The sequence below is a fragment of the Mesorhizobium album genome (assembly GCF_033977205.1).
Taxonomy (GTDB): domain Bacteria; phylum Pseudomonadota; class Alphaproteobacteria; order Rhizobiales; family Rhizobiaceae; genus Mesorhizobium; species Mesorhizobium album.
The window spans coordinates 1-54,921 of sequence record NZ_JAVIIW010000031.1; the positions used below are offsets into that span (position 1 = coordinate 1).

61 protein-coding genes (1 of these 61 only partly in view) are annotated in these 54,921 nt (G+C 63.8%); 38 read left to right on the top strand and 23 right to left on the bottom strand.

Features of this window, described 5'->3' with window-relative positions; genetic code table 11:
• Positions 1-448: 448 nt before the first annotated feature.
• Both greA and RFN28_RS23265 read right to left on the bottom strand, forming a co-directional pair.
• Positions 449-922 carry a transcription elongation factor GreA gene (greA, locus tag RFN28_RS23260; RefSeq protein WP_027168132.1) on the bottom strand — a complete coding sequence of 158 codons (474 nt, stop codon included), beginning with the start codon at positions 920-922 and terminating at the stop codon, positions 449-451.
• 273 nt (positions 923-1,195) lie between these two features.
• Positions 1,196-1,732 carry a tetratricopeptide repeat protein gene (locus RFN28_RS23265; RefSeq protein ID WP_320289562.1) on the bottom strand — a complete coding sequence of 179 codons (537 nt, stop codon included), beginning with the start codon at positions 1,730-1,732 and terminating at the stop codon, positions 1,196-1,198.
• 182 nt (positions 1,733-1,914) lie between these two features.
• On the opposite strand from RFN28_RS23265, the gene RFN28_RS23270 reads away from it, so the two are divergent.
• From RFN28_RS23270 to RFN28_RS23285, 4 genes are all read left to right on the top strand, one after another.
• Positions 1,915-2,340 carry a DUF3775 domain-containing protein gene (locus RFN28_RS23270; protein WP_320289563.1) on the top strand — a complete coding sequence of 142 codons (426 nt, stop codon included), beginning with the start codon at positions 1,915-1,917 and terminating at the stop codon, positions 2,338-2,340.
• A 76-nt stretch (positions 2,341-2,416) separates the two neighbouring features.
• Complete coding sequence (locus tag RFN28_RS23275; RefSeq protein WP_430678686.1) at positions 2,417-3,340, top strand: extensin-like domain-containing protein; 924 nt, start codon at positions 2,417-2,419, stop codon at positions 3,338-3,340.
• Positions 3,341-3,454: 114 nt separating this feature from the next.
• On the top strand, positions 3,455-4,279 hold the full coding sequence (locus RFN28_RS23280) for an extensin-like domain-containing protein (RefSeq protein WP_320289565.1): 825 nt from the start codon (positions 3,455-3,457) through the stop codon (positions 4,277-4,279).
• Between the two features lie 113 nt (positions 4,280-4,392).
• Entirely contained in the window at positions 4,393-5,706 is a 1,314-nt protein-coding gene (locus RFN28_RS23285) for a hemolysin family protein (RefSeq protein WP_320289566.1), read from the top strand.
• Positions 5,707-5,985: 279 nt separating this feature from the next.
• Here the strand turns inward: RFN28_RS23285 and RFN28_RS23290 are convergent, their stop codons facing one another.
• A complete protein-coding gene (locus RFN28_RS23290) occupies positions 5,986-6,669 on the bottom strand; it encodes a TetR/AcrR family transcriptional regulator (RefSeq protein WP_320289636.1) in 684 nt (227 codons plus the stop codon).
• Positions 6,670-6,811: 142 nt separating this feature from the next.
• Between RFN28_RS23290 and RFN28_RS23295 the strand changes: the two genes are divergently transcribed.
• The 3 genes from RFN28_RS23295 to RFN28_RS23305 are packed head-to-tail and all read left to right on the top strand — an operon-like array spanning position 6,812 to position 9,735.
• Complete coding sequence (locus RFN28_RS23295; protein WP_320289567.1) at positions 6,812-7,819, top strand: efflux RND transporter periplasmic adaptor subunit; 1,008 nt, start codon at positions 6,812-6,814, stop codon at positions 7,817-7,819.
• A 6-nt stretch (positions 7,820-7,825) separates the two neighbouring features.
• Positions 7,826-9,067, top strand: a complete 1,242-nt coding sequence (locus RFN28_RS23300; protein WP_320289568.1) for an ABC transporter permease — start codon at positions 7,826-7,828, stop codon at positions 9,065-9,067.
• A complete protein-coding gene (locus RFN28_RS23305; RefSeq protein WP_320289569.1) occupies positions 9,064-9,735 on the top strand; it encodes an ABC transporter ATP-binding protein in 672 nt (223 codons plus the stop codon). Before RFN28_RS23300 ends, RFN28_RS23305 begins: the two co-directional genes overlap by 4 nt.
• A gap of 88 nt (positions 9,736-9,823) precedes the next feature.
• On the opposite strand, the gene RFN28_RS23310 is transcribed toward RFN28_RS23305, so the two are convergent.
• The gene (locus RFN28_RS23310) at positions 9,824-10,429 is read right to left on the bottom strand and encodes an NADPH-dependent FMN reductase (protein WP_320289570.1); all 606 of its coding nucleotides are present in this window, start codon (positions 10,427-10,429) and stop codon (positions 9,824-9,826) included.
• 92 nt (positions 10,430-10,521) lie between these two features.
• Here RFN28_RS23310 and RFN28_RS23315 point away from each other — a divergent pair, with 92 nt between their 5' ends.
• Complete coding sequence (locus RFN28_RS23315; RefSeq protein ID WP_320289571.1) at positions 10,522-10,890, top strand: winged helix-turn-helix transcriptional regulator; 369 nt, start codon at positions 10,522-10,524, stop codon at positions 10,888-10,890.
• Between the two features lie 215 nt (positions 10,891-11,105).
• Here the strand turns inward: RFN28_RS23315 and RFN28_RS23320 are convergent, their stop codons facing one another.
• Positions 11,106-11,261 carry a hypothetical protein gene (locus RFN28_RS23320; protein WP_320289572.1) on the bottom strand — a complete coding sequence of 52 codons (156 nt, stop codon included), beginning with the start codon at positions 11,259-11,261 and terminating at the stop codon, positions 11,106-11,108.
• A gap of 116 nt (positions 11,262-11,377) precedes the next feature.
• A complete protein-coding gene (locus tag RFN28_RS23325; protein WP_192256292.1) occupies positions 11,378-11,773 on the bottom strand; it encodes an acyl-CoA thioesterase in 396 nt (131 codons plus the stop codon).
• A gap of 191 nt (positions 11,774-11,964) precedes the next feature.
• Between RFN28_RS23325 and RFN28_RS23330 the strand changes: the two genes are divergently transcribed.
• From RFN28_RS23330 to RFN28_RS23340, 3 genes are read left to right on the top strand one after another with little or no spacing between them, the layout of a single operon-like run.
• The gene (locus RFN28_RS23330; RefSeq protein WP_320289573.1) at positions 11,965-13,581 is read left to right on the top strand and encodes a GMC family oxidoreductase; all 1,617 of its coding nucleotides are present in this window, start codon (positions 11,965-11,967) and stop codon (positions 13,579-13,581) included.
• Entirely contained in the window at positions 13,578-14,789 is a 1,212-nt protein-coding gene (locus tag RFN28_RS23335) for a mandelate racemase/muconate lactonizing enzyme family protein (protein ID WP_320289574.1), read from the top strand. The genes RFN28_RS23330 and RFN28_RS23335 overlap by 4 nt, the downstream gene beginning before the upstream one ends.
• Complete coding sequence (locus tag RFN28_RS23340; protein ID WP_430678691.1) at positions 14,786-15,709, top strand: NAD(P)-dependent oxidoreductase; 924 nt, start codon at positions 14,786-14,788, stop codon at positions 15,707-15,709. Before RFN28_RS23335 ends, RFN28_RS23340 begins: the two co-directional genes overlap by 4 nt.
• A gap of 70 nt (positions 15,710-15,779) precedes the next feature.
• On the opposite strand, the gene RFN28_RS23345 is transcribed toward RFN28_RS23340, so the two are convergent.
• Complete coding sequence (locus RFN28_RS23345) at positions 15,780-16,718, bottom strand: diacylglycerol/lipid kinase family protein (RefSeq protein WP_320289575.1); 939 nt, start codon at positions 16,716-16,718, stop codon at positions 15,780-15,782.
• Between the two features lie 849 nt (positions 16,719-17,567).
• Between RFN28_RS23345 and RFN28_RS23350 the strand changes: the two genes are divergently transcribed.
• Positions 17,568-18,089 carry a hypothetical protein gene (locus RFN28_RS23350; RefSeq protein ID WP_320289576.1) on the top strand — a complete coding sequence of 174 codons (522 nt, stop codon included), beginning with the start codon at positions 17,568-17,570 and terminating at the stop codon, positions 18,087-18,089.
• Between the two features lie 60 nt (positions 18,090-18,149).
• Here the strand turns inward: RFN28_RS23350 and RFN28_RS23355 are convergent, their stop codons facing one another.
• Entirely contained in the window at positions 18,150-18,674 is a 525-nt protein-coding gene (locus RFN28_RS23355) for a hypothetical protein (protein ID WP_320289577.1), read from the bottom strand.
• 335 nt (positions 18,675-19,009) lie between these two features.
• On the opposite strand from RFN28_RS23355, the gene RFN28_RS23360 reads away from it, so the two are divergent.
• Positions 19,010-19,438, top strand: a complete 429-nt coding sequence (locus RFN28_RS23360; RefSeq protein WP_320289578.1) for a DUF2314 domain-containing protein — start codon at positions 19,010-19,012, stop codon at positions 19,436-19,438.
• Between the two features lie 140 nt (positions 19,439-19,578).
• Here the strand turns inward: RFN28_RS23360 and RFN28_RS23365 are convergent, their stop codons facing one another.
• Positions 19,579-20,619, bottom strand: a complete 1,041-nt coding sequence (locus tag RFN28_RS23365; RefSeq protein WP_320289579.1) for a CapA family protein — start codon at positions 20,617-20,619, stop codon at positions 19,579-19,581.
• Positions 20,620-20,783: 164 nt separating this feature from the next.
• On the opposite strand from RFN28_RS23365, the gene RFN28_RS23370 reads away from it, so the two are divergent.
• The 6 genes from RFN28_RS23370 (at position 20,784) to RFN28_RS23395 (ending at position 28,500) form a co-directional block, all read left to right on the top strand.
• Complete coding sequence (locus RFN28_RS23370; RefSeq protein ID WP_320289580.1) at positions 20,784-22,040, top strand: hypothetical protein; 1,257 nt, start codon at positions 20,784-20,786, stop codon at positions 22,038-22,040.
• 132 nt (positions 22,041-22,172) lie between these two features.
• Positions 22,173-25,187, top strand: coding sequence for an excinuclease ABC subunit UvrB (uvrB, locus tag RFN28_RS23375; RefSeq protein WP_320289581.1), 3,015 nt, complete (start codon positions 22,173-22,175; stop codon positions 25,185-25,187).
• A gap of 337 nt (positions 25,188-25,524) precedes the next feature.
• Positions 25,525-27,048, top strand: coding sequence for an ABC-F family ATP-binding cassette domain-containing protein (locus RFN28_RS23380; RefSeq protein ID WP_320289582.1), 1,524 nt, complete (start codon positions 25,525-25,527; stop codon positions 27,046-27,048).
• A 150-nt stretch (positions 27,049-27,198) separates the two neighbouring features.
• Positions 27,199-27,381, top strand: coding sequence for a hypothetical protein (locus RFN28_RS23385; RefSeq protein WP_320289583.1), 183 nt, complete (start codon positions 27,199-27,201; stop codon positions 27,379-27,381).
• Positions 27,382-27,544: 163 nt separating this feature from the next.
• Entirely contained in the window at positions 27,545-27,961 is a 417-nt protein-coding gene (locus tag RFN28_RS23390) for a VOC family protein (protein WP_320289584.1), read from the top strand.
• A gap of 185 nt (positions 27,962-28,146) precedes the next feature.
• A complete protein-coding gene (locus RFN28_RS23395) occupies positions 28,147-28,500 on the top strand; it encodes a DUF1428 domain-containing protein (protein WP_320289585.1) in 354 nt (117 codons plus the stop codon).
• 292 nt (positions 28,501-28,792) lie between these two features.
• Here RFN28_RS23395 and RFN28_RS23400 read toward each other — a convergent pair whose 3' ends face one another.
• Together RFN28_RS23400 and RFN28_RS23405 are read right to left on the bottom strand one after the other, a co-directional pair.
• Complete coding sequence (locus RFN28_RS23400) at positions 28,793-30,427, bottom strand: tetratricopeptide repeat-containing sulfotransferase family protein (RefSeq protein WP_320289586.1); 1,635 nt, start codon at positions 30,425-30,427, stop codon at positions 28,793-28,795.
• Between the two features lie 214 nt (positions 30,428-30,641).
• Complete coding sequence (locus RFN28_RS23405; protein ID WP_320289587.1) at positions 30,642-31,034, bottom strand: Kazal-type serine protease inhibitor domain-containing protein; 393 nt, start codon at positions 31,032-31,034, stop codon at positions 30,642-30,644.
• Positions 31,035-31,486: 452 nt separating this feature from the next.
• On the opposite strand from RFN28_RS23405, the gene RFN28_RS23410 reads away from it, so the two are divergent.
• The 3 genes from RFN28_RS23410 to RFN28_RS23420 all read left to right on the top strand — a co-directional run bounded on the left by RFN28_RS23410 (position 31,487) and on the right by RFN28_RS23420 (position 32,756).
• Positions 31,487-31,699 (top strand): cold-shock protein, encoded by a 213-nt coding sequence (locus tag RFN28_RS23410; protein ID WP_006202520.1) that lies wholly within the window; start codon positions 31,487-31,489, stop codon positions 31,697-31,699.
• A gap of 239 nt (positions 31,700-31,938) precedes the next feature.
• Positions 31,939-32,151 (top strand): cold-shock protein, encoded by a 213-nt coding sequence (locus RFN28_RS23415; RefSeq protein ID WP_040970978.1) that lies wholly within the window; start codon positions 31,939-31,941, stop codon positions 32,149-32,151.
• Between the two features lie 194 nt (positions 32,152-32,345).
• Positions 32,346-32,756 carry a BA14K family protein gene (locus RFN28_RS23420; protein WP_320289588.1) on the top strand — a complete coding sequence of 137 codons (411 nt, stop codon included), beginning with the start codon at positions 32,346-32,348 and terminating at the stop codon, positions 32,754-32,756.
• 64 nt (positions 32,757-32,820) lie between these two features.
• On the opposite strand, the gene RFN28_RS23425 is transcribed toward RFN28_RS23420, so the two are convergent.
• From RFN28_RS23425 to RFN28_RS23435, 3 genes are all read right to left on the bottom strand, one after another.
• Positions 32,821-33,462 (bottom strand): MBL fold metallo-hydrolase, encoded by a 642-nt coding sequence (locus RFN28_RS23425; RefSeq protein ID WP_320289589.1) that lies wholly within the window; start codon positions 33,460-33,462, stop codon positions 32,821-32,823.
• Positions 33,463-33,612: 150 nt separating this feature from the next.
• A complete protein-coding gene (locus tag RFN28_RS23430; protein ID WP_292110113.1) occupies positions 33,613-33,930 on the bottom strand; it encodes a hypothetical protein in 318 nt (105 codons plus the stop codon).
• Positions 33,931-34,075: 145 nt separating this feature from the next.
• Entirely contained in the window at positions 34,076-34,969 is an 894-nt protein-coding gene (locus RFN28_RS23435) for a branched-chain amino acid aminotransferase (RefSeq protein ID WP_320289590.1), read from the bottom strand.
• 258 nt (positions 34,970-35,227) lie between these two features.
• Here RFN28_RS23435 and RFN28_RS23440 point away from each other — a divergent pair, with 258 nt between their 5' ends.
• The 5 genes from RFN28_RS23440 to RFN28_RS23460 all read left to right on the top strand — a co-directional run bounded on the left by RFN28_RS23440 (position 35,228) and on the right by RFN28_RS23460 (position 39,284).
• The gene (locus RFN28_RS23440) at positions 35,228-35,758 is read left to right on the top strand and encodes a MarR family winged helix-turn-helix transcriptional regulator (RefSeq protein ID WP_430678709.1); all 531 of its coding nucleotides are present in this window, start codon (positions 35,228-35,230) and stop codon (positions 35,756-35,758) included.
• Positions 35,745-36,464: a response regulator gene (locus RFN28_RS23445; RefSeq protein ID WP_320289592.1), complete on the top strand. Its 720-nt coding sequence runs from the start codon at positions 35,745-35,747 to the stop codon at positions 36,462-36,464. The genes RFN28_RS23440 and RFN28_RS23445 overlap by 14 nt, the downstream gene beginning before the upstream one ends.
• Before the next feature lie 135 nt (positions 36,465-36,599).
• Positions 36,600-38,015, top strand: a complete 1,416-nt coding sequence (locus RFN28_RS23450) for an ATP-binding protein (protein ID WP_320289593.1) — start codon at positions 36,600-36,602, stop codon at positions 38,013-38,015.
• A gap of 55 nt (positions 38,016-38,070) precedes the next feature.
• Positions 38,071-38,232: a hypothetical protein gene (locus tag RFN28_RS23455; protein ID WP_320289594.1), complete on the top strand. Its 162-nt coding sequence runs from the start codon at positions 38,071-38,073 to the stop codon at positions 38,230-38,232.
• Positions 38,214-39,284, top strand: a complete 1,071-nt coding sequence (locus tag RFN28_RS23460) for a glycosyltransferase family 4 protein (RefSeq protein WP_502572786.1) — start codon at positions 38,214-38,216, stop codon at positions 39,282-39,284. Before RFN28_RS23455 ends, RFN28_RS23460 begins: the two co-directional genes overlap by 19 nt.
• On the opposite strand, the gene RFN28_RS23465 is transcribed toward RFN28_RS23460, so the two are convergent.
• The 3 genes from RFN28_RS23465 to RFN28_RS23475 all read right to left on the bottom strand — a co-directional run bounded on the left by RFN28_RS23465 (position 39,276) and on the right by RFN28_RS23475 (position 40,778).
• Entirely contained in the window at positions 39,276-39,635 is a 360-nt protein-coding gene (locus RFN28_RS23465) for a tRNA-binding protein (protein WP_320274288.1), read from the bottom strand. The genes RFN28_RS23460 and RFN28_RS23465 overlap by 9 nt on opposite strands.
• Before the next feature lie 18 nt (positions 39,636-39,653).
• Positions 39,654-40,154: a type III secretion system chaperone family protein gene (locus RFN28_RS23470; protein WP_040970944.1), complete on the bottom strand. Its 501-nt coding sequence runs from the start codon at positions 40,152-40,154 to the stop codon at positions 39,654-39,656.
• A gap of 321 nt (positions 40,155-40,475) precedes the next feature.
• Positions 40,476-40,778: an accessory factor UbiK family protein gene (locus tag RFN28_RS23475; protein ID WP_320289638.1), complete on the bottom strand. Its 303-nt coding sequence runs from the start codon at positions 40,776-40,778 to the stop codon at positions 40,476-40,478.
• A gap of 135 nt (positions 40,779-40,913) precedes the next feature.
• Between RFN28_RS23475 and RFN28_RS23480 the strand changes: the two genes are divergently transcribed.
• From RFN28_RS23480 to RFN28_RS23515, 8 genes are all read left to right on the top strand, one after another.
• Entirely contained in the window at positions 40,914-41,174 is a 261-nt protein-coding gene (locus RFN28_RS23480) for a type II toxin-antitoxin system ParD family antitoxin (RefSeq protein WP_320289639.1), read from the top strand.
• Positions 41,171-41,476 carry a type II toxin-antitoxin system RelE/ParE family toxin gene (locus RFN28_RS23485; protein WP_320289596.1) on the top strand — a complete coding sequence of 102 codons (306 nt, stop codon included), beginning with the start codon at positions 41,171-41,173 and terminating at the stop codon, positions 41,474-41,476. The genes RFN28_RS23480 and RFN28_RS23485 overlap by 4 nt, the downstream gene beginning before the upstream one ends.
• A 96-nt stretch (positions 41,477-41,572) precedes the next feature.
• Entirely contained in the window at positions 41,573-42,427 is an 855-nt protein-coding gene (gene lgt / locus RFN28_RS23490; protein WP_320289597.1) for a prolipoprotein diacylglyceryl transferase, read from the top strand.
• On the top strand, positions 42,424-43,491 hold the full coding sequence (locus RFN28_RS23495) for a class I SAM-dependent methyltransferase (protein ID WP_320289598.1): 1,068 nt from the start codon (positions 42,424-42,426) through the stop codon (positions 43,489-43,491). Before lgt ends, RFN28_RS23495 begins: the two co-directional genes overlap by 4 nt.
• A 106-nt stretch (positions 43,492-43,597) precedes the next feature.
• Positions 43,598-44,386, top strand: a complete 789-nt coding sequence (gene pgeF / locus RFN28_RS23500; RefSeq protein ID WP_320289599.1) for a peptidoglycan editing factor PgeF — start codon at positions 43,598-43,600, stop codon at positions 44,384-44,386.
• Positions 44,386-45,537 (top strand): M24 family metallopeptidase, encoded by a 1,152-nt coding sequence (locus tag RFN28_RS23505; protein WP_320289600.1) that lies wholly within the window; start codon positions 44,386-44,388, stop codon positions 45,535-45,537. Before pgeF ends, RFN28_RS23505 begins: the two co-directional genes overlap by 1 nt.
• Positions 45,538-45,591: 54 nt before the next feature.
• Positions 45,592-46,203, top strand: coding sequence for a hypothetical protein (locus tag RFN28_RS23510; protein ID WP_320289601.1), 612 nt, complete (start codon positions 45,592-45,594; stop codon positions 46,201-46,203).
• Positions 46,204-46,357: 154 nt separating this feature from the next.
• Positions 46,358-47,293 (top strand): ribose-phosphate pyrophosphokinase, encoded by a 936-nt coding sequence (locus RFN28_RS23515; protein WP_320289602.1) that lies wholly within the window; start codon positions 46,358-46,360, stop codon positions 47,291-47,293.
• Here RFN28_RS23515 and RFN28_RS23520 read toward each other — a convergent pair.
• Both RFN28_RS23520 and RFN28_RS23525 read right to left on the bottom strand, forming a co-directional pair.
• The gene (locus RFN28_RS23520) at positions 47,290-47,856 is read right to left on the bottom strand and encodes a dihydrofolate reductase family protein (RefSeq protein WP_320289603.1); all 567 of its coding nucleotides are present in this window, start codon (positions 47,854-47,856) and stop codon (positions 47,290-47,292) included. The two genes, RFN28_RS23515 and RFN28_RS23520, sit on opposite strands and share 4 nt — an antisense overlap.
• Before the next feature lie 125 nt (positions 47,857-47,981).
• The gene (locus RFN28_RS23525; RefSeq protein ID WP_320289604.1) at positions 47,982-48,851 is read right to left on the bottom strand and encodes an AraC family transcriptional regulator; all 870 of its coding nucleotides are present in this window, start codon (positions 48,849-48,851) and stop codon (positions 47,982-47,984) included.
• 111 nt (positions 48,852-48,962) lie between these two features.
• On the opposite strand from RFN28_RS23525, the gene RFN28_RS23530 reads away from it, so the two are divergent.
• Complete coding sequence (locus RFN28_RS23530) at positions 48,963-50,207, top strand: MFS transporter (RefSeq protein ID WP_320289605.1); 1,245 nt, start codon at positions 48,963-48,965, stop codon at positions 50,205-50,207.
• 147 nt (positions 50,208-50,354) lie between these two features.
• A complete protein-coding gene (locus RFN28_RS23535) occupies positions 50,355-51,269 on the top strand; it encodes an alpha/beta fold hydrolase (protein ID WP_320289606.1) in 915 nt (304 codons plus the stop codon).
• Between the two features lie 81 nt (positions 51,270-51,350).
• On the opposite strand, the gene RFN28_RS23540 is transcribed toward RFN28_RS23535, so the two are convergent.
• A complete protein-coding gene (locus tag RFN28_RS23540; protein WP_320289607.1) occupies positions 51,351-52,214 on the bottom strand; it encodes an alpha/beta fold hydrolase in 864 nt (287 codons plus the stop codon).
• A gap of 148 nt (positions 52,215-52,362) precedes the next feature.
• Between RFN28_RS23540 and RFN28_RS23545 the strand changes: the two genes are divergently transcribed.
• Positions 52,363-52,803, top strand: coding sequence for a MarR family winged helix-turn-helix transcriptional regulator (locus RFN28_RS23545; protein WP_320289608.1), 441 nt, complete (start codon positions 52,363-52,365; stop codon positions 52,801-52,803).
• A gap of 17 nt (positions 52,804-52,820) precedes the next feature.
• On the opposite strand, the gene RFN28_RS23550 is transcribed toward RFN28_RS23545, so the two are convergent.
• The 3 genes in view from RFN28_RS23550 to RFN28_RS23560 are tightly spaced (at most 41 nt apart) and all read right to left on the bottom strand, a layout consistent with a single transcriptional unit that may run on beyond the window.
• Positions 52,821-53,582 carry an ABC transporter ATP-binding protein gene (locus tag RFN28_RS23550; RefSeq protein ID WP_320289609.1) on the bottom strand — a complete coding sequence of 254 codons (762 nt, stop codon included), beginning with the start codon at positions 53,580-53,582 and terminating at the stop codon, positions 52,821-52,823.
• A 17-nt stretch (positions 53,583-53,599) separates the two neighbouring features.
• Positions 53,600-54,598, bottom strand: coding sequence for an ABC transporter substrate-binding protein (locus RFN28_RS23555; protein WP_320289610.1), 999 nt, complete (start codon positions 54,596-54,598; stop codon positions 53,600-53,602).
• Positions 54,599-54,639: 41 nt separating this feature from the next.
• Positions 54,640-54,921, bottom strand: partial view of an ABC transporter permease gene (locus tag RFN28_RS23560; RefSeq protein WP_320289611.1) — the 3' portion only. It continues 567 nt past the right edge of the window; 282 of the gene's 849 nt are visible here — the last part of the coding sequence; its start codon lies beyond the right edge, outside the window; it ends in the stop codon at positions 54,640-54,642.

Sequence of the window (54,921 nt, forward strand, 5' to 3'; positions counted from 1 at the left end):
CGGCCGGTCAAGGTCGCCGTCGTCGCCCAGGCCGCCAAGACCGCCCGCATCATCTGGGCCATGCTCACCACGGGCCAAGAATACAGGGCGCCGGTTGCGGCATAGGCCGCTCCCAGGCCCTTAACAGTGTAAGGAGCAGAAAGGCAGCACGGCAAAATGGTCAGGACCTGGGTCGGGAGATTCCGTCGTCATCGCGCTTCCAAAGCGCGCTAGAATGATTGGAGCCCGATCCGCGTAACCCTTGCAGGTCAGCGGTCTTTGAAATCGACCGCACTAAAGGCCGAATACATGACCGCTCCAGACTGACGCCGTCGTCGCCATTTTGCCTCTTGCCCAAAAGGGGCCGTCCATACATGACGACGTCTGGGAGGCTTCAGCCAGTTCCGAACGTTTGCAATAGGTCAACCGTGAGCAGTGAAAGCACAGAAATCTACGCTACCCAAGCGCGCTAAATAAACTGCACTTGGACGATCTCGTAACCCCGCGCGCCGCCGGGAGCATTGACCTCGATGGCGTCGCCGACTTCCTTGCCGATGAGCGCGCGGGCGATCGGTGAGGAGATCGAGATGCGGCCGGACTTCACGTCCGCTTCCTGATCGCCGACGATCTGATAGGTCTTCTTTTCCTCAGTGTCCTCGTCGACCAGCACGACGGTCGCGCCGAACTTCACCTTATCGCCGCTGAGCTTCGAGACGTCGATGACTTCGGCGCGCGCGATCAGGTCCTCGAGCTCGTTGATGCGGCCCTCATTATGGCTCTGCGACTCCTTCGCCGCGTGGTACTCGGCATTTTCGGACAGGTCGCCATGCGAGCGCGCTTCGGAGATTGCCTCGATGATGCGTGGACGCTCTTCCTGCTGGCGCCAGCGCAGTTCTTCCTTCAATGACGCGAACCCCTCGCCTGTCATCGGGACCTTGATCATATGCCTGACCTTTCCTGCCGCCGCCCCCGTTCATCGGGAGCGGCCTTGTCAATGGGTACAAAAAGAAAACGGTCCGGCAGCCTCGGGCTAACGGAACCGTTTCACCGCAATTTCCCTGAATATAGCGATCTTCGCGCGATTTTCACGCCCAAAAATGAAGTTTGGCAAAATCACCACCGCTTTCGCGAAGCCGTTCCGCGGCGAAGGCGGCGAGCGGCGGCAAAAAACCGGCCGTGACAGCTCACGGCCGGTCGGGGAAGCCGGGTGGTCGAATCAGCTCCTCAGGAAATGATCGATCTGCTCGGCGAGCATGCCGTATTCGCGCGAGCCTTTGCCGGTCCGATTTTCGATTTCCTTCAGCTGCTCCTGCGCGCCGGCAAGATCGCCATTCTGCAGATGCGCCTCGCCGAGATATTCGCGCACCAGCGTGTAGTTCGGGTCGATGCGCAGCGCTTCCTCGTAATAGCCCAGGCCAACCGTAACGCGGCCGGAATGGCGATGTGAATAGCCGAGATAGTTGAGGATGCGCGGATCCTGCTTGTTGGCCGCCAGCGTCAGCACCGAGATCGCCTCGTCGTAGCGCCCGGCCATCGCGAGATCGTGGCCCGCTTCGTAGATGCTGTCGTCATCCAGCATGCCATATTGCGGCACAACGCATTTCTTCTGCTTCTTGTCCCAGACCTCGCCCTTTTTGCACTGGGTGGTCGTTTGGCCGCCGCTACCACCGCCTTCGCCGGCCGTGAACGCGGGCGCCGCGAACAGCGGCAGGGCAGCAACAGCCATGACCTGGATAAGCAAACGTCTGCGCATCGAAAGCCTCCGTGAGCGTGACAATGGCAGACTAACGCCGCTTCTGCGCCGTTTCATCCCGAAAAGCCTGTGGCGACCAAACAATTTGGATGTCCGGAGCGCGCCCGCTCCTTGCGAACAGACGTGACGCGGGCCGCAAATCCGCTATCATCGGTGCGTGCGCTTTACGTGGAGAAAGGCCAGTGCAGCAGCGCCTCGACAAGGAATGGGAGCTTTCTATCGACCCCGATACGGTGCGCCTGTTCATCCTCAAGGCCAAGGCGCTGAGCGCCGCCGTCAATGAGGATTATGACGACGGCGCCGAGCATGAGGTCGAGTTCGACGGCGACAGGCACGACAACCATCATCACGATGGTCTCGCCGAAGAAGCTGCCGAAGACCTCACCGAGGAAGAGTTCCGCGAGCTGATCAATGATCTCAACGTCGATGAGGCCGCCGAACTCGTGGCGCTGGCCTGGATCGGGCGTGGCGATTACGAGGCTTCCGAATGGGTCGACGCGGTGGCCGCAGCGCGCGAGCGCGCCAACAAACGCACCGCGAAGTACTTGCTCGGCCTGCCGCAACTGGCCGATTGGCTGGAAGAAGGCCTGGAGGCTGTCGGCGCGTAACGGGCCGGTAACCGATTTTGATCGCAACGCCGCCGCGTCCAAGGCAACTTTGGCCTGCCGATGCCGTTTCCGGCCGATGGCAACGCTGAGCTTTTCCGGATTTTGCAGACTGGCGCTGCCTTTCTTGGCGGCGACCTTGCTGATCACGCCGGCCATGGCCCGGCATCGCTACCATCATCGGTCGCATAAAAGCCACTTGCCGCCCATCAGCCAGAGCGCGGCGCCAGCGCCGGAAACACCGGCGACCGCGCCCGTTCCGGATCTGCGCCCCGCTGTGAAACCGAATCGGGAGCTGCAGCTCGAACCGGAGACGCCGGCAGTCGTCCCGACACCACCCGAAAAGCCGGCCGAATTGGAACCGGAACCGCCGGCCACCGCACCGCTGCCGCCGCAGAAGCCCGAACAGGAGAAAGCACCTCCCGACCCGCGCTCGGCCGAACTGCCCGCCGACAAGATGCCGGAAGAGGAGACGGCATGTCGCGAGCGGCTCAAGGCGCTCGGCGTCGAATTCGAGGAGCGCAAGGCCGAGCACGACGCCCAGATCGGCTGCTCGGTCCCCTACCCTATCGTTCTGAAAACGCTTGGCAAATCGATCGGCATCAGTTCCGGCGCCGAGCTCAATTGCCGGATGGCTGAAGCTGCCGCCCGCTTTGCCGCCGGTACCATCCAGCCGGCGGCAAAGGCCGAATTCGGCGTCGACCTCAAATCGATCGCCCAGGCCTCGGCCTTCGTCTGCCGTCCGCGCCATGGCGCCGGAAAACTTTCGGAACACGCCTTCGGCAACGCGCTCGACATCGCCTCCTTCACGCTGTCGGACGGCAGGAAGGTCGAGGTCGGCCCGGCGCCGCCCGAAAAGGATGAAAAGTTCCTGAACCAGGTGCGCAAGGCGGCTTGCGGGCCGTTCAAGACGGTGCTCGGCCCCGGCAGCGATCCCGAGCACGCGCTGCATTTCCACTTTGACCTCGAGCCGCGCCGCCACGGCGGGACCTTCTGCCAATGAGAACGACGCCAAGAACAAATGCCGCAATTCGGCCTCAGGCGTGAATGCCGGCGCTGATCTTTCCTTTACTGTTGCGGACTAGACTTGTGCCATCCGGGGACAGGAAGCCTTTCGATGGCCGGAAGACTTGGCGCCTTGCTTGCCACGGCGCGGCAGAACAATCGTGCACGCATCGTCGCCATCAGGCTGGCCACAGGGTTTGCCATCGCAGCCGTGTCCGCCTGCACCACCGGCGATGTCTTCTCGTTGCAGCCGGCCGTCGATGTCGGCAGTGAGACCGCTGCCATGCCGGAGGCACCGCAATATTCCGGCATGCAGCGGCTTGTCCCGTCCAACCCCTATATGACCCAGGCCGCCTATCCGCGCATGGATGAGCCGATGTCGCCGGTCGAGCAGATGCCGGCCAGCGAGATCGACTGCCGCAACGAACTGAAACGCATGGGCGTGGTCTATACGGACATCCAGCCGATCCACGAGGGCCAGTGCGGCATCGACTTCCCGGTGAAGGTCTCGGCCATCGGCAGCGTCGAGATGAAGCCGGCCGCCACGCTGACCTGCAACATGGCCGCGACCTTCGCTGCCTGGACCAGGAACGAGCTCGTGCCGGCCGCCCGCTGGCGCTATTTCTCCGGCGTCAAGACCATCCACCAGGGTTCGAGCTATTCCTGCCGCAACATTGCCGGCGAAGGTGTCCTGTCGGAACATGGCAAGGGCAACGCGCTCGACGTCATGAGCATCGAGCTCAACAACGGCGACGACATCGACGTCCGCAAGCCCGGCCTGTTCGCCTTCCGCACCCGCGGGTTCCTCAACAACGTGCGCGCCGACGGTTGCGAGTATTTCACCACCGTGCTCGGCCCGGGCTATAATTACGACCACCGCAACCATTTCCATTTCGACATCAAGAACCGCCGCAACGGCTATCGAGCCTGCCGCTGACCGGGCGCCGTTCGCCCTGGCGCATCCGGCATTCTCGAACAGGCAAATTGCGCAATTCGAAAAACAGCCAGGCCGCTATTTTCGAATGCACTGCAGCAATGCTATTGACGCGCATGCTCTATGTTGAAATCGCCGTCGTGGCCGTCCTCATTCTGGTGAACGGCCTTTTGGCCATGTCGGAGCTCGCCATCGTCTCGTCGCGGCCGGCCCGCCTCAAGGCGATGATCGACCGCAACGTCAGGGGGGCCGGCCGCGCGCTGGCGCTGGGCTCCAATCCCGGCAAGTTCCTGTCGTCGGTGCAGATCGGCATCACCCTGGTCGGCGTTCTCTCCGGCGCCTTTTCCGGCGCCACGCTCGGCGAGCGGCTGGCGCAGTACCTGGCCTCGACCGGTGTGCGCGAGAACATTGCCGATCCCGTCGGCGTCGGCATCGTCGTCGCCGTTATCACCTATGCCTCTCTGATCGTCGGCGAGCTCGTGCCGAAGCAGATTGCGCTGAGGGATCCGGAGCGCGTCGCCGTCAGGGCGGCGCCCGCGATGACCATCCTCGCCACCGTTTCTGCGCCGCTCGTCGTCCTGCTCGATATTTCCGGCCGCGCTGTTCTCTGGCTGCTCGGCCAGCACGGCGAATCGGAAGAGAAGGTCACCGACGAGGAGATCAAGATGCTGGTCGCCGAAGCCGAGCATCACGGCACGATCGAATCCGACGAGCGGCGCATGATCGCCGGCGTCATGCGGCTTGGCGACCGCGCCGTGCGCGCCGTAATGACGCCGCGCACCGAGGTAGACTGGATCAACCTGCAATCCGACGAGACGGCCATCAGGCGGCTCTTGATGGAGACCCAGCATTCGCGCCTGCCCGCCGGCGACGGCAATGTCGACGCCATGGTCGGCGTCGTCCAGACGCGCGACGTGCTGTCAGCGATCCTTGGCGGCAAGGTGCTGGAGCCACGCCAGCATGTGCGCGCCGCTCCCATCGTGCACGACCAGGCTGACGCGCTCGACGTGCTGGCAAAGTTGAAGGAATCGGATGTACCGATGGCGCTCGTCCACGACGAATACGGCCATTTCGAAGGCATCGTCACGCCGGCCGACATCCTGGAAGCGATCACCGGCGTCTTCCGCTCGGACCTCGATGCCGGCGAGGAAGAGAACGCCGTCAAGCGCGAGGACGGCTCATGGCTGCTCGCCGGCTACATGCAAGCCGACGAGATGGCCGAAGTGCTTGGCATCGATCTTCCAGAGAACCGCGACTACGAGACCGTGGCCGGCTACGTGTTGTCGCATCTGCATCACCTTCCCGCCACCGGCGAAAGCGTCGACGCGCAAGGCTGGCGCTTCGAAGTGGTCGACCTCGACGGCCGCCGCATCGACAAGCTGATCGCCACCCGCCTGCCCGAAGGCCACCGCCAGATCGCGCGGCGATAGAGCAATTTTGGGAGAAGTGAGCAGCGGTTTTTCCGCCTGGAATTCGGAAAACTGCTCTTGAGCAATCGCGCCCTGAGGTCCCGCAAACCGTCGCAGGGGTCCTCACCGCAATAGCCCGACTTGCTCCGTCTAATGACACAGGGTTCGCAAGCCGGGCCATGCGCCGGGAATTTTGGGACCGGGCGCCATCAGCGTGCGCTCGTTATCACCCGATCCCAAATCAAAGAGTCTAACCGGCTGAAAGTCGCTGCGATGCCGCGCCGCGCACAGCGCGCGCACTCATGACTGCGCCCCCAGGAATGCTCGGCCGAAACCAGGCTCAACTGCTTCGATCGTCCCATCAGGCAGCTTGAGCAAACGGTCAACCGCGATGCCGTAGATCCGCAGCCGCTCCTCGAGCATGTGCGCGGCTTCCTCGAGATCGCCCCCTTCGGCCTGGCGCAGCGCACGATGCATCACGTCCCGGAAGATCAGCCTGATCTGCAGGAGCATGTCGGCGAATGCTATCGGATCGGGCACCTCGAAGGCGCCTTCTTCGCTCCCCTTCCTCAGGAGGCGTGCGATCATCGGCAAGGCGAGCTCCCTGGCGACCTCGTCGATCCTGTGGAAGAGGACAACGTTTTCCGGCCGAAAGACCACAGCAAAAGTCTTTCGGAGCTGCGGGGCTAACTCGACGTTGAGCCGCTGCGATCCGGAAAAAAGCGCGTTGAGCCGGCCGATGGCATCGAGCGAAGTATCTTCCAACATAGGCTCGAGTTCGGCGAGACTCTCGCGCGCGATCCGCGCCGCGAGCGCTTCCAGCAGTGCCTCCTTCGAGGCGAAGTAGTGGTAGAACGCCCCCTTCGACAGGCCGGCCTCGCGAATGATGTCGTTGACCGTCGTGTCGTCGTAACCGCGCTGGAAAAACAGTCGCTGGGCACAGTCGAGAAGCTCGGCAGAGCGTACTTCTGGCGACTTTATCACTCTGGCCAATTCGGTTCCCTCGAGCATCCCCTGAAGGCGTGATCGACAAGCAGGAACGCCTCCGCTGTCAATACGTTCTAAATATTATAGACCGACGGTCGGTCTAATGCTATAGGTCCGGCCCTTGAAAGAGGAGCGCTTCATGCGCTTTAGACGCTGGATTGCGGGCATTGTCGTCGCAGCGTCGGCTGCGACCGCCGCGACTTGGTATCTGCTGCAGCCGACGCCCGTCTCGGTGGTGACGGCTAGGCGCGGCGACGCGGCGGAGATCGTCTACGCCAGTGGCTCGGTAGAGCCGAAGACCTGGGCAAAGGTGGCGCCCGTGGTCCGTGAGAGAATTGTCGAGCGGTGCAACTGCGAGGATTCGCGGGTCGAGCGCGGCCACGTGCTTGCCCGCCTCGACGATAGCGAGGTCAAAGCCGCTCTCGGTGAGCTCGAGGCACGTCGGGCTCTGGCCGAACAGGAATTCCAGCGCCAGACGGTGCTCGCGGAGAAAAACGCTGCGAGCCAGCAGGCACTTGATCAAGCGCGCAGCGAGCTGTCTCAGATCGAGGCGCTGATCGCCGCGCAGAAAGCGCGCCTCGAAACTTACATATTGCGCGCGCCGAGCCCGGGCGTCGTGCTAAGGGAGGACGGCGAGGTGGGTGAGGTTGCCGAACTTGGCACCATACTGTTCTGGATCGGCGAACCGCGGCCGCTGCTTGTGGTCGCCGAGGTCAACGAAGAGGATATTCCGCGCGTCGAGGTCGGCCAACGGACGCTGCTGAGAGCCGACGCCTTCCCGGGCCGGAACCTGGAAGCGGTCGTCGACCGGATCACGCCTAAGGGCGATCCTGTGACGAAGACATATCGGGTTTACTTCCGCCTGCCGGACGACACGCCGCTCAGGATCGGCATGTCGACCGATGTCAACATCGTCACCCGGGTGGCCAGGAACGCGCTGCTGGTTCCCTCCGCCGCGGTTCAGGGAAACGATGTCGTCGTGGTCGAAGGCGACAGGGCGCATAAGCGCGAGATCCGCGCCGGTATTCGCGGCGTGAAGGGCGTCGAAGTTCTGTCCGGCGTCGGCGAGCAGGATCGCATCGTCTCGCCCTACCCGGCCGACCTCAAAGACGGGACGCGGGTGAAGATCACCGAGAAAGGCGCGTGAGGCGAGATGCCGCTGATCCTCGACATCGCCGTCACCCATATCGCCGGCCGCGGCCGCCAGACGCTGGTGGCGTTGGTCGGGGTGGCGGTTGGAGTCGGCTTCTCGGTCGCCATGGCGGCACTGATGCAAGGCGGGCAGGACGATTTCGTCAGGCAGCTCGTCGACACCATGCCGCATGTCGACGTGACTGACGAGCAGCGCATGGCTCGCCGCCAGCCTGTCGAGGACATGTTCGATGCCGTCGCCATATCGGGTCTTAGGCCACGCGACGACCGCCGGGGCATCATCAATCCGACCGAAGCGATTGCATGGCTCGAAAGCTGGATACCTGGACGGTTCGCTGTCAGCCTAAAGACGCAGGGCGTGATGCGCTATTCAAGCCGCGAGACGGGCGCCGCCATCATCGGCGTCGAACCGGCGCGCGAGCGTGGCGTGTCGCCGATTGTGGATGACTTCGTCGCCGGCAACTTTGCGGCGCTGGCCGCAGGCGGAAACAACGTGCTGATAGGCGACACCATGGCGAGCAAGCTCGGCGCCGGGCTTGGCGACACAATAACGGCGGTGTCGTCGGAAGGGCAGACGCGCAACTTCAAGATCACGGGCCTGTTCCACACCGGCACGACCGCGCGTGACGAGGGCGAGGCCTACATTCTGTTGAAAAACGCGCAAATCCTTGCGGAGCGGCCGAACGTCATCAATGAGATCCGAATCAAGCTCGACGACCCGAACCGTGCGCCGCTGGTGGCGCACCGCACCGAGGCCGAGCTCGGCTACAAGGCCGTGGCGTGGCAAGAGGCCAACGAAGCGATCCTGCAGGCCTTCGTCATCCGCAACATCATCATGTATACCGTGGTCGGCGCCATCATGCTGGTCGCAGGCTTCGGCATCTTCAACATCATCTCCACCATCACCCACGAGAAGACGCGCGACATCGCCATCATGAAGTCGCTCGGCTTCCCGGAAGCGGATATGCGGCGGCTGTTCCTGCTTGAAGGCGTGGCGATCGGCGCCGGCGGCTCGGCGCTCGGCTGCCTGCTCGGCTTCGCTATGGTCTATGCGCTGTCGCTGGTGAGCTTCAAGATCGCCGCTGCCGGCAGGGAGATCACCCATCTGCCGATCGCCTGGAGCGCGCTGCATTATGTCATCGCCTCGGTCTTCGCGGTCGGCTCGGCGGCGGTGGCTGGCTTTTTGCCGGCGCGGCGGGCGGCGAGGCAAAACCCGGTCGACATCATCAGGGGCGCGACATGAGCACGCTCATCGAGACCGAGAGACTGACCCGAATTCTACCGGAGACGGTGCCGGTGACGCTCGTCAAGGACATTTCTCTTCGCATCGACGAGAACGAATTCGTCGCCATCACCGGTCCGTCCGGCTCGGGGAAATCGTCACTGCTTTACCTGCTCGGCCTTCTCGACCGGCCGACTTCAGGTCGGCTCTCGATCGCTAGCCGTGACAGCGACCCTATGGACGAAAGGGAACGCGCCAGAACACGGCTCGAGATGATGGGCTTCGTGTTCCAGTTCCATTTTCTGTTGCCGGAGTTCACGGCACGCGAAAACGTAGAGATCCCGATGCGCAAGCTAGGCCGGCTCGCCAGAGACGAGATGCACGAGCACGCCGGTGATCTGCTCGGCTCGCTTGGACTGGGCGAGTATCTCGACCGACGGCCGGATCAGTTGTCAGGTGGTCAGCGCCAGCGGGTAGCGGTGGCCCGCGCGCTCGCCAACGATCCTCCGCTTATCCTCGCCGACGAGCCGACCGGAAACCTCGACAGCAAGAGTTCCGAGCAGGTGTTCGAAATACTGCAGAACCTGGTGCGTGAGCGCGGCAAGGCGGTGGTCGCCGTGACGCATGACCTGGACATAGCCGCGCGCATGCAACGTCGCATCCATATCGTGGACGGCAAGATCGCCTGAAGGTCGCGGCTTGCACTTGAAGGGGGGCGGCGCAAACGCCGCCCCCCTTCGGAACATGATCTTGGGAGGATAATCCTCGATCGACGGCTCAAGCCGCCTGGGCTTCGCTGGCGATAGCGTCGGCGGCGCGAGCCGCCTTCAGCACCTTTGCCCACCAGGCAACGTCGTTGATGAGCGCCGCGGCAGCTTGGTTCAGATGCTCGAAATCCTCGAGCTTCTTCTCGCCCTGGCGAACCGCAAGGAAATCGCCCCAAGCGATGTGGACGGCCGACTTGACCGGCGCCATCTGCAGCTCGACGGCATGCAGCCGGAGCTGTTCGACGGCGCGCGCACCGCCGACGCTGCCGTAGCCGACGAAGCCGGCCGGCTTCTTGTTCCATTCATTGGCGGCGTAGTCGATGGCGTTCTTCAGCGCGGCGGTCGGGCCGTGATTGTATTCGGCGGCGGTGAAGATGAAGCCGTCGAACTCTGCGACCTTCTTCTGCCAGCGCTGCGCCACTTCGTTCTGCGACGGCGCCCATGCGGAGGAAGCGACCTCGTCGAAGAAGGGCAGCGGGAAATCACGCAGATCGACGACTTCGACATCGATATCGGCATGCGTCTTGGCGATCTTGGCGATCCACTGCGTCGGCACGTCGGCGAAGCGGGCGGCGCGCGTCGAACCGATGACGATGGCGATTTTAGGCTTGGACATATGGGCTCTCCTTGCGGGGGGAATTTCTGGTATCGTTTGGATACCGGCGCTATATGTGATACTGACAAAGCCGCACGCAAGGAGGCACGTTTTTGTTACTGAGGCACCCGCACAACACCGAGGACTGCCGCGCCGTGTCGGAAATCCTGCAACGGGTCGGCGACAAATGGACTGTGCTCGTGGTCGGAAAGCTCGGCGGCGGGCCGATGCGCTTCAACGAATTGCGCACGGCCGTCGGCGGCATTTCGCAGAAGATGCTGACCACCACTTTGCGCGGTCTGGAGCGCGACGGCTTCGTCACGCGCAAGGTGTTTCCGACCATTCCGCCGCGCGTCGATTATGAGCTCACAGAGCTCGGCCACGAGCTGCTGGTGCCGGTCGGCGCGCTCGGCGAATGGGCGCGAAAGAACACCGATAGGGTCAAGGCGGCGCGCGCGAAATTCGACAAGCAGCAGGCCTGAAACCCTTGCCAGGCAAGTGATTGCGGGCTGCACGGCGGAAGGCGTCGTCCCCTCCGAGCCAACCTCAGATGTCGTCCAAGATCGTCTTCGACCTGCCCTGTTGAAGCGCCATGCCGTCGGAGGGGGTTGGCCGGATTTGGCGATGCCGGCCGTGGTTCGACGAACCCATTCAGGCCCCCGGCGCGATGCCGTCGCATCGCGTCGGACCGCAGTTTTCACACCGCGACCGGCGCATTGACGCCAGCGTTGTTGCGCACATTGACGGCTTGAGGGAGGTCCTGCCTGACCTCGACATAGGCCGTCACGCCGAGCAGACAGACCAGGGCGAGAAGGGCTGCCACAAGCCGGCCGTTCAGCATGTGTTGACGCATTGTCTTTCCTCTAGCGCGGGTACGATCGGGCGTAGAGGCAACCATCGGATGTCGCCGGACGCATCTCCCGCGCGAGAGTTGTTACAAAATACGCTATCCGGAAGAATCGCCTTCCGTCAGCTTTCGGCCGGCACCGGCTTCGGCTTGCCCTCGCCGTCGAGCGCCACCATGACGAAATCGGCATGGGTGACCTTTTCCATCAGGTCGGAAAGATAACGCTGCGCCCAAGCCTCGACCTTGAGCGTCATCGAGGTGCGGCCGACGCGCTCGACATGCGTGTAGATGCAGAGCGTGTCGCCGATCTTCATCGGCTTGGCGAAGGACATTTCCTTGACCGCCGCCGTCACCACGCGGCCCTTGGCGCGCTCGGCGGCGCGGATGCCGCAGGCAAGGTCCATCTGCGCCATCACCCAGCCGCCGAAAATGTCGCCGGCGGCATTGGCATCCGACGGCATGGCGAGCGTCCTCAATGTGAGATCGCCGAGCGGCTTTCCGTCTGCGTAGTGCACCATGGGGAGGTCCTTCAACCGCTGCTCTCCCTGAACCCGTACCAACGCGGCAGCCATGTCGCAAGCTTTGCTGAAGGCGAAAAGTCCAGCGCTGTTCGGTCGCTTTTTTCACAAGCCATGCCGGAAGCCACGGCGACGACGTGAGCCTGCAATGTCTAGGGTAAGCGCCGGATTTCGGAGCCGGCCCGCGCATCATGCAGACTTATGACTTCATCATCGTCGGCTCCGGCTCGGCCGGTTCGGTTGTTGCGGAAAGGCTCTCGGCCTCAGGCCACTTTTCGGTGCTGATGCTTGAGGCCGGCGGCACCGACCGCCGTTTCTATGTCCAGATGCCGCTCGGCTACGGCAAGACCTTCTTCGATCCGGCCGTCAACTGGAACTACAGGGCCGAACCCGATCCCGGCCTCAGCAACAATGCCGACCACTGGCCGCGCGGCAAGCTGCTCGGAGGCTCGAGCTCGATCAACGCCATGGTCTTCATCCGCGGCGCGCGCGAGGATTTCGACGCCTGGGCCGCCGCCGGCAATCCGGGCTGGAGCTATGATGATCTGCTCCCCGCCTTCAAGGCGATGGAGGACAACGAGGCCGGCGCCGACCAGTGGCGCGGCGTCGGCGGCCCGCTGCACATCACCGATTGCTCGAACGCCGTGCATCCGCTGACGAAGCGTTACCTGGCCGCCGCCCAGCAGGCAGGCCTGCCGCTCAATCCGGACTTCAACGGCGCCACCCAGGAAGGCGTCGGCGTCTACCAGATCACCACCAGGAACGGCCGCCGCATGTCCGCCGCCCGCGCCTTCCTGCGCCCGGCCATGAAGCGCGGCAACGTCCACGTCGAGACCAACGCGCTGGCGACGAAAATCCTGTTCGAGGGCAGACGCGCCGTCGGCGTCGAGTACCAGCAGAACGGCGAGACCAAGACCGCGCGCGCCGGCCGCGAGGTCATCCTGTCCGGCGGCTCGATCAACTCGCCGCAATTGCTCCAGCTCTCCGGCGTCGGTCCGTCCGCGCTGCTCAGCAGTCTCGACATCCCGGTCGTCCAGGCCAACGACAATGTCGGCGCCAACCTGCAGGACCACGTCGGCATCAACTACACCTTCAAGGGCAAGCTGCCGACGCTCAACCAGATCCTGCGCCCGTGGTGGGGCAAGCTCCTGGTCGGCATGCAATACGTCCTCTTGCGCTCGGGCCCGCTATCGCTGTCGATGAACAATGCCGGCGGCTTCTTCCGCACCGACCCGTCGATGGCGCGGCCGAACATGCAGCTCTATTTCCAGGCCTTCTCGACCGTCATCCCGAAGAGCGGCGAGCGCCCGATCCTGACCCCTGACCCGTGGCCGGGCTTTTCCATCGGCCTTTCCAACTGCCGCCCGTCGAGCCGCGGCGAGATCATGATCCGCTCGAAGAATCCGCGCGATTACCCGAGGATCACGGCCAACGCCTATTCCACCAACGCCGATGTCGACGAGATGCTGGCGGCGGTGAAGTTCGTGCGCAAGATCGCCTCGATGCCGGCCATGGCCGAGATCATTGAGGAAGAGGTTTTGCCTGGTCCGTCAATCACTTCCGATGCCGATCTGATTGAGGATTTCAGGAAGCGCTCGGGCACCGTCTATCACCCGGTCTCGACCTGCCGGATGGGTCCGGACGCCGCGCGCGCCGTTGTCGATCCGCGGCTTCGGGTGCACGCGCTCGGCGGTCTGCGCGTCATCGACGCGTCGATCTTTCCCGACAACATCACCGGTAACACCAACGCCGCCTCGATCCTCACCGGATGGAAGGGCGCCGAACTGGTTCTGGAGGATCAGAAATGAAAGTCACCGACATCAAGACCTGGGTTGTCGGAAATCCGCCGCCCGGCATCGGCGGCAAATATTTCATCTTCGTCAAGCTCACCACCGACGGCGGCGTGGTCGGTTATGGCGAAGCCTACAACGCGACCTTCTCGGCGCATGTCACCGTCAGGATGATCGAGGACATGGCCGAGCGCTATCTTGTCGGCCGCGATCCGCACGACATCGAGAACCTCTTCCGCCGCATCTATTCCTCCGGCTTCACCCAGCGGCCCGACGTTTCCGGCATGGGCTGCTTCTCGGCGCTGGAAATGGCCTGCTGGGACATCATCGGCAAGGAGGCCGGCAAGCCGGTCTACAAGCTGCTCGGCGGCCAGGTGCACGAGACGCTGCGCTCCTACACCTATCTCTATCCGCACACCGGCAGCGTCCATTCGGAAGATGCCCGCGGCCAGAACGTCTACAACGATCCCGACATGGCCGCCGCCTGCGCGCTCGAATATGTCGAGCAGGGTTTCAATGCCGTGAAGCTCGATCCTGCAGGCCCGTACACTGCCTATGACGGCCATCAGCCGCGCCTCGTCGACATCGACCTTTCGGCGCGCATGATCAAGGCGATCCGCGAGGCCGTCGGTAACAGGGCGGACATCCTGTTCGGCACGCATGGCCAGTTCACCGCCTCCGGCGCGCTGCGACTCGCCCGCGCCATCGAGCCTTACGACCCGCTGTGGTTCGAGGAGCCGGTACCCCCGGACATGCCGGAAGTCATGGCGCAAGTCGCCCGCCAGACCTCGATCCCGATAGCAACCGGCGAGCGGCTGACCACCAAGTTCGAATTCGCCCGCGTCATCGAGAATCGCGCCGCGACCATCCTGCAGCCCGACCTCGGCCGCTCCGGCGGCATCCTGGAGACCAAGAAGATCGCCGCCATGGCCGAGGCCTACCACATTCAGGTGGCCCCGCACTGCTATTGCGGGCCGATCGTCGGCGCCGCCAACATCCAGCTTGCGGTGACGCTGCCCAACTTCCTCATCCTGGAATCGCTGAAGCAATGGGACGGTTTCCACGCCACGCTGCTCAAGAAGAAAATCGAATGGCAGGACGGCAACGTGATCCCGTCGAAGGAGCCCGGCCTCGGCGTCGAGCTCAACGAGGAGGTCTGCGAGGCTCATCCCTATAGCGGCAAGGACCTGCATCTGCAGATGATGCAGACGCCGCTGATGCCGTGAGCGTGCGCCTCGCCTACGCCTTCGTCGGACTCGGCCATCTTGGCGGCAATCTTGCGGCCAGCCTGCTGCGCAACGGCTTTCCCGTCACCGTCTTCGATCGTGACCCGGCGGCGATCGAGCGCCTTGTTGCGCTCGGTGCCACGGCGGCGACGAGCCCCGCCGAAGCGGCGGCCCGCGCCGGCAACGCGATCACCTGCTTGCCCTCCCCGAAAGTCAGCGAGGCGGTGCTCGCCGGCCCCAACGGATTGCTCGACGGCCTGCCCGCCGGCGGCACCTGGATCGAGATGTCGACCAATGGCCGCGACGAGATCCTGCGGCTGTCCGCGCTGGCCGATGCGAAGGGCATAGAGGCGCTGGAATGCCCGGTCACCGGCGGCGTGCATCTGGCAGCGGCAGGCAAGATCACCGCGTTGGTCGGTGGTAGTGCCGCGCTCTACGAACGGCATCGGCCGGCGATCGAAGCCATGTGCGCGAAGTCGTTCCTGATGGGTCCGCTCGGCTCGGCGGCAGTGATCAAGGTCATCACCAACATGCTCGCCTTCATCCATCTCGTCGCCGCCGGCGAAGCGCTGATGCTGGCCAAGCAAGGCGGGCTCGACCTTGCCCAGGCCTACCATGCGATCGTCGCCTCCTCCGGCAACAGCTTCGTGCACGAGACCGAAAGCCAGCTGGTGCTGAACGGCTCCTACGACATCGGCTTCACCATGGACCTGGCGCTTAAGGACCTCGGCTTCGCGCTTGCCATGGGCAGGGATTTCGGCGTACCGCTCGATCTGGCATCGCGGGTCAACGCGATCTTCGAAGAGGGCAGGCGCGCCTATGGCGGCGACGCCTGGTCGACCCAGATCGTCAAGCTGCTTGAGGATGCTGTCGGAACCGAGCTTCGCGCCCCGGGCTTTCCGGCCAGGCTGGAGGCATAAAGGCAAAACTTTAGCCATCTGTTTCAGATGGTTAGCTCCGCCTGCGGAATCAGACGTTGAATCCGTTGATTCAACATCTCAACGTCAGCGCGCCGGGCAGGATTTCGAAGGTCGCCGGGATCCGGCCCGGAGATTCTCCGTCGATATCGATGAGCGCCGCGTTCTTCTCCGCATCCCCTAGCGGCTCGACCAGCACCTTGCGGCCGCGCAGTATGGTTATCGCCGGATGGTTGCGGTGACGCCCGCCATAAAGCAGCCGGATGTCCCGGATCAGTCCGAGCTTGTTCGCCGCCCGCACGATGACGATGTCGAACTGGCCGTCCGAGATCTCGGCGTCTGGCGCGATCATCATGCCGCCGCCGAAGAATTTCCCGTTGGCGACCGCCACCAGCGCCATGCGCGCCTCGATCGGCTCGCCGTCGTCTATGGTGATCCTGACATCCTGGAAGCGGTAGCGGAGGAACTCCAGCACCGTGCGCCAGAAGAACAGCGCCTTGACCGAGACCTGGCCTCTGCGCTTGTCGGAATTGACCGCGCGATCGGTGGCGCCGGAGAGGCCGAGGCTGGCGATGTTGATGAAATGGCGGCTGGCCAGCGCGCCATGGTCGTCGATGTAGGAGACGCGCCCGGCATCCACCTTGCGCGGGCTTGCACCGGCGATGCGCGCCAGCGCTGCCTCGATTTCATCCGGCAGTCCCAATCCGCGCGCGAAATCGATGCCGGTGCCGCAGGGCAGAAGCCCGAGCGCGCTCGCCCGGCCGGTCTCATGCTGCGCCTGCAGCAGCCCGTCCGCCGCCTCGCTGGCCGTGCCGTCACCGCCGGCGGCAATCACCAGATCGCAGCCATCGACCGCCAGGTCGATCGCCAGCCGCTCGGCATCGCCGCTCGTCTGTGTCTCGCGCAGATCGAAATCGCCGAAATGCTTCCTGAGCGATGCGGCGACCTTGGGCCAATGGCGCTTGAGCTTGCCGCCCCCGGCAATCGGATTGAGAACCACCCCGACCTTCAATCTGACCTCCCCCGAGGCATGTGCCTATAGCGTACGGCGGGTAATGGCATGCGTTCACCAAAGAGCCCGGAGCAGACGCCTGCAGTCCTTTGCCGGCATTGAAACGCGGGCCGACGGGCGGGGCAAGACTCCATCGCCCAAAGGGCCCCAGAAATACGGGGGCAGGCTGTCTAAGGAGTTTGGCCGGCAAATTCCGAGGCTTGTCGCATCGGTCCCCGATAATCCCGCTATCCACAGCTCGGCAGGCATTCCGCAAAGCCCTTACCCGGCGTACATTCAACCCATCTCAGGCGGCTACCGAACGCCTCGCCGAAAGGCAAAGCGCAAGGCGGATTTCCTGAGGCCCGTACGACCCGGATCGAGAGCAGGTTCGCCTGTTGGAGGGACGGATGTCGGCGGGGCCGCGGAAAGCGTGCGAACGCCGACGGCGGGCCGATGCTGCCATGAAGGCGGTGAAACCTTCGATGGCGCGCCGGGGGAAGCCCGCAAGGGTGGAGATCGGCGTGGTCCGGAACGGCGCTGCCCCCCGGGTGGCGACTGGCAGGACCGTCAAAATCAAGGCCGGCCTGGCGCGACGACCTTACGGAAGTTGCTGCCGCGACTGGTTCCTGATCTGACAGGGAGGCGCTGGGAGAAATCCCAGCGCCGACTGTTTTTTGGCTGCCCGTGTCGCCGGCTTTCGCCGCCGCTTGCACCTCCTCGGCGCCTGCAACTGATGCTTTCCGGCCACAGTCGCAAGCCAAGCAATCTTCCGTAACGCGCCGTCATGCACAATTCACAATCGCGGCCAAATCCCGCCTTGTTCCCCGGCGATTGATCGCTTGGGAACGAATTCGGAGGGACAAGACCGTGATCAAGACCGCCCTTGTCGCCATGACCATCGTCGGCTGCGACTGCGACGCCAAGCTCTGCGAATATATCGGCGAGACGCCGGCCAAATGGGCGACGATCGCCGACTGCGAGGCCGCGATGAAGAGCCAGATGCTGCACCAGCGCAACTTCAACTATCCGCTGGTGTCCGGCATCTGCCGCGTCAAGGGCTCGGCATCGACCTCGGAGCTCGCCGCGAAGGCGTCGGGACCTGAGCTGAAGCCGACGAACCGGGTCGTGGGAACCATCGCTCCATTGCCGCCCGAGCTCAGCCATCGCCCGAGCGTCCCGGTCGGCGCGACGGTCACGGCCAGCGAGACGGAAACCGCGCGGCCGGTCGCTTTCGAGACCGCGGTCGACGGCGGCAGCGCCGTGCTCTACCGCACCAAGACCGGTTATGCGGTGGTCAAGACCGACCTCGGCCGCGCGGCTACCGCGACTGTAGACATGGCGAAGCGGTCGGCGAACTGGCTGGCGGGACTGGTGCCGAGCGGAATGTGAGGCAGTCCAAGGTGTGTTGAGATTCAGGTCAGGCCGGCATCACCTGAATATCAACACGCCTTACAGCTTGACCTTCAAGGTCTCCCAGAACTTGTCGATCATGGGCTGCTCGGTTGCCGCGTCCCGATCGCCGATGCGTGTGATGAACAGCAGCCCCTGATCGGCAAGGCCGAAGCCGACGATCTCGAAATCGGCGCTGTCGGTCCGTGTCTTGACCGTGGCCTTGATGCCGGTCAGTTGCTTGCCGTCGGGAAGCTTGCGGGTCGTCGGCTGCTGCGTCAGCGTCCCGCCCGCCTGCACCGATTCCTTCGTCATCTCCTGCAGCATCAGCTGATTGAGCGACACCGGATTCATCTTGCCGTATTCCTGCACCACGACGATGGTGCCCAGCGCCGAGGCCGCCAGGTATTGGGTGATGCTGTCGCCCAGATCAGTCTTGGTGACCGAAATATTGCTCGGATGAACGAAGGAAAAGGAGCCGCCGGAGAAGGTGGCGAAGTAGTTGCGGTCGAGCCTGACTTTGGCCATCTTGCCGCCGGGCAGGGTCACGTTCGCGTCCTCGCCAGGATCGATGTCGACCGCCACGCCGTCGATCGTCAGCTTGAACGCCTTCAGGTCCTCGTGCGGGCAAAGCCGGCGCCGAGCATGATCGTGGCGAGCGCCGCGGCCGCAAATCTCATTCGCATGTCCTGTCCTCTCCGGCGTTCGACGCTTTCGACTCTCTGTGAAAACCGAGAGCGCTTCTATTGCCCTTACCATCCGCTCGTGACGGATAGACTGACCACTCCGCAAGAACCATAGGGTCATCGGAACGCTGCCGATAAGGCGCTCCGCTGGGCGCGTCGCAACGACGTGGTGCCTGATTGCCAATGCCGGCACGATGCGGGAAGATTGATTGCTATCTGGAGTTGGGGGGCTTCATGACCTTTGTCGTTCGCACCGCGCTTTGCTTGCTGCTGGCTCTCGTTCCCTTGGCCGTTCGAGCGCAAGACTCGGATCAGGGCGACGACAAGACGGTGATGGTAGCCCCGGACGATGCCGAGATGGCGGCGGCGATTGCAAAGGCACGATCCAGCCTGGATGACTTCCTGGCTTTGTCCGAAGCTCCGCCGCCGGGGACTGACAAGTTCAAGCTGAAGGTCATGATCGTCGACCGGCATGTCACGGAGCATTTCTGGGTCATCCCCTTCAAGCGCACCGCCACCGGCTTTGTCGGCATATTGGCGAACGAACCGGAACTCGTCCGCAACGTCGTCCTCGGCCAGAACATCGAATTCACCAGGGACGACATTTCCGACTGGGATACACAAGGGACGGCCATCAGGTCGGCAGCTTCACCGTCTGCGTGATGTTCAAGAAAATGTCGAAGGAAGAGGCCGATTACATGCGTACCCAATACGGCTTCGACTGCTGAACAGCATGCATCGCACGACGGTCGCCTTCGCGGCGAGTTCTCCGCACGCGGGCGGATCGGCCAACGGTCGGCTGGTCAGCCGGAAAAGATCGCGCTCAGGCGTTCCACAACCTTCCGCTTCAATGATCCCTCCAGTTCCTCCACCGGCACCAACCGCTCATGGAGCCCTCTGCGTAGCCGCATGAAGGAGTACAGTTTGTAGGAGGCGATCTTGCCACGCGTATCGCCGTCGGCACTCACATCGACGACGAGGATCGCGCCGATACGGCCGGGCCATGGCTGCCTGGCAAAGGCTGTGCCGAGGAAATCGCCCAAGCCGTAGGCGACGAGTGTGTCGCCGATGCGCTCGACCGGCTGCACGACATGGGCGTGATGGCCGGCAATCAGCCGCACGCCGTGATCTGCCAGCCGCCGAGCCAATGTCCGCGTTGCCGGTCTCGGAAAGTGCCGGAATTCCCAGTCCCAATGCGGCACGGCGCATAAGAGATCGATGCCTGCGCTAGACCCGCGCAACCATTCAGCCGGATCGCTCCTCATGGAAACCTGCGCGCGAAATTCTGACTCGTCAGCATTGCGCCAAAGCGTGAAAGCGGCGAAGCCGATCGTCAGTGGCCCGGCGGCATGGCGCTGGACCGGCCCGCCGGCCGCGGTGCCGATGGTGCGAATGCCGAGCCGCCTCAGCGCCGCGACCGTCTCCTCGAAGCCGGCAATGCCCTGGTCGAGGACATGATTGTTGGCGAGCGACAGCACGAGCTTCTCGCGCGCGATGCCGACAGCACCCAGCGCGTCGGCTAGGAAGAGTTCGGTCATCGCATGATGCGTGCCGAGCCGCGTCCCCACCATCGCGCTCGGCCGCTCGACGATTGGGCTTTCGCAATTGCCGACCACGAGATCGGCGGAAGCGAGCAGCGCCGCAATTGCGGGGGCGCATTCCGGCGCCGTGCGATTGGCGACCGCCGAAAGATCGCCAATGAAGGCGAGCCGCACCGTCTGCGCCGGAGGCGGTTCCAGGAGCGTTGCCGCGGGCGCCGCGAAATCGTTCCTGTCACCCGCGAGCGATGGCTTCAGGAAGCGCGGCAGCCACGACAGTTTGTAGGAAAGCGGATAGTTCGACACGCCATGCCCAATCGTTTGCCGTGTGTGTAGACCGTTCCTCGGGCCGGTTGAAGCCGGTCCCAGAGGCTGGCGGTCGGTTAGACTGCCGGCGTAAACCCATCTCGGGCACAGGCGCCGTCGGCCAAACAGGTGTATGGTCGTTGCACTGTCAGTGGAGGATGACGATGAAGCGCATAGCGGGCCTGGTGGCCGCCGCCTTGTTTCTTTCCCTGCCGATCACCGCGGCCGCCAGGGAAATGCCGGGCGCTGCAAAAACCCTGTTCGAGGCGAAAACCGTTTCGGAGCGGAACACCGCCCTGTCCGCGCTGGAGACAGCGGCAGCGGGCGATCCGGCATCGGCCTATGCCGCCGGCGCCGGCGAGTTCTTCACCGCCCTGGAAATCCTGGCCAGCGGCCTCCACCGCCACGGTTTCGAGAGCCCGCAATCCTTCATGCTGCCGCTGATGCGGCTTCCAGTGCCGGACAATCCCAACCCGCAGCCCCTGACCTATGAAGAATTTCGCGCCATCCTGGTCGCGTTCCGCGACCGGCTGGAGAAATCCGCCGCCACGCTTGGCTCCGTACCGGGCGGTGCCGACATAGGCATGGTGGTCGACCTCACCCATGCCGGCATCGATCTCAATGAGGACGGCAATATCGCGCCCGACGAAAGCTTCGCCGCGATCATGGCCTCGCTCTCACGCGGCAGCGTAGACCCGAACGATACCGTCCCTTCGCTCACCTTCCGCTTCGACCGCGCCGACGGCTTCTGGCTACAGGGCTATGCCGAGTTCCTGATGGCACAGGCCGATTTCTGGCTAGCCCATGATTTCAGGACCATGTTCGACGGTTCTTTTCACATGCTGTTCCCGCGCGCGAAACTGCCGCTGCAGGACACGCTGGTGCCGCCGGACGGCGGCATGAGCGGCAATATCTTCGCCTCGGAATGGCGCCTCGCCGACTTCATCTCGCTGGTGCATCTCGTCAACTGGCCGGTGATCGAGCCGGAGCGTCGGCAAGCAGCCCGCCGTCATCTGTTGGAAATGATCCGGCTTTCGCGCGAGGATTGGAAAGCGATCCTCGCCGAAACCGACAACGACCGCGAATGGCTGCCGGGACCGCAGCAGAAGGGCGTCAATCCGCTCACCGGCCTCGAGGTCGGTGAGGAGCAGGTGACGGCTTGGCTCGCCACTTTGACCATGGCCGAGGACCTTCTGGAGGGTCGCGTGCTGCTGCCGCATTTCCGCATCACCGGCAAAGGCATCAACATGAAACGCTTCTTCGACGAGCCGAAACCTTTCGACCTCGTCCTGTCGATCACCGGCCCGGCAATCGCGCCTTATCTCGAAAGCGGAAAAATCCTCACCAGCGACGATTTCGACCAGATCCAGCGCGAGTTCGGCGGCGCCGGCTTCCTGACTTTCGCGCTGTGGTTCAACTGAGGCCGCAGGCCAGAGCCAGAACGCGAGCTGTGACGCCACTCCTGACAGCCTTCTGTCAGCAGCGTCCGCGGGGCGCGCCCGCCATTTCACTCCGCTCTTTCCATTTCCGCCGAGTCCTCCCATATTCGGGCCATGGCCAAAACCTCTGACAAGAAGACGCCCTCGCAAGATGGCGCGCCGAAGCGGCGCAGCCCGCTGACCGAATTCCTCGACGCTGCCGAGCCGCTGAAGCCCGGCGGCTTTTCCGAGGCGCCGCAGAGCGATTTTTCCGGCGCGCCGCTGACCGGCTCGATCTCCGATTGGGCGGGGCAGATCGCGCGCGAGGCGGAAAAGCAGCCGAAGGCAAAAACGCCGAAAAAGATCCCCGAGCGCTCCGCGGCCCCTGGGCGCACGGCGCGCGGCACCTCGATGGGCGGCGCGGCGTCGGCAAAGGAACGCGCGGCCGCCGGCCTCAATCCGGTGCCCGGCCTCGACATCAGCCTGGAGGATGCCGAGTCGGTTTCCTCAAGCGGCGTCACCGCCACGGTCGCGGCGCTGTCGAAGCTGATCGAATCCGGCAATCCGCTTCACAAGGACGGCCAGCTCTGGACCCCGCACCGCCCTGCCCGGCCGGAGAAATCGGAAGGCGGCATCGCCATCAAGATGGTCTCGGATTTCCAGCCGGCCGGCGACCAGCCCACCGCGATCAAGGACCTCGTCGAAGGCGTCGAGCAGAACGACCGCACCCAGGTGCTGCTCGGCGTCACCGGCTCTGGCAAGACCTTCACCATGGCCAAGGTGATCGAGGAGACGCAGCGCCCTGCCCTGATCCTGGCGCCCAACAAGACGCTGGCCGCGCAGCTCTACGCCGAATTCAAGAAATTCTTCCCCGAAAACGCGGTCGAGTATTTCGTCTCCTACTACGACTATTACCAGCCCGAAGCCTACGTCCCGCGCACCGACACCTATATCGAGAAGGAATCCTCGATCAACGAGCAGATCGACCGCATGCGCCACTCGGCGACGCGTTCGCTGCTGGAGCGCGACGACGTCATCATCGTCGCCTCGGTCTCCTGCATCTACGGTATCGGCTCGGTCGAGACCTATACGGCGATGACCTTCCAGATGCAGGTCGGCGACCGGCTCGACCAGCGCGCTTTGCTCGCCGACCTCGTCGCCCAGCAGTACAAGCGCCAGGACGTGAACTTCGTGCGCGGCTCCTTCCGCGTGCGCGGCGACACGATCGAGATCTTCCCTGCCCACCTCGAGGATCGCGCCTGGCGCGTCTCGATGTTCGGCGACGAGATCGAGGCGATCACCGAATTCGATCCGCTGACAGGACAGAAGACGGGCGAGCTGAAGAGCGTCAAGATCTACGCCAACTCGCACTATGTGACGCCGCGCCCGACCTTGAATCAGGCCGTCAAGTCGATCAAGGAAGAGCTGAAATACCGTCTGCAAGAGCTTGAAAAGGCTGGCCGTTTGCTGGAAGCGCAACGGCTCGAGCAGCGCACCAGGTTCGATCTGGAGATGCTGGAGGCGACCGGCTCCTGCGCCGGCATCGAAAACTACTCGCGCTATCTCACTGGACGTCAGCCGGGCGAGCCGCCGCCCACCCTGTTCGAATATGTGCCGGACAACGCGCTGATCTTCATCGACGAAAGCCATGTCACCGTGCCGCAGATCGGCGGCATGTATCGCGGCGACTTCCGCCGCAAGGCGACGTTGGCCGAATACGGCTTCCGCTTGCCTTCCTGCATGGACAACCGGCCGCTGCGCTTCGAGGAATGGGACGCCATGCGGCCGCTGTCGGTCGCCGTCTCGGCCACCCCGGGCGGCTGGGAACTGGAGCAGTCCGGCGGCGTCTTCGCCGAGCAGGTCATCCGACCGACCGGCCTGATCGATCCGCCGGTCGAGGTGCGTCCGGCCAAGAGCCAGGTCGACGATGTCGTCGGCGAGATCCGCGAGACGACGAGGCTCGGCTACCGCACGCTGGTCACGGTGCTGACCAAGCGCATGGCCGAGGACCTCACCGAATATCTGCATGAGAACGGCATCCGTGTCCGCTACATGCACTCTGACATCGACACGCTGGAGCGCATCGAGATCCTGCGCGACCTGCGCCTCGGCGCCTTCGACGTGCTGGTCGGCATCAACCTGCTGCGCGAGGGCCTCGACATTCCCGAATGCGGCTTCGTCGCCATTCTCGACGCCGACAAGGAAGGTTTCCTGCGCTCGGAAACCTCGCTGATCCAGACCATCGGCCGCGCCGCGCGCAATGTCGACGGCAAGGTCATTCTTTACGCCGACCAGATCACCGGCTCGATGGAGCGGGCGATGGCCGAGACCAACCGCCGCCGCGAGAAGCAGATGGAGTGGAACGCGGCCAACGGCATCACGCCGGAGTCGGTCAAGTCGCGCATCGCCGACATCCTCGACTCGGTCTACGAGAAAGACCATGTGCGTGCCGATATCTCGGAATTCACCGACGATGCCGGTGCCATGATCGGCAACAACCTGAAAACCCATCTCGAAGCGCTGGACAAGCAGATGCGCGATGCCGCCGCCAATCTCGACTTCGAGAAGGCGGCCCGCATCCGCGATGAGATCAAGCGGCTGCGCGAGATGGAGCTTACGATCTCAGACGATCCGCTCGCCCGCTATGCTGAGATGGAAAGCCCGGTCTCTGGCCGCGAGAAGGGCAAGCACAACAAGGGTCGGGCTGTTCATCGCACTGTGGATGACGACGGCAAGAGCCTGTTCGCCAAGCCGTCGCTCGACGCCATGGGGCCAGGCACAGACATGGCGACGCCCGCGGGCGCCGTCTCGCGCTCGCTGTTCAAGAAGCAGTCAGCACAGGAGGCGCACGGCTCCGATTTCGGCATCCCCGGCGACCGCACCAAGCCTCTGTTCCGGAAGAACTCGCTCGACGAGATGACGGTGCGCCGCACCGAAAAGCCTGTCGAAGGAAAAGTGCCGACGAAGCCAAAGCCAATCTCCCCCCTTGTGGGGGAGATGCCCGGCAGGGCAGAGGGGGGCGCGAAGGAACGCGACGATTCCAACAAGCCTGTCGTCCGTCAGCGCGCTGGCATCGGCTCCTATGAGGACACGGCCGACGAGCGCCGTCAAAAGCGCCGGCAGAGCAAGACCGGGCGGCCGGGGCGGTAGCGACTTCCCCCTTCTCCCCTTGTGGGAGAAGGAGACGCAGACCGCCAGCGCCCTTTGCTCGGCTCCATCCCCTTGCCATCCGGCCCTCCCTTGTGTAGCCATTTCCTTTGGCTGGAACGTCCAACTAAGGAGGGCTGCGTGTATTTCTATCACCACCGTCAGCGCGGCCCTGTCTGTGCCCTGCGAGCTTGCTTGCAGGGCTGACCAGGACGGTCCGGGAACTTCCCCGCGTCGATTTTTGGTCTGCCCTTCGTGGTGCCCTTGAGCTTGGCCTGATGGCCTGCCGGCGCCGTCGAAGTGCATTGAGCCGGACTCCGGCAAGACCAGAGAAATCGACATGGCCATGATCAGCCTCAAATCCCTCGGCGTCACCATGAGTGCGCCGCTCTTCTCCAACCTCGACCTCACCATCGGCGCCGGTGACCGTCTGGGCATCGTCGCGGCCAATGGCCGTGGCAAATCCACCTTGCTCAAATACCTGGCGGGTGAGCTGGAAGCCACCACCGGCGACATCACCCGGTCGCGAGGCTTGCGCGTCGGCCATGTCGAGCAAGCCGTCCCCGACGCGCTGCTCGACCGCAGCTTCCACAAGGTGGTCGCCGATGCCTTGCCGCTCGAGCAGGCCGACAGCGAACTCTGGCGTGTCGACGTGGTGCTGGACTCGCTCGATGTGCCTGAGCATCTGCGCGACCGGCCGATGCGGGCCTTGAGCGGCGGCTGGCAGCGACTGGCGTTGATCGCCCGGGTCTGGGTCACCGATCCGGACGTGCTTCTGCTCGATGAGCCGACCAACCATCTCGACCTCGCCAAGATCGGCCAGCTCGAAACCTGGCTCAACGCGCTGTCGCGCGAGGTGCCGGTGATCATCGCCAGCCACGACCGCGCCTTCCTCGACGCCACCACCAACCGCACGCTGTTCCTGCGCCCGGAACAATCGCCGGTGTTTTCGCTGCCCTATTCGCGCGCCAGGCAGGCGCTCGACGAGGTCGACGCTTCGACGGCCCGCAGGTTCGAGCGCGACATGAAGGTCGCCCAGCAGCTGCGCCGGCAGGCAGCCAAGCTCAACAATGTCGGTATCAATTCGGGCAGCGACCTGCTGACGGTGAAAACCAAGCAGCTCAAGGAACGGGCCGACAGGCTGGAAGAGGCGGCGCTGCCCGCGCATCGCGAGCGCTCGGCCGGCGCGATCAGGCTCGCGAACCGCGGCACCCACGCCAAGGTGATGATCACGCTGGACGACGCGGCAGTGCAAACACCCGACGGCACGCTGCTGTTCAGGACGGGCAAGCGCCATATCTGCCAGGGCGATCGCATCGTGCTGCTTGGCCGCAACGGCGTCGGCAAGTCTCGCTTCATTGCGATGATCCGCGCAGCCATCGTCGAACCCGGGACGACGCCGGACATCAAGGTGACGCCGTCCGCCGTGCTCGGCTACAGCGATCAGGCGCTGTCGGGCATCGGCGGCGACGACACGCCGCTGGCGATGGTCTCGCGCCGCTTCGAGGTCGGCGAGCAGCGGGCGCGTTCGCTTCTTGCCGGCGCCGGCGTCGCCATCGAGATGCAGGAGAAAAAGATCGGCGCATTGTCGGGCGGGCAGCGATCGAGGCTGATGATGCTGGTGCTCAGGCTCATCAACCCCAATTTCTATCTCCTTGACGAGCCGACCAACCATCTCGACATCGACGGCCAGGAAGCGCTGGAGGACGAGTTGCTGAAGCATCAGGCGAGCTGCCTGCTTGCCTCGCACGACCGTTCCTTCATCCGCGCCGTCGGCAATCGTTTCTGGCTGATCGAGAAGCGAAGGCTGACCGAGGTCGACAGTCCGGAAGCATTCTTCCGGTCTGCCGCCGAGACCGGCTGAGACCGCGCAAGGCCGGCTCGTTGCGGGCCGGCCTTTTCGCCGTGAGAAGACGCGACGAAAAAAATCGGGCCATCTGTCGGATCGCCACCATGCACCTCGTCCTTGAGATGCCGACACGATGATGCCGGCATCAACCAGGGAGAGCTCATCATGTCGATACTGTCATCCATCGGCCGCATCGCGACCCAATATGCAGCGGCGCGCGCCCGCTACCGCAGCGAGCGTATGCTGCTTTCGCTGCCGGCCGAACTGCGCAAGGACATCGGTTTTCCGGAAATTCTCGACACGCGGAACAGCCGCCGCACGGCCGCCTTCTCAAGCAAGGTCATATGAAAGTGTCCGATCGTCCAATGCAACCGCCACGCGGCTTCGGCGGTTGCCCGGACTGCTCGGGCCCGGCCCTCAAAAAATATTCTGCGGCCCGTGTAGCATTGCGGTCGCCCCGTCCGTCTTTTGATCGCAAGGCCAGATCAACCCGTGAAGAGGAACACGTGAAATGACCGACCAGACCCCACCCCGCGCCAAAGTGCTTGGCGGGCTGACCCCCTACCTGCAGGTCGACGGCGCCATCAAGGCCGCCGAGTTCTACAAGAAGGCTTTCGGGGCCGAGGAGGTCTTTGCCTATCCGCCGGACGAACAGGGCCGCACCATGCATATCCATCTCTACGTCAACGGCTCGACGCTGATGCTGGGCGATGCCTATCCCGAGCACGGCCATCCGCATCAGAATGCGCAGGGCTACACGCTGCAGCTCCATCTCGGCAGCGACGATATCGATGCCTGGTGGCAGCGCGCGGTGGACGCCGGCTGCGAGATCGTCACACCGCTCCAGGTGATGTTTTGGGGCGACCGCTGGGGCCAGGTGAAGGATCCCTTCGGCGTCGCCTGGGCGATGAATGCACCGGTGAAATAGGCTGAGCCCGTCTACCCTCCCCTTGTGGGAGAGGTCGGATTGCCCCGATTTGCCCTTCGCAAATCGGTTGGCAATCCGGGTGGCGGCGCCAAGCTGGAACACCCCTCATCCGTCTTGTCGCTTCGCGACAAGCCACCTTCTCCCACAAGGGGAGAAGGAAGATCCTCACCAATAAGGAGCTCACCATGTCCTATGTCGATGGCTTCGTGCTTGCCGTACCGAAGGCAAATCTCGACGACTACAAGAAGCTCGCCAACACCGGCGGCGCCGTCTGGAAGGAGCACGGCGCGCTCGCCTATGTCGAATGCGTCGGCGACGATGTGCCTTACGGCGAGCTGACTTCGTTTCCGCGTGCTGTGCAGGCGAAGGAGGGCGAGATCGTTATCTTCGCCTGGATCGTCTCCGAATCCAGGCAGAGCCGCGACGCGGTCATGGCGAAAGTGATGGCCGATGAGCGTCTCAAGATGGATTGGTCGACAATGCCCTTCGACGGCAAGCGCATGATCTTCGGCGGCTTCCAGCCGTTCATCGAGCTTTGAGTAGCTAGCGCAAGCCAGGGTTAGCGGATCGCAACCCTTTGCGATTGGCCGAAACGCTCGTGAGGTCGTCATCCTATGGCGGAGCAAGGAGCGAAGCGACGCGGCGCAGACCATAGGATCCATGCCGTTACCTATAAGCGTCACGGCGGTGCAGAACGACCTATGTTCTGCGCCGCTTTTGCCCTTCGCGCGAGGTCACGGCATGGATCCTCGGGTCTGCGCGTCCGCTTCGCTCCCGCTCCGCCCGTGGATGACGAAGTTCAGGCGCTTCGGCCAATCGTTGACAAGTGTGCTAGTTCAGCCGATCCAGCAGCGGCTTCAGCCTGTCGCCATAGCGCTTCCACAGCTCGACCGAGCCCTGATACATCGGCTGGCGCACTTGCGCGGCGGACGCCGTGCGCACCGGCCGGTCGGTCTCGTGGAACGACAGCACCTTGTCGTCCCAGGGCAGGCCGAGATGCGCCATCAGCGCTCGCGTCTGCCCTTCCTGGTCGGCGACGAAATCCTCGTAGCGCACATCGTGCACGACGCCCGGCAGCACCTTGCGCCAGTGCGCCATGATGTCCGTGTAAAGGTTATGGAAATCGGCGAGCTCGCCGAGATCATAACCATAGCGGTGGCTGTCGCCGCGGAAATGCACCTTGAAGATCGAAAGACAGGTGGCCGCCGCGTCGCGCGCGCAATGCACGATCTTCGCCTTCGGCAGCATCATGTGCAGGAAGCCGACCAGCAGGAAGTTGCCCGGCATCTTGTCAGTGACATGGCGGAAGCCCGGATAGCGGGCATGCAGCATGTCGAGATAGGCCTGTCCCGCCTCGGCAAAGGCCTTGTCAGGCACGTCGGCGATCCCCGAGGGAAAGCCGCCCGGCATGCTCATCGGAAACTGCTTGCCGACCGCCGTCTTCAGGATGCTGAGCTCGCCGGCGCCGTAGACCTGTGGATGGCTGGCGATGATCTGCTCGACCAGCGTCGTGCCGGAACGCGGCATGCCGACGACGAAGATCGGCGTGTCGTCGGAAATGTCGCTCGGCCTGTGTTTTTCGAAGAAGGCCTTGTCGAATACCGCTTTCATCGCCGCGAACTCGTCGCGCGTCCTCACCGGATCGTAGTCGATGCCCTTGCGACGGATGGCGTTACCCTCGGCGAAATAGTCGAAGGCGCGGCCATAGTCCTTCAGATCGTCATTGGCCTTGCCGAGGCCGAAGGAAAGCTGCATGCGCGCGAGGCTGTCCTGCGGCGCCTTGCCGTGCTCGGCCTCCATACCGGCAAGCTCGGCGTCGCGCTCGGTCTGGCGCTTGACCTGCGTCAGCAAAAGCCAGGCTTTGGCCATGGCCGGAGCGATCGCCACCGCTTGGCGGGCGAGATCGGCGGCCTCGGCGAGCTTGCCCTTCTCCATCATGGCGACGCCCAGCCCATAGAGGAGCTCCGCATCCTTGGGCCGGATCGACAGCGACTCGCGGAAGAGCGCAATCGCCTCGTCCAGCCGCCCGGCCTCCTGCAGCGTTTCGGCAAGGCCGATGCGAGCGCGGACATGGAACGGGTTGCGGCCGATCGTGCCGCGAAAAATCTCCTCGGCGCCCTCGAACTGGCCGAGCTGCTTCAGCGACGAGCCGAGATTGTCGCGCGCTGCCAATTGGTCCGGGCGGATGTCCACCGCGCCGCGGAAGAAATCGACGGCGGCGGCGACGCGGCCGAGGTCGCGCATAACCGTGCCCATATTGTTGAGGAAATCGGCGTTCCTGGGCTGCAGCGTCACCGACTGTTCGATGAGGTCGAGCCCCTCCTCGCTGCGGCCGGTCTGATGCAGGAGAAGCCCGAGGAAATGCAGCGCCGCGGCATGGTTCGGCTGCTGCGCCAGCACCTGCCGATAAATGGACTCGGCCTCCCGCCGGCGCCCTGCCTGGTGCAGTTGCAGCGCCCTCTGCACATAAGGATCGAGCGGGCTCGCCGAACCGGCCTTGCCACTCGCGCCCGCCGCTCTTCTCTGATCTCTGTTAATGGGAAACCTGCCGTGTTTGTCCGCCCGCTCGACCTAAGCCAAGCGGGCGGCAGATTCAAGTGTTCGGCAGAACGCCGGCCCGACCTCGCCGAGGCCCATTGAGATTCAGGTCAGTCCGGCATTACCCGGATATCGGCAGGCGCTAGCACGGCCCATCGCCGATGATGCGATAGTCGGCTGCGCGGGCCTCGCATGCATTCGGGAAGGTGCGCACCTCGCCGTGGCGCCTGGCGCAGACCGGAGCGTATTCGCGCGTGCAGAACGTCTGCTCGCCGCCTCCACCGCCGCCGTCGCGGCACGGGCCATCGTGCACGATGCGATATCCTTCCCTCTCTGCCAGGCAGGCGTTGGCGAAGGTCTGGCGATCGCCGCCGCGGCGCGCGCAGACTGGGTCGCATTGCATGGTGCACAGTTGCGGATGCGGCCTTGGCGGGCGCGGTCCTTCGTCAGCCACGACCGTGCACGCCGCCAGCAAGGCGGACAGGAACAGGACGACGAGGCCCGGTCGCGAAACGATTGCCGCAAGAAATTGCATGGGGTTCTGCTGACCGCCGGGAGTGGCATCATCATCATCCTCGCTATTCCGGCATCAAAGGCAACCCCAGTTTGTGGATTGTCTTGACCGCAACGGCAAGGCGACGGCGGCTTCGCGCTGGCCCATGCCTGGCCCTTCTCTGGCCGATGACCGGTCATGGCGCCGGGTCTATCGAGTGCCCCTGCGTTGGACGCGCCGAGCGCCGCCCGCGGCGCTATCTTGCAACCATCACGTTTCCGTGTAATAAATTTCCTGTTCGGGCATTTGCGACCCGGAGAGCGGCACGTTTTGGATGACCCTTCCCCGATAGTGTGAATCTCTGACGGCCCCGTTTTTCGGCGGGGGCTTTGACCATGCGCGAATGCATGACTGCCGAGCAAACACCGGGACTTACCCAAGGCGCCATGCAGCGGGCAAGCCCACGAGACTGATACGGGTGAAGGAGTTTCCCCATGGCCCAGACCGGCACCGTAAAGTTCTTCAACGCCACCAAAGGCTTCGGCTTCATCACGCCCGACGGCGGCGCCAAGGATGTGTTCGTCCACATCTCCGCGATCGAGGCCTCCGGCCTGCGCACGCTCGTCGACGGCCAGAAGGTCACCTTCGACGTTGAGCCGGACCGCATGGGCAAGGGCCCGAAGGCGGTCAACCTCCGCGCGGCCTGAGCGGCCGGCGCTTGCCTGTCATCGGCTGACGAACGGCGCGGCAGGATCATGAGTGGGCTTCGCAGGAAGCTTGAATTTTCGAGGGCGCGACGGTTCCGTCGCGCCCTTTTTCGTCCGGCAAATGGCGGGATCGGCAAGAGAAAACTTTCTCTTGCCGATAGCGCTAAAATAAAGGACAAATTTCCTCTCGGGCAATTTGCCGGCCCGAGACTGACTTGATGGGATCAAAGGAGCTTCCCATGCCGCAGACCGGCACCGTCAAATTCTTCAACCATGCCAAGGGCTTCGGCTTCATCACGCCCGACGATGGCGCGAAGGATGTCTTCGTCCATATTTCGGCCGTGCAAGCGTCGGGCCTTCCCGGTCTTGAGGATGGGCAAAAAGTGACATTCGACACCGAGCCGGACAAGCGCGGCAAGGGGCCGAAGGCCGTCAATCTGACGATCGGCTGAGCCGGCTCAGTCAGATCGGGCGGAGATCGACCAGGCGGGGAGTGCTCCCGCCGAGTGTGGGGGCTTTGTTCGTGCGATGAAATCGTAGAGGCGGATTCCGTTCAGCCTCCGTTCAGCCACGGTCTTCTATTAACCTTTGCTAAAGCCGATCCGCATTCCTGAAAACACGCGGGCCGGCGCGAAGGAGACCGAAGATGAACCGAATTCTCAAGACCGCCATCCTGACCGCCGGCATTGCCGCGACCACTTTGGCCACCTTCTCGGCGGCCAATGCCGACGATTGGCGCTGGCGCCACCATCACCATAACGGCGACGCCCTTGCCGCCGGCGTTGTCGGCCTCGCGGCAGGCGCCCTTATCGGCAGTGCGCTCAGCAACCCCGGGCCGAGATATTACGACCCGGCCTATGATGACGACTACTATACCAGCTATCGGCCCGTTCGCCGCTACTATGTGGAGCCTCGGGTCGTCTATGCCGATCGCTATGCCGAGCCGTGGACCCGCGCCTGGTACGAGTATTGCTCGGACCGTTACCGCACCTTCAATTCCCGCACCGGCACCTTCACCGGCAGTGACGGCGAGCAGCATTTCTGCATCGCTAACTAATATTTGAGGTTCCCTGCCCAGCAAAAGCGCCGCCTTCCAGCGGCGCTTTTCTTTTGGATGCAGATCAGACCAAAAACGGATTGGTCCGCCGCTCCTCGCCGAACCGGCCGCCCGGGCCGTGGCCGCAGATGAAGCCGATGTCGTCGCCGAGCGGCAGGAGCTTGTCCTTTATCGAGGAGATCAGCGCGGCGTGATCGCCGCCCGGCAGGTCGGTGCGGCCGATCGAGCCGCGAAACAGCACGTCGCCGACATGGGCGAACTTGGCCGCGGGGTTGTAGTAGACGACATGGCCCGGCGCGTGCCCCGGACAATGCAGCACCTCGAACACGTGCTGCCCGAAGGATACCGTGTCGCCTTCGCCGAGGAACCGATCGGGCACGCAATTGCGCACGGGACCCGCCAGCCCGAAACGCCTGGCCTGGTTCTCGAGATTGGCAAGCAACGGCCGATCGGCCTCGTGCGGCCCGACGATATCGACGCCCAGCGCATCCTTCAGCTCCATCGCGCCGCCGGCATGGTCGATATGGCCGTGGGTGATCCAGATCGCCTCCGCCGTGATCGCATTGTCCTTGAGCGCCGCCAGTATCTTGTCGACATCGCCGCCGGGATCGACAACGACGCCGGTCCTGTCGTTCATGTCGAACAGGATGGTGCAGTTCTGCTGGAAGGGCGTAACCGGCACGATGCCGGCATTGAGCTGACCCATGGCTTGCCTTTCCCACGGCTTTCCTGTCGAAGCGTCGCCCTGATGTAGAGAGCACAGCGGACTGCGTCCACCGTCGGCCGGAGCAAATGATCCCCGAAAAAGAAATGGGCGGCCGTGACCGCCCATGCGCAGGCCCGAAGAGGTATGGGCCTATTTCTTCATGGCGCCCATGACTGCGCCGATGATGGCGGTCAGGATGGCGCCGCCGCCGGCGCCGCCGACGATGTTCTGCACGTTGAGCGCACTGCCCAGTCCGCCCGCTGCCGCCGCGGCCGCGGCCGGATCGACCGTGCCGCCGCCGAGCAGACTACCGAGAATGGCCGCGCCGCCGACGCCACCGATAGCGCCGCCGAGGATCTTGGGAAGCTGGCCCATCGCGGCCTGTTTCAGCGCCGCGCCGACTGCCTGACCGCCGATGACACCCGTAATCACCTGAATAACGATCGCAACAAGCGTGTTCGTATCCATGTACTAGTCCCTCCATAGCCGCCAGCCTCCTCGGGCCGACGCCATCATGAGACGCTGAATTGTTCGAAAGTCAAATGCGCGGGCGCTTAAATAAAAGGAGCGGCCCGAAAACCGCCCCTATAGGACAAAAAAGCTGTGACTATCGCTATTCTGCGGCGATGGCGTGCTTTGGTTGCACCGCGGCAGAATAGTCGTTCATCAACGTCTTGGTGATCTCGCCGACCTCGAATCGGTACGGACCAATTTCTGAAACCGGCGTGACTTCAGCGGCGGTGCCGGTGAGGAAACATTGCTCGAAGCCTTCCAGATCTTCCGGCATGATGGCGCGTTCGACCACCTCGAAACCGCGGTCCTTGGCCAGGCCGATCACCGTGCGGCGGGTGATGCCGTCGAGGAAGCAGTCGGGCGTCGGCGTGTGGATCTTGCCGTCCTTGACGAAGAAGATGTTGGCGCCGGTGGCTTCCGCCACCTGGCCGCGCCAGTCGAACATCATGGCGTCGGCGCAGCCCTTGGCCTCGGCGGCATGCTTGGAAAGCGTGCAGATCATGTAGAGGCCGGCGGCTTTGGCCTTGGACGGCGCGGTGCGCGGGTCTGGCCGGTGCCATTCGGCGATGTCGAGACGGATGCCCTTCAGCTTCTGCGCCGGATCGAAATAGCTCGGCCACTGCCAGATGGCGATGGCGCAGTTGATGCGGTTGTTCTGCGCCGAGACGCCCATCTGCTCGCTGCCGCGCCACGCGATCGGGCGCACATAGGCGTCCTGGAAACCCTGCTTCTTCAGCAGCGTGCGGCAAGCCTCGTCGATCTCGGCGACCGAATAGGGAATCTTGAAGCCCAAGAGGCGCGCCGATTCATGCAGGCGCTCATTGTGCTCGGTCAGCTTGAAGATCTGGCCACCATAAGCGCGCTCGCCCTCGAAAACGGCGCTGGCATAGTGCAGTCCGTGGGTCAGCACGTGGATCTTGGCGTCGGCCCATTTGACGAACTCGCCGTTCATCCAGATGAAGCCGTCCATTTGATCGAAGGGAACGGATGCCATGGAAACCTCCCGCGGGGGGCGCCCGCAAATCGTTATTGTCGTTAGCGTTTCGTGTCGACCGCGCCATAGGGTCTGAGGCGCCGGCCGGTGCCTGGAAACCTAGGCGGATATTCAACCCATGGCAAACTCAGGAAGTTCCGGAAAAACGGCTTTCGCTTGCCTTTTCGTTCGCAATCCGCCGAAAAGCTTGTCAAAAATTATCATTGCCGGAAAATTACGTCAACAGTACTGACATAATCACCCGCTTCGCATGGAGAAATGATGACGAGCCCCGCAGCCGGAAAACCGATCAGGACGGCGATCACTGATGAGGACGACATCGACTTTGCCATCATCGAGTTGTTTTTCTTCGCCTATCGCGACTTCACCTCCGATCCGGACCAGATCCTTGCCGATTACGGTTTCGGCCGCGCCCATCACCGCGTGCTGCATTTCGTCAACCGCAGGCCGGGACTGACGGTTGCCGAACTGCTCGACGTGCTGAAGATCACCAAGCAGAGCCTAGCCCGGGTGCTGAAGCAGCTGATCGACACCGACCATATCGTCCAATTGCAGGGCCCCCGCGACCGCCGCCAGCGTGAGCTCTATCCGACGGCCAAGGGCCGCGCGCTGGCGCTGGCGCTGGCACGGCCACAGTCACGCCGCATCCGTGCTGCATTGGAGGATTCCGGAACCACCGACCGCGCCTCGATCGAAAGATTCCTGGAGGCGATGGTCAATCCGGAACTTAGGGCGCAGATCGACATTGTGCCTGCGCAAACATCGGGGAAGAAGAATGGAGACCACTGAGAAGGTAGATCATCCGGCGGCGCCCGGCGATGATGCGCCGCATCTGCTGGTGGTCGATGACGACACCCGCATCCGCAATCTGCTCAAGCAGTACCTGTCCGAGAACGGCTTTCGCGTCACTGTCGCCGGCAATTCCGGCGAGGCGCGGCGCAAGCTGGCGGGCCTCGACTTCGACCTGCTCGTGCTCGACGTGATGATGCCCGGCGAAACCGGCGTCGATCTCACCAAGGCGCTGCGGGCCGAAAAGAACGTGCCTATCCTGATGCTGACGGCGCTGTCGGAGACCGACAGCCGCATCACCGGGCTGGAGGCCGGCGCCGACGACTATCTGCCGAAGCCCTTCGACCCGCGCGAGCTCATCCTGCGCATCAACAACATCCTGCGCCGCGGCGGGCCGGCGGTGACGCCCAAGGTCGAGCAGCTCGTCTTCGGCCCTTACACGTTCCAGATCGCCAAGCGCGAATTGAAGCGCGGCGGCGAGGCGCTGAAGCTGACCGACCGCGAGCAGGAAATCCTGGCGATCTTCGCTGCGCGTGCGGGCGAAACCATACCGCGGCACGAACTTGTCGGCGACGAATCCGATGTCGGCGAGCGCACCATCGATGTCCAGATCAACCGGCTGCGCCGCAAGATCGAGCGCGATCCGTCCAATCCGGTGTGGCTGCAGACCGTGCGTGGTATTGGGTATCGGCTCAGCGTGGAATAAACTGTTCAAATGCATGCCGTCCAAAAGCAGTCATCGGCTTCGGGATAACGACATGCAGACCAAAGAAGCGAAGCGCGCCAGGTATGGCGCGCTTGCGGCCCTTTGCTGAACGGCCATCGACGAGCGGAAGGGCGAATGGCGACCACGCAACTGGAAAAGCCGAAAGGAGGCGGCCCCAGCGATCTCGCGATGCGGACGCTGAAGGCGATGCCGCGCGCCTGGAATCGCTTCTGGCGCCTGGTCGCGCTCTACATGCCGAAGCGGCTCTACGCGCGCTCCCTCATCATCGTGATCGCGCCGATGATCCTGCTGCAGTCGGTCGTTGCCTTCGTCTTCATGGAGCGCCACTGGCAGACGGTGACCCAGCGCCTGTCGCAGGCGACCATCGCCGACATCGCCGCCATCATCGACATGATGGAGACCTATCCGCACGACGCCGATTACGCCAACATCATCCGCATCGCCCAGGACCGCATGCAGCTGAAAGTGGACCTGCTGCCGCCCGATCCGCTGCCGCCCCCCGGGCCGAAGCCGTTCTTCTCGATCCTTGACACCGCCTTGTCGTCGGAGATCACCAGGCAGATCAACCGCCCCTTCTGGATCGACACGGTCGGCAATTCCAACATCGTCGAGGTCCGCGTCCAGCTCGAGGGCAAGGTCCTGCGCGTCTTCGTGCGCCGCAGCCAGGCCTATGCCTCGAACACCCATATCTTCCTGATCTGGATGGTCGGCACCTCGCTGGTGCTGTTGATGATCGCCATTCCCTTCCTGCGCAACCAGATAAGGCCGATCCTGACGCTCGCCGAGGCCGCCGAGAGCTTCGGCAAGGGGCGGCCGATGCCGCGCGATTTCCGCCCGCGCGGCGCAGAGGAAGTTCGCCGCGCCGGCTTTGCCTTCATCCAGATGCGCGAGCGCATCGAGCGTCAGATCGAACAGCGCACCGCCATGCTGACCGGCGTCAGCCACGACCTCAGGACGATCCTGACCCGCTTCAAGCTGCAGCTGGCGCTGGCCGGCGGCAAGTCCGAGACCAAGGCCGCGCTCAACCAGGACATCGACGACATGCAGTCGATGCTGGAAGGCTACCTTTCCTTTGCCCGCGGCGAGGCGGCGGAAGACACCGGCCGCTTCGACCTTGAGAACTATTTCCAGAAGCTGGGCGAGGAGGCGCGGCTGCGCAAATGCAAGCTGTCGACCGCACTGGCCGGCGATCCGACCGTGCATGTGCGGCCGAACGCCTTTGCCAGGCTGCTGTCCAACGTCATCGGCAATGCCTTCCGCTATGCCAAGACGGTCGAGGTTCATGCCAATCACGGCGGCGGCTCGCTGACCGTCACCATCGATGACGACGGTCCGGGCATCGCGCCCGAAAAGCGCGAAGAAGTGTTCAAACCGTTCCTGCGGCTCGACGAGGCGCGCAACCTCGATGCCAGCGGCACCGGCCTCGGCCTGTCGATCGCCCGCGACATCGCCCGCAGCCATGGCGGCGACATCAGCCTCGAGGACAGCCCGCTTGGCGGCCTGCGCGCCGTGATCCAGGTTCCCGCATAAATCGGGGAAGAACGGGGTTCATCGGCCCGTCATGAAATCATGGTCAAGAGCGCGCATGAAGCGCGCGACCTTTATCGATTCGGCCCTGCCGCCCCGCTTCGATCCCGCGCCTGCCCGGGTGCGCTGGAGCGAAGCGCGAGCTGCTGCCTGGTTGCCGTTCCGCCACCGCGCGGGCGCGCTCAAGAACCTCGCCAAAGGATCGCCATGCGCATCCTGATGGTCACCGATGCATGGCGGCCGCAGGTCAACGGCGTGGTCCACACGCTGGAACGGCTTACCGAAACGCTGAAATCCTTCGACGTTGAGGTCGATTTCCTGACGCCGAACATCTTCCGCACCTTGCCACTGCCGACCTATCCGGACATCCGCCTGGCGCTAACCACCCCCGGCCACGTCGCGCACCTGATCGATGGGCGCAAGGCCGACCATATCCACATCGTCACCGAAGGTCCGCTGGGCATCATGGCGCGCCGCTATTGCCGCAAGGCCGGGCGACCCTTCACCACCAGCTATCACACGCGCTTTCCCGAATATCTCAGCGCCCGCCTGCCGGTGCCGGAGAGCTGGGCCTACAACTGGCTGCGCGACTTCCACAATTCCGGACAGGGCACGCTTGTCGCTACCCAGTCGCTGGCGGACGATCTCGCCGCGCGCGGCTTCAACAAGCTGAGGCCCTGGACACGCGGCGTCGACACCGATCATTTCCGGCCGGACAAGCGCAAGGACACAAGCTTCCCCCGCCCCGTCTTCCTCTGCGTCGGCCGCGTCGCGATCGAAAAGAACCTGACCGCTTTCCTCGATCTCGACCTTCCGGGCAGCAAGGTGGTGGTCGGCGAAGGGCCGGAGCTGGCAAAACTCAAGGCCCGCTATCCGAGCGCGCATTTCCTCGGCCATCGCCCGAACGACGAACTGGCGGAAATCTACGCGTCGGCCGACGTCTTCGTCTTTCCGAGCCGCACCGACACGTTCGGCAATGTCATCATCGAGGCCTTGGCCAGCGGGACGCCGGTGGCCGCCTACCCGGTGACGGGGCCGATCGACATCGTCGGCGACGGCGTCGGCGGGGCTGTGTCCGAGGATCTGCGCGAGGCCGCGCTCAAGGCGCTTCACATCGACCGGGCGGAAGCACGCCAGCGCGCCATGCGCTACAGTTGGAAGGCCTGCGCCGAAATGTTCCTCGACGTGGTCGAGGAAGCGCTGGGAATGCCGCGCAAGCGCGCCGATCAGGATGTGGCGACTTCAGGTCGTCCCAGGCTTGTCCTAGAATAGACGTCCGCCGTTCGGCACTTTTCGCTCGATGGCGCCAAGCACCACGGCGCCTTCCTCATCCGGAAAGCCCAGCGTCAACACCTCCGACATGAACGGGCCGATCTGGCGCGGCGGGAAATTCACGACCGCAAAGACCTGCCGGCCGATCAGCGTCTCCGGCGTATAATATTTGGTGATCTGCGCCGATGACTTCTTCACCCCGATCGCCGGGCCGAAATCGATCTTCAGCTTGAATGCCGGCTTGCGCGCCTCAGGAAACGGCTCGGCCTCGATGATCGTGCCGGCGCGGATGTCGACACGGTCGAAATCGGCAAAGCTGATCTCGGGCTTGCGCTCGCTGCTGGAACTCATCGGCGATGTCGGCTTCGTTCAGGCGTTTCCGTGGGTTTCGAAGAGCACGCTGGACAGCGCGTCCTTTGCCGAAGTACCCGACCAGACGACGAACTGGAAGGCCTGGAAATAGCATTCGCAGGCCTCTAACGCCGAAGACAGGAGCACCTCGACCTGCTGGCTCGACGGCTCGACCCCGCCAGCGAGCAGCAGCGACTGGCGGAACATGATCGCGCCCTCCTGCTCCCAGAGGTCGAAATGGCCGAACAGCATCTGTTCGTTGATCAGCGACAGGAGCCGCATCACTTCCAGCGCGCGCGTTTCCGGCACCTTGATGTCGAAGGCGCAGGCCAGATGCAGCGCCTCGAAATCCTCCATCCAGGAGAAGGAGACGTGGTAGTCGGTCCAGCTGCCGGTCACCGAAATCGAGATCTCGTCGTCGCCAGCGCGTTCGAAGGACCAGTCGTTGTTGTGGGCCACCTGCTCGATGACATCCACCGGGTGGATTTCGCGGGAGAATTCGAGTTCGAGGAGTTCCATGAATGCTTCCTGTCGTTCTGAGAGCGCCGCCACACGCTCCGCGAGAGAGGGCACGCACAACGAACAATCTTGTCTAGAACTCGGACGGCCAGGGCTTTCCAAACGCAAAGACCCCAACCGGACCCCACCGCCCGGCGCATGACCCTGCTTCGAATCATGCAACAAATTCAGTCTATTGATCGGGAGTCGCGTGAACAGCCCAATTTTTCGCACTGCGTCATTCGCATGTGGAAAGGCGCTGCCAAAAAGATTCATGCAATGCCGGTAAGCGATTCACGGCAAAGCGATTTTTCGGATCGCGCTTTGTGGAAAAGTTTACGATTATTTTTTTGATCTGGGCTTCGCCGCAGCCGCCGGTGCGGCCTGCCCGGTCAATTCGGCGAGCTTCGCCTCGAGCGCTTCGACGCGCACCGCAAGCTGGATGTTGTCTTCCCTCGCCTTGACGGCCATCTCGCGCGCGGCCTCGAACTCCTCGCGCTGCACCACATCCATGGAGTTGAGCAGGCGTTCGGCCTGACTGCGGAAAGCTGTCTCCATCTCACGCCGCACGCCCTGGGCGGCCCCCGCGGCATCCGTCATCAGCTTGGCGAATTCATCGAGAATGCGGTTCGTTCCGGTCGACATGGCAAATCCTCGCTTGCTCATTTTGACGTAGTGGGGCTGAGCCCGGAATGCAAGCGCGCCCATTCAGACATGCTCACCCTACTGGCCCCGCGATCCAATAACTATTATTATGAGATGGAACTGAAGGAGCACATCATGGCCATCAGCGCAGACTTGGGCCACCGCCTGGAAGATGTCGTAAACCGGCTCGTCAGTTCCGGCCGCTACAATTCGAAAAGCGAAGTGCTGCGCGAAGGCGTTCGCCTTGTCGAAGAACGGGAGAAGCGGCTTGCCGCGCTTGACGCTGCGCTCGCGAAAGGTATGACCGATGTCGCCGAAGGACGAGTAAAGCCAGCTGAGGACGTGTTTGACCGCCTGGAGGCCAAATACAAGGCGATTGCCGAGAGGAGCAGGTGAGGCGGCTGATCTTTGCCGCGCAGGCCGAGGTGGACCTGGAGGCCATCGCAGAACACATCGCCAGGGACAATCCGTTCCGGGCTGTGATCTTTCTTCAAGAACTACGCAGCGCTTGCGTCGAATTGCGCGGGATGCCGGAGCGGTATCCTTTGGTTCCGCGACATCAATCTTCCGGGATTCGGCGCCGAGTCCACGGTAGCTATCTGATCTTCTTCCACGTCAGCGCTGAAACCGTTGAAATCCTGCACGTCCTGCACGGAGCGATGGACTACGAGCAGGTTCTGTTCCCCGGGACCTTATAGCGCACCCGCTTGCCCACCGCACCGACGCTGCCTTGACCCCGCCAAAACCCTGCCGCATGGTCCGCGCCCGAAAGACCACCCAATCGGGAGACCCTGTTGAGCGAATATTTCCTGCTGCCGCTGGCCTCCCTGCCCTTCCCCAACATCGATCCGGTCATCGTCCGCATCGGACCGCTGGCGGTGCATTGGTACGGCGTCGGCTACATCGTCGGCATTCTCTTTGCCTGGTGGTACGCCAGGCGGCTCGTCACCAACGCCCGCCTGTGGCCGGATGGCAGGTTGCCGATGAAGCCTGAGGACCTCGACGATTTCATCGTCTGGGCGGCGATCGGCGTGGTGCTCGGCGGGCGGACCGGTTATGTGCTCTTCTACGACCTGCCGCGCTACATCGCGAATCCGCTCGACATCTTCGCCGTCTGGCAGGGCGGCATGTCGTTCCACGGCGGGCTGCTCGGCGTCATCCTCGCCATGACCCTGTTTTCGCTCAAGCGCGGCATCCTCACCTGGACGCTGTTCGATGTCGTCGCGGCCGGCGTGCCGGTCGGCCTCGGGCTGGTGCGCGTCGCCAATTTCATCAATTCGGAGCTCTGGGGCCGGCCGACGGACGTGCCTTGGGCGATCGAATTTCCGAATGGCGGCCCATTCAACCGGCATCCCAGCCAGATCTACGAGGCGCTGCTCGAAGGCCTTGCGCTGTTCCTGGTGCTGCGCTTCCTCACCCATTCGCGGCTGAAGCTGAAATCGCCCCGCTTCGTCGGCGGCGCCTTCATCTGCGGCTACGGCTTGTCGCGCATCTTCGTCGAGTTCTTCCGCGAGCCGGACCAGCAGCTCGGCTATCTGCTCGGCACTGGCTGGCTGACCATGGGCATGATCCTGTCCTCGCCGATGGTGCTCGCCGGCATCTGGGCCATGGCCACCGCAAAGCCGATGACGCAACCGCAGGCGACATGACCGGGCTGAAGGAGCGCATTGTCGGACTGATCGGCGCCGTGGGGCCGATCCCGGTCAGCGAATATATGGCGCTCTGCCTGTTCGACCCTGAAGACGGCTATTACACGACGCGCGAGCCCTTTGGCGCCGCAGGCGATTTCGTCACCGCGCCGGAGATTAGCCAGATGTTTGGCGAGCTTGTCGCCGTCTGGCTTTACCAGGCGTGGCAGCGCGCGGCCCGCCCGCTCCCCGTCACTTTCGCCGAAATCGGTCCCGGCCGCGGCACGCTGATGAAGGACATGCTGCGCACCTGGTCGCGGCTCGACCCGGCATTTGCCGCCGGCGCTTCCTTTGCCATGATCGAGACCAGCCCGCGCCTGACCGAAATCCAGAAACAGACGCTTGCCGGGCAAAGCTCAGGCCTGACCTGGCATCAGAGCATCGAGACGCTGCCGCGACAGCCGCTCTTCATCGTCGGCAACGAGCTGTTCGATGCGGTGCCGATCCGCCAGTTCGTCTATGTCGGTTCCGGCTGGCGGGAGCGCATGGTCGGCCTCGATGACGGCGACAATCTCCACTTCTTCGCCGGGGCGGGCTCCGTCGACCCGGCGCTGCTGCCGCCCGGCGCGACAGATGCGCCGCAAGGCGCGATCGTCGAGGTGGCGCCGGCCCGCGCGGCGCTGATGTCTGCGATTGCCGAGCGCATCGCCGCCAACGGCGGCGCCGGGCTCTTCATCGATTATGGCCATCTTCAGCCCGGCATCGGCGACACTTTGCAGGCCCTGCGCAGGCACAATCACGAAGATGTGCTGGCCAATCCCGGCGAGGCCGATCTCACCGCCCATGTCGACTTCGCGGCCCTGGCCGCAAACGCCCGGGCGCACGGCCTCGAAGCGGAATTGACGACGCAGGGCGAATTCCTGCTCGGCATTGGCCTTCTGGAGCGCGCCGGCGCGCTCGGCAGCAATGCCGACGACAGCGCTCGGCAAGCGATCTCCGACGCGGTCGAGCGGCTCGCCGGCCCCGATCAGATGGGCGACCTGTTCAAGGTCATGAAGATCCTGCCGACAGCGAAAACCGGCTGACATCGGCAGGGAACCCGTGCAAGCTGGCCGAGCCTCTTGCCAGAGCTTGCCCACTTGCCCGAACTTCACCTTGACGAAATCCCCCACGCGGACAACAAACCCATCCATGCTGAATCAGACCGGACCCGATCCAGTACGTTCGCCTCTGCTAGAGAAGGCGCAAGGCATACGCCACGGCTATTTCACGCGCATCGGCGGCGTCTCCGGCGGCATCTACCGGGGGCTCAACATCGGCACCGGCTCGAGCGACGACCAGGCGCTGGTGGCCGAGAACCGTCGCCGCGTCGCGGACTGGATGGGAGTGCCGGCGGACCACCTGCTCACCGCGCATCAGGTCCACTCCCCCGATGTCGTCATCGCCAGGCAGCCTTTCGCCAGCCCTCGCCCCAAGGCCGATGCCATCGTCACCGACCGGCCGGGCATCGCCGTCGGCGCTTCGACGGCCGATTGCGGGCCGGTTCTGTTCGCCGACGCCGAAGCCCGCGTCATCGGCGCCGCGCATGCCGGCTGGAAGGGCGCCTTCACCGGCGTGCTCGAAAACACCGTTGCCATGATGGAAGGTCTCGGCGCCCGCCGCGACCGCATCGTCGCGGTGCTCGGCCCCTCGATCGGGCCCGACAATTACGAGGTCGGACCGGAATTTGTCGCCCGCTTCGTCGAAGCCGATGCCGGCAATCAACGCTATTTCAGGCCATCGGCGAATCCCGGCCACTCGATGTTCGACCTCAACCGATATACGGTCGACCGCCTGCGGGGCGCCGGCGTGATCGCCGAAGGCCTCGGCCGCTGCACTTACGCGGAAGAAGAGCTTTTTTATTCCTACCGGCGCACCACCCACCGCAAGGAAGCGGATTACGGGCGCCAGGTTTCGGCAATCGTTCTGGAGAAAGAGTAATGGCGCTGCATTTCGAACGTTCCGAATTCGACGCGCGGCGCGACCGGCTGCTGATCGAGATGGCCGAGAAGAAGCTCGACGCGGTGCTTCTGTTCGCGCAGGAGAGCATGTACTGGCTGACCGGCTACGACACATTCGGCTTCTGCTTCTTCCAGTGCCTGGTGGTTAAGGCTGACGGCTCGATGGTGCTGCTCACCCGCTCGGCCGATTTGAGACAGGCGCGCCATACCTCGACCATCGACAACATCGTGCTGTGGACCGATCGCGACGGCGCCAATCCGGCGATCGACCTGCGCAACCTGCTCAACGACCTCGACCTGCTCGGCGCCCGCATCGGCGTCGAATACGACACGCATGGCCTGACCGCCTACAATGGCCGCCGCGTGGACGAGCAATTGCAGACCTTCGGCCAGATCGCGGATGCGTCGGGGATCGTCGGCCGGCTGCGCCTCTTCAAGAGCCCGGCCGAGATCGCCAAGGCCGAAAAGGCCGCAAGCCTCGCCGACGATGCGCTCGACGCCGCGCTGCCGCTGATCAAGCAGGGCGGAGACGAGGCGCTCATCCTGGCCGCCATGCAAGGCGCGATCTTTGCGGGCGGCGGCGACTATCCGGCCAACGAATTCATCATCGGCTCGGGCGCCGATGCCCTGCTCTGCCGCTACAAGGCCGGACGCCGCAAGCTGACCAAGAACGACCAGCTGACGCTCGAATGGGCGGGCGTCTTCCACCATTATCACGCGGCGATGATGCGCACGGTTCTGACCGGCAAGGTCTCGAAGCGCCACCAGGAATTGTTCGACGCCGCCCGCGCGGCCCTGCTTGCGGTCGAGAAGGCGATGACGCCCGGCAACACCTTCGGCGATGTCTTCGATGCGCATGCCCGCACGCTCGAGGCGCACAATCTGACAAAGCACCGGTTGAACGCCTGCGGCTACTCGGTCGGCGCCCGCTTCACGCCATCCTGGATGGACATGCCGATGTTCTACCAGGGCAATCCCGAACCGATCGCGCCCAACATGACGCTGTTCGCCCACATGATCATCATGGATTCCGAAACCGAGACCGCGATGACGCTTGGCCGCACCTACCTCACCACGGAATCGACGCCGAAGCCGCTCTCCCGCCATGATCTCGACTTGATCGTACAGTGAATCCATAATGGTTGGCTCACGCGGGGGCGTCGTCACCAGGGAGTTTTCGGGCAAATGAGACGATCGCAGGTGACGACCGTGTCATTGCTTGCGGCGCTGGCGCTTGGCGCTTGCACCAATGCCAAGGATGTCCTCGATCCTTCCGCCGTGAAGCCGCCGGCGAATTCGGCCCAGGCTTTGCCGGCCACCCAGGGCACGTCGGCCACCACGTCCCAGACGACGACCTCGCCAGCCCCCGCGGCGACTGCGGTGGCTTCGACGCCCGCCACGCCGGCTCAGGCCGCCGCCATCGCCAAGACCCGGCTGCAGGTTGCGCCGATCGTCGGTGCCTCGGTGGAGGCCGCGGCACCCTTGACGGCGGAATTGCAGACGCGCGCCAAGCAACGTGGCGTGACGCTTGTCGGCAGCACCGACCAGACGGCGACGCATGTGCTGAAAGGCTATTTTTCGACGATGTCGGAGGGCAAGGACACCACCGTCATCTATGTCTGGGACATCTACGATCCGTCGGGCAACCGCCTGCATCGCATCAACGGCCAGCAGAAGGCGCCCTCCGTCGGCAGCGGCGAGGGCTGGTCGGCGGTGGCGCCGGCGACCATGCAGGCGATCGCCGACCAAACGATCGACCAGTTCACTGCCTGGCTCGGCAGCGGCGGCGCCGGTTGATCGACCAACCTGTTGCCGGCTTGCGATGTGGTCAGCCTTTGTTGCGCCTTGTCGAAGGATTCCCGATCACGAGGCTTGCAATACCGGCGCGGGCCGCTAAAAGCCCGCATAAAAGGCTCATGAGAGTCTATCCATCCTTCACCAGGAACGGTGCATGAAGCTTTTCGCGGGCAATTCCAACAGGGTGCTGGCCGAAGCGGTCGCCCGCTATCTCAACATCCCGCTGGGTAAGGCCAGCGTCAGGCGCTTCGCCGATCAGGAGATCTTCGTCGAGATCCAGGAGAACGTGCGCGGCGAGGATGTCTTCATCCTGCAGTCGACCTCTTTTCCGACCAACGACCACCTGATGGAACTTCTCATCATGATGGACGCCTTCATGCGCTCCTCGGCAAGGCGCATCACGGCGGTCATCCCCTATTTCGGCTACGCCAGGCAGGACCGCCGCGCCTCCGGCCGCACGCCGATCTCGGCCAAGCTCGTCGCCAACATGATCACCCGCGCCGGCGCCGACCGTGTGTTGACGCTCGACCTGCATGCCGGCCAGATCCAGGGTTTCTTCGACATCCCGACCGACAATCTGTTCTCGGTGCCGGTGATGGCCCGCGACGTGAAGGCGAAATACAAGCAGCTCGGCAACGTCGTGGTCGTGTCGCCCGACATCGGTGGCGTGGTGCGGGCGCGCGCGCTGGCCAAGCGCTTCGATGCGCAGCTCGCCATCGTCGACAAGCGCCGCGAGCGCCCCGGCGAATCCGAAGTGATGAACATCATCGGCGCCGTCGCCGGCAAGGATTGCCTCTTGATCGACGACATCGTCGATTCCGGCGGCACGCTTTGCAATGCGGCCGAGGCGCTCCTCGCCAACGGCGCGACCAGCGTCACCGCCTATATCACCCACGGCGTGCTCTCGGGCGGCGCCGTGACCCGCATCGCCGGCTCGAAACTGCAGGAACTGGTGATCACCGATTCCATCCAGCCGAGCCAGGCCGTGCTCGACGCGCCCAACATCCGCGTCATCTCGATCGCCGACCTGATGGGCGAAGCGATCTCGCGCACGGCAACGGAAGAATCGGTGTCGAGCCTGTTCGACTAGTTATCGATCCTGGTGGGTGCGTAGCGCAGCAGCGTGACACCTTGCGCAAGGCGCTTCGCGCCGAGCGGCCTCAACGTCAGTGACAGGTCGGACTGGAAATACGGCTTGCCGCCGCCCAGCACGACCGGATGCATATAGAGCCGGTACTGGTCGATCAGACCTGCGCGCGCAAGGTGCCCGGCAAGCTCTGCGCCTGAGATGGAAATCTCGCCATCCGTTTGTGACTTGAGCGACCTCGCCACGGCCTGGGCGTCGCCATTCACGAGACGGGCATTGGGTCCAACCTCTCGAAGCGTGGTCGAAAACACGATCTTCGGCGTCTCTCGCCAGGCGCGGGCAAAATCTCGCTCGACCTCCTCAGCGGCGATCTCTCGCTCCGGGCTGTCCCAGAAACGCATGGTCTCATACATCCTGCGCCCACAGAGCGCGATCAATGTCCGCCTCATCTCGTCATTGAAATGCTGATGCAATTCTTCTTCGGGAACCGGCAGATCAATGTCACCGCTCGGCCCGGCGATGTAGCCATCCAGCGATGTCAGCATGGCATAGACGATCGTAGCCACCAGGGTCCTCCGATCTTGCTCCCTGGAAAAAAGAGCATACCGATTGCAATTTGCAATCGGTATTTCGACAAAGGGAACTTTAGACCCAGGGTGATGCGCCAGCTTAATGGCGGCCGGCCCCTATCTCACGCGGCGATCGGACCGCCTGTGCGCCGCGGGCTTTCGCCGACATCACGCGCGCCGCGCATATAGCCGCGCGGCGAGGTGCCCAGCATGCGCTTGAACATTGTGATGAAGGCCGGCACGCTGTCATAGCCGAGATCGAGCGCCACCCTGGTGATCGGCTCGCCGTCGGCGAGCCTCGGCAGCGCCGCGAACAGGCAGGCCTGCTGGCGCCATGTTGAGAGCGACAACCCGGTCTGGCGGTGGAAGGCGCGGGTGAAGGAGCGCCGGCTCATGCCCGCGGCATCCGCCCATTCGTCGATCGTCGCATGCGGCGAAGGCGCGGCGACGAAGCGCCGGCAGAGCGCCGCGAGCTTCGGATCGGATGGAAACGGCAGGCCGAGCGGCCGCTCCGGCAGGTTCGGGATCTCGTGCAGCAAGAGCCCCATGATCAGCCCGCCTCGCCCTTCGAGCTCGGCGCCCTGCGGCAGCTTCTCCGATTCCACGATCAGGCTGTGCATCAGTTCGGTAATGCCGACGACGCGTAGGCCCTCCGGCAGGCCGGGAATGGCATCCGGCATGACATAGACCGAGCGCATCGAGACATCGCCCAGCATCTCGACAGAATGTTCGATGCCGGCCGGTATCCACATCGCATGGTCGGGCGGCACCATCCAGCGCCCATGCTTCGTCGTCACCAGGACCACACCGACCAGCGCATGCAGCAGCTGGCTGCGTCTGTGGCGATGCCGCGGCACGTGATAGCCGTCGGGATATTCGGTCGGCAGCGCCACCGCAGGCCCGACGACCTGTTCCAGCCATTGCCAGCGGCTCTCGTGCAGCCGGCCGAGCTCGGCGGCATCTCCTTTGAAGATTTCCCGGCCATGCGGCATCGGAAGTGGCCCACTTGCGAAACTATTGGACCAAACCACGAAAGAAGTCGCCTGGCAAGCGTCCTATAAGGCTGCCTGCGGTTCGCCGCCAAAAGACCACGGAGCATTGCCTTGACCGATACGACCGCCACCGCCGTCGCCACCCCAGCGCCGGCAAGACACCCCTCGGCGCAAGCGACGGCCGTCACTGTCATCCTTGCGGTGAGCTTCTGCCATTGTATCAACGACATCATGCAGTCGCTGCTGGCGGCCATCTATCCGCTGCTCAAGGACAATTACGGTCTCGATTTCTGGCAGATCGGCCTTTTGACCTTTACCTTCCAGGTGACGGCGTCGCTGCTGCAGCCGGTGATCGGCATGATCACCGACAAGCGACCGATGCCCTATTCCCTGCCTTGGGGTATGGCCTCGTCGCTGGTCGGGCTGGTGGTGCTCGCTCATGCCGGCCATTACTGGCTGCTTCTGATCGGCGCTTCGCTGATCGGCATCGGCTCGGCAATCTTCCATCCGGAATCCTCGCGCATCGCCCGCTTCGCCTCAGGCGGACGCTTCGGCCTGGCGCAATCGCTGTTCCAGGTCGGCGGCAATTTCGGCCAGGCGATGGGACCGCTGCTCGCCGCCTTCATCGTCGTGCCGTTCGGCCAGACCAGCATCTCCTGGTTCGCCGTCGGCTCGCTGATCGGCATCATCGTTCTGTGGCAGGTCGGCGGCTGGTACAGCCGGCTGCGCGCCTCGATGGCCGCCCGCAAGCAGGCAAGCCACGTCTCGCCCTTTGCGCGCAAGAAGGTGATGGGCGCATTGGCAGTGCTGACGCTGCTGGTGCTGGGCAAGAACGCCTATATCGCCTCGCTCTCCAGCTACTACACCTTCTATGCCATCCATAAGTTCGGCGTTTCGGTGCAGACCTCGCAGGTGATGCTCTTCCTGTTCCTCGGCGCTTCGGCGCTAGGCATCCTGCTCGGCGGCCCGTTCGGCGACCGCTACGGACAGAAGGCGATGATCTGGTTCTCGATCGTCGGCGTGCTGCCGTTCACGCTGGCGCTGCCCTACGCCAATCTGGAATGGACGATGGTGCTCACCGTGCTGATCGGCCTGATCCTGTCCTCGGCCTTCTCCAACATCGTCGTCTTCGCGCAGGAACTGGTCCCCGGCCGCGTCGGCATGATCGCCGGCATCTTCTTCGGCTTCGCCTTCGGCATGGGCGGCATCGCCGCCGCCGTGCTCGGCGTCATCGCCGACATGAAGGGCATCGACTTTGTCTACCAGATCTGTTCGTACCTGCCGCTGCTAGGCCTGCTGACGGTGTTCCTGCCCAACATGAAGGAAGCTAGGAAGGCGCAGGCGGCGGCCAGTTAAAACCCGCCGATTTTCAGGACTCGAATAAGGGCGTGGCAGCTGCCGCGCCCTTATCGATTCCTCCCCAGACGCCAGGTGAAAAGCCTGTTAGTGTTCGCGTGCGCGGGCGACGACGCCGCAGATAACTCAATGTCTCTGGAGAATGATATGCGCAAGATCGTGTTGGCCGTGTTGGGCGTTCTTCTTGTAACCTTGCCGGCTACGGCACGCATCGTTCCTTTTCCGCCGGGTTTCAAGACGCAGTCCGTCGAAACCAACGGCACGAGCCTCTATATGCGCGTCGGCGGCAAAGGTCCCGCGGTCGTGCTGCTGCACGGCTTTGCCGATACCGGAGACATGTGGGGCGCGGCGGCGGCGGCGCTCGCAAAGGACCATACTGTCATCGTGCCGGACCTGCGCGGCATGGGTCTGTCCGCTCACCCTGAAGCCGGCTACACCAAGAAGAACCAGGCCGTCGACATCGCCGGCCTGTTGGATGCCCTGAAGATCGACAAGGCAGATCTGGTCACGCACGACATCGGCAACATGGTCGGCTATGCGCTTGCTGCGCAATATCCCAAGCGCATCACCAAATGGGTCATCATCGACGCGCCGCTGCCCGGCATCGGTGACTGGGAAAAGATCAAGCAAAGCCCGCTGCTTTGGCACTTCAACTTCCGTGGCCCGGATATGGAGCGGCTGGTCGCGGGGCGCGAGCGCATCTATCTCGACCGCTTCTACAACGAACTGTCGGCCGACCCGAAGAAGATCGATGAGGCCACGCGCAAGCACTATGCCAAACTCTATGCACGCCCGCATGCGATGCATGACGCTTTCGAGCAGTTCAAGGCCTTTGACCAGGACGCGATCGACAATCAGGCGATGCTCGCCGCTGGCGGCAAACTGACCATGCCGGTGCTGGCTGTTGGCGGAGAAAAATCCGCCGGCACCACGCAGGCCGATATCTTGCGGCTTGTTGCGACCGATGTCACAGGCGGCATCGTGCCCAACTCCGGTCATTGGATCATGGAGGAAAACCCCGACGCCACCGTCAAGCTGATCACTGGTTTTCTCGCCAGATAGGCACTGTCCCGCGGACATGTCGATGAAAGTACAAAAGCACCCGCCTGGCGGCGGGTGCCTTGTCTATCCAACTGGACGATTCTAGGCCTTGATGAAAGCCAAGAGGTCGGCGTTGATCACGTCGGCGTGGGTCGTCGCCATGCCGTGCGGAAAACCCTTGTAGACCTTGAGCTCGCCCTTCTTGAGCAGCTTGATCGCAAGCAGCGCCGAATCTGCGATCGGCACGATCTGGTCGTCGTCGCCATGCATGACCAGCACCGGGACGTCGATCTTTTTCAGGTCCTCGGTGAAGTCGGTTTCCGAGAACGCCTTGATGCAGTCGTAATGCGCCTTGGCGCCGCCCATCATGCCCTGGCGCCACCAATTGTCGATCACGCCTTCCGACATCGCAGCGCCCGGACGGTTGAAGCCGTAGAACGGACCGGCCGGGATGTCGCGGAAGAACTGGGCCCGGTTGGCCGTCAGCGCCACGCGGAAGCCGTCGAATACCTCGATCGGCAGACCGCCGGGATTGGCATCGGTCTTGAGCATGATTGGCGGCACGGCGCCGATCAGCACGGCCTTGGCGACGCGGCCGCCGGAACCATATTGGGCGACATAGCGCGCCACCTCGCCGCCGCCGGTCGAATGCCCGACATGGATGGCGTCCTTGAGATCGAGATGCGCGGTGAGCGCCGCCACGTCGGCGGCATAGGTGTCCATCTCGTTGCCAGTGTCGGTCTGGCTGGAGCGGCCATGGCCGCGGCGGTCATGCGCGATGACGCGGTAGCCCTTTGACAGGAAGAACAGCATCTGGGCATCCCAGTCGTCGCTGCTCAGCGGCCAGCCGTGGTGGAAGACGATCGGCTGACCGGTTCCCCAATCCTTGTAATAGATCTGCGTTCCATCCTCGGTGGTGATCGTGCCGGCGCCCGGGCCGGCCTTTGCCTGCGAAGCCTCAGTCATTGCAATCTCCTCTATAATTTTCGCGATAAACAATATCGCGATAACAATATGCGTAGCGTGGTCGAGCCCGCTTGTCCACAAAAATGTATATGACGATAATATGTTTCGTGGTACATATTTAGTGCTCAATCGGCAAAAGGAACGCGTCGTGCCTCTTCCCTTGGACAATCAGCTCTGTTTCACGCTTTACGCCACCAGCATGACAATCAATCGTACCTACAAGCCCATGCTGGACGAGATGGGGATCACCTATCCGCAATATCTGGTGCTCAACGCGCTGGGCGAGGCGGACGGCATGTCGGTGGGCAGCATCGCGCATCGGCTCGCCTTGGAATCGAGCACCATCACGCCGCTGGTGAAGCGGATGGAACAGGCCGGACTGGTCACGCGCCAGCGCAGCCGAACCGACGAGCGTCAGGTGCAGGTCGACCTGACCGCGGCCGGACGCGCGCTGTTGGTCCGGTGCAATTGCCTGAACGAGACCCTGATCGAGCGCTCGGGCATGACGCTGGCTGAGCTCGACGCCCTGAACCGGCAGGTCCAGGCGCTGCGGGATGCGCTGAACAGTGACCTGGCCGGCGCCAGCTGAAGCTTGCGCACTAACCCTTAATGCAGGCCGAACTCGCGCAGCAGCTCCTCGCGGTAGCGCACGAAGCGGCTTTCGCTGCGGTCGCGCGGGCGCGGCAGGTCGACATCGATCAACCGCGCCGCGCCGCCCTTCTCCTTGGGCAGGATAAGCACCCGGTCGGCCAGATAGATCGCCTCCTCGAGGTCATGGGTCACCACCACCATGGTGACGTTCTCCTCGCTCCAGATGCGCGCCAGTTCCTCCTGCATGGAGATCTTCGTCATGGCGTCGAGCGCCCCGAGCGGCTCGTCGAGCAGCAGGATCTCGGGCTGCACCGTCAGCGCCCTGGCGATGCCGACGCGCTGCGCCATGCCGCCTGAGAGCTGCCTGGGATAGGCATCGCTGAATTCGGCAAGGCCGACCAGCGCGATATAGAAGCGCGCCCGCTTCTCGGCTTCCGCCTTGGGCACGCCGCGCACCTCGAGGCCGAAGGCGACGTTGCCGAGCACGGTCAGCCAGGGCAGCAGCCGCGGCTCCTGGAAGATCACCGCCCGTTCCTCGCCGACGCCCTCGATCACTCTCCCATCGATCGCGACGGCGCCGCCGTCGGCCCTCTCCAGGCCGGCCAGGATGCGCAACAGCGTCGTCTTGCCGGAGCCGCTGGCTCCGACGATGACTAGGCATTCGCCGGAGCGGATATCGAGGTTGAGCGAGCGCAGCACGGCAAGCTGGCGCCCGCCTAGTGCGAAGGATTTCGACAGGTCGCGTATCGTGACCTCGCCGCTGCGTGGTGTCGCCATCGCTTGCGCCTCCGTGCTCAGTTGGTCTTGGTTTCGCCCGGGCGATAGAGGATATCGGCGGCCTTGAGCTTGCCCTTGGGCAGCCGGCCGTCGCGCTCGAGGACGCTCACCCAGAAGTCGACGTCACGGTCCGTCACGGCCGCCTTTTCGCGCAGGCCGAAGCCGGTCCAGAAACGCGCCAGCTCGCCATTCTCGCCGCGCTTGTCGAGGACGCCGGCGAGTACCTTGCGCGCCTCGTCCGGGTTCTGCCGCGACCAGTCCGACGCCCGCGCCGACTGCTCGACGAAGTTGCGGGCGGCGTCCGGATTGGCGGCGATGAAATCGCGCCGCAGCACCACGAAACCGCCGGCGATCTCGCCGAGCACGTCGGTGTCGTTGAAGACGCCGCGCACGCCGCCATTGCTGACCAGCTGGCCGGCGAAGGTCGCCTGCCAGTAGCCGAGGCCGGCGACATCGACCTGGCGCGAGCGCAAGGTCTGCTCGAGCTGAGGCCCGGGCACCACGACCAGCTTGGCCGCGTCCGGCGGCAGGCCGACGCCGCGCAGCGCCTCGCGCACCGTATAGTCGAGATGAGCGCCGAGCGTGTTGACCGAGATCGTCTTGCCCGCGATATCGGCGATCGATTTGATCGGGCTGTCCTCCAGCACATAGAAGACGCTCTTGACCTCCTTGTTGATGCCGTTGCTCGGATAGGCCGCAACGAAGTCGTTGCCGCCGGCGATCGAGTTGATCACGGCCGGTGTGGCGGCCGAGCCCAAGTCGACGCTGCCGGAGGCGAGCGCGAACAGCGATTCCGGGCCGCCCGCCGCGTAGCCGACATTCTCGAGCTCGATGCCGAGACCTTTGAAATAACCGAGCTCGGCGGCGAGCTCATGCGGGGAAATGCCGCCACGGCTGGCGAGGTAGCGTATCTTGACGGAGGCAGCCTGCGAGCGCGCGATCGAAGGCAGGCCGGCGGCGATGATGCCGGCGGCAAGCGGGGCACGCAGGAGAAGCGAACGGCGTGTAATGGTCATGATCCGGCCTTTCATTTTTCGGTGACATGATGGGAGGCTGCTTAGCCCACGGTATTGCTCCAGCGGCAAAGCCGCCGCTGCAGACTGACCAGCGCCTGGTTGGCGATGAGGCCGAGCGCTGCCAGGATGACGATCGCCGCGAACATCAGCGGAATCTGGAAGTTGTACTGCGCATTCATCACCTGGAAGCCGATGCCCTTGTTGGCGCCGATCATTTCCGAGGCGATCAGAAGCAGCAGCGCCGTGGTGGCGCCGAGCCTCAGGCCGACGAAGATCGAAGGCACGGCGCCGGGCAGCACGACGCGGCGGAAGATGGTCAGCCG

Bases quoted from the DNA above. Each gene is read 5' to 3' on its own strand.
- greA (WP_027168132.1), bottom strand. From the start codon at position 922: ATGATCAAGGTCCCGATGACAGGCGAGGGGTTCGCGTCATTGAAGGAA.
- RFN28_RS23265 (WP_320289562.1), bottom strand. From the start codon at position 1,732: ATGCGCAGACGTTTGCTTATCCAGGTCATGGCTGTTGCTGCCCTGCCG.
- RFN28_RS23275 (WP_430678686.1), top strand. From the start codon at position 2,417: ATGGCAACGCTGAGCTTTTCCGGATTTTGCAGACTGGCGCTGCCTTTC.
- RFN28_RS23280 (WP_320289565.1), top strand. From the start codon at position 3,455: ATGGCCGGAAGACTTGGCGCCTTGCTTGCCACGGCGCGGCAGAACAAT.
- RFN28_RS23285 (WP_320289566.1), top strand. From the start codon at position 4,393: ATGCTCTATGTTGAAATCGCCGTCGTGGCCGTCCTCATTCTGGTGAAC.
- RFN28_RS23295 (WP_320289567.1), top strand. From the start codon at position 6,812: ATGCGCTTTAGACGCTGGATTGCGGGCATTGTCGTCGCAGCGTCGGCT.
- RFN28_RS23300 (WP_320289568.1), top strand. From the start codon at position 7,826: ATGCCGCTGATCCTCGACATCGCCGTCACCCATATCGCCGGCCGCGGC.
- RFN28_RS23305 (WP_320289569.1), top strand. From the start codon at position 9,064: ATGAGCACGCTCATCGAGACCGAGAGACTGACCCGAATTCTACCGGAG.
- RFN28_RS23310 (WP_320289570.1), bottom strand. From the start codon at position 10,429: ATGTCCAAGCCTAAAATCGCCATCGTCATCGGTTCGACGCGCGCCGCC.
- RFN28_RS23320 (WP_320289572.1), bottom strand. From the start codon at position 11,261: ATGCGTCAACACATGCTGAACGGCCGGCTTGTGGCAGCCCTTCTCGCC.
- RFN28_RS23325 (WP_192256292.1), bottom strand. From the start codon at position 11,773: ATGGTGCACTACGCAGACGGAAAGCCGCTCGGCGATCTCACATTGAGG.
- RFN28_RS23330 (WP_320289573.1), top strand. From the start codon at position 11,965: ATGCAGACTTATGACTTCATCATCGTCGGCTCCGGCTCGGCCGGTTCG.
- RFN28_RS23335 (WP_320289574.1), top strand. From the start codon at position 13,578: ATGAAAGTCACCGACATCAAGACCTGGGTTGTCGGAAATCCGCCGCCC.
- RFN28_RS23360 (WP_320289578.1), top strand. From the start codon at position 19,010: ATGACCTTTGTCGTTCGCACCGCGCTTTGCTTGCTGCTGGCTCTCGTT.
- RFN28_RS23370 (WP_320289580.1), top strand. From the start codon at position 20,784: ATGAAGCGCATAGCGGGCCTGGTGGCCGCCGCCTTGTTTCTTTCCCTG.
- uvrB (WP_320289581.1), top strand. From the start codon at position 22,173: ATGGCCAAAACCTCTGACAAGAAGACGCCCTCGCAAGATGGCGCGCCG.
- RFN28_RS23380 (WP_320289582.1), top strand. From the start codon at position 25,525: ATGGCCATGATCAGCCTCAAATCCCTCGGCGTCACCATGAGTGCGCCG.
- RFN28_RS23385 (WP_320289583.1), top strand. From the start codon at position 27,199: ATGTCGATACTGTCATCCATCGGCCGCATCGCGACCCAATATGCAGCG.
- RFN28_RS23390 (WP_320289584.1), top strand. From the start codon at position 27,545: ATGACCGACCAGACCCCACCCCGCGCCAAAGTGCTTGGCGGGCTGACC.
- RFN28_RS23395 (WP_320289585.1), top strand. From the start codon at position 28,147: ATGTCCTATGTCGATGGCTTCGTGCTTGCCGTACCGAAGGCAAATCTC.
- RFN28_RS23405 (WP_320289587.1), bottom strand. From the start codon at position 31,034: ATGCAATTTCTTGCGGCAATCGTTTCGCGACCGGGCCTCGTCGTCCTG.
- RFN28_RS23410 (WP_006202520.1), top strand. From the start codon at position 31,487: ATGGCCCAGACCGGCACCGTAAAGTTCTTCAACGCCACCAAAGGCTTC.
- RFN28_RS23415 (WP_040970978.1), top strand. From the start codon at position 31,939: ATGCCGCAGACCGGCACCGTCAAATTCTTCAACCATGCCAAGGGCTTC.
- RFN28_RS23420 (WP_320289588.1), top strand. From the start codon at position 32,346: ATGAACCGAATTCTCAAGACCGCCATCCTGACCGCCGGCATTGCCGCG.
- RFN28_RS23425 (WP_320289589.1), bottom strand. From the start codon at position 33,462: ATGGGTCAGCTCAATGCCGGCATCGTGCCGGTTACGCCCTTCCAGCAG.
- RFN28_RS23430 (WP_292110113.1), bottom strand. From the start codon at position 33,930: ATGGATACGAACACGCTTGTTGCGATCGTTATTCAGGTGATTACGGGT.
- RFN28_RS23435 (WP_320289590.1), bottom strand. From the start codon at position 34,969: ATGGCATCCGTTCCCTTCGATCAAATGGACGGCTTCATCTGGATGAAC.
- RFN28_RS23440 (WP_430678709.1), top strand. From the start codon at position 35,228: ATGATGACGAGCCCCGCAGCCGGAAAACCGATCAGGACGGCGATCACT.
- RFN28_RS23445 (WP_320289592.1), top strand. From the start codon at position 35,745: ATGGAGACCACTGAGAAGGTAGATCATCCGGCGGCGCCCGGCGATGAT.
- RFN28_RS23450 (WP_320289593.1), top strand. From the start codon at position 36,600: ATGGCGACCACGCAACTGGAAAAGCCGAAAGGAGGCGGCCCCAGCGAT.
- RFN28_RS23455 (WP_320289594.1), top strand. From the start codon at position 38,071: ATGAAGCGCGCGACCTTTATCGATTCGGCCCTGCCGCCCCGCTTCGAT.
- RFN28_RS23465 (WP_320274288.1), bottom strand. From the start codon at position 39,635: ATGAGTTCCAGCAGCGAGCGCAAGCCCGAGATCAGCTTTGCCGATTTC.
- RFN28_RS23470 (WP_040970944.1), bottom strand. From the start codon at position 40,154: ATGGAACTCCTCGAACTCGAATTCTCCCGCGAAATCCACCCGGTGGAT.
- RFN28_RS23475 (WP_320289638.1), bottom strand. From the start codon at position 40,778: ATGTCGACCGGAACGAACCGCATTCTCGATGAATTCGCCAAGCTGATG.
- RFN28_RS23480 (WP_320289639.1), top strand. From the start codon at position 40,914: ATGGCCATCAGCGCAGACTTGGGCCACCGCCTGGAAGATGTCGTAAAC.
- RFN28_RS23495 (WP_320289598.1), top strand. From the start codon at position 42,424: ATGACCGGGCTGAAGGAGCGCATTGTCGGACTGATCGGCGCCGTGGGG.
- pgeF (WP_320289599.1), top strand. From the start codon at position 43,598: ATGCTGAATCAGACCGGACCCGATCCAGTACGTTCGCCTCTGCTAGAG.
- RFN28_RS23505 (WP_320289600.1), top strand. From the start codon at position 44,386: ATGGCGCTGCATTTCGAACGTTCCGAATTCGACGCGCGGCGCGACCGG.
- RFN28_RS23510 (WP_320289601.1), top strand. From the start codon at position 45,592: ATGAGACGATCGCAGGTGACGACCGTGTCATTGCTTGCGGCGCTGGCG.
- RFN28_RS23515 (WP_320289602.1), top strand. From the start codon at position 46,358: ATGAAGCTTTTCGCGGGCAATTCCAACAGGGTGCTGGCCGAAGCGGTC.
- RFN28_RS23525 (WP_320289604.1), bottom strand. From the start codon at position 48,851: ATGCCGCATGGCCGGGAAATCTTCAAAGGAGATGCCGCCGAGCTCGGC.
- RFN28_RS23535 (WP_320289606.1), top strand. From the start codon at position 50,355: ATGCGCAAGATCGTGTTGGCCGTGTTGGGCGTTCTTCTTGTAACCTTG.
- RFN28_RS23540 (WP_320289607.1), bottom strand. From the start codon at position 52,214: ATGACTGAGGCTTCGCAGGCAAAGGCCGGCCCGGGCGCCGGCACGATC.
- RFN28_RS23550 (WP_320289609.1), bottom strand. From the start codon at position 53,582: ATGGCGACACCACGCAGCGGCGAGGTCACGATACGCGACCTGTCGAAA.
- RFN28_RS23555 (WP_320289610.1), bottom strand. From the start codon at position 54,598: ATGACCATTACACGCCGTTCGCTTCTCCTGCGTGCCCCGCTTGCCGCC.